The organism is Streptomyces marinisediminis (assembly GCF_026262575.1).
Classification (GTDB): domain Bacteria; phylum Actinomycetota; class Actinomycetes; order Streptomycetales; family Streptomycetaceae; genus Streptomyces; species Streptomyces marinisediminis.
Genome location: NZ_JAPKFL010000017.1, coordinates 1 through 57,671 on the forward strand (window position 1 = coordinate 1; position 57,671 = coordinate 57,671).

At 74.4% G+C, this 57,671-nt stretch carries 50 protein-coding genes and 1 pseudogene (1 of these 51 running past the window's edge); 36 read left to right on the forward strand and 15 right to left on the reverse strand.

Annotated features, from left to right (window positions below; all coding sequences use genetic code 11):
• Positions 1-914: aldo/keto reductase (locus OSB71_RS15365; RefSeq protein ID WP_265948587.1), on the reverse strand; the 914-nt coding region annotated here is incomplete at its 3' end.
• 75 nt (positions 915-989) lie between these two features.
• Here OSB71_RS15365 and OSB71_RS15370 point away from each other — a divergent pair.
• From OSB71_RS15370 to mshC, 5 genes are all read left to right on the forward strand, one after another.
• Positions 990-2,045, forward strand: coding sequence for an LLM class F420-dependent oxidoreductase (locus OSB71_RS15370; protein WP_265948718.1), 1,056 nt, complete (start codon positions 990-992; stop codon positions 2,043-2,045).
• A gap of 242 nt (positions 2,046-2,287) precedes the next feature.
• On the forward strand, positions 2,288-2,998 hold the full coding sequence (locus OSB71_RS15375) for a histidine phosphatase family protein (RefSeq protein WP_265948589.1): 711 nt from the start codon (positions 2,288-2,290) through the stop codon (positions 2,996-2,998).
• 65 nt (positions 2,999-3,063) lie between these two features.
• Complete coding sequence (locus tag OSB71_RS15380; protein WP_265948720.1) at positions 3,064-3,657, forward strand: DUF3090 domain-containing protein; 594 nt, start codon at positions 3,064-3,066, stop codon at positions 3,655-3,657.
• Positions 3,618-4,553 carry an SCO1664 family protein gene (locus OSB71_RS15385; RefSeq protein WP_416237270.1) on the forward strand — a complete coding sequence of 312 codons (936 nt, stop codon included), beginning with the start codon at positions 3,618-3,620 and terminating at the stop codon, positions 4,551-4,553. The genes OSB71_RS15380 and OSB71_RS15385 overlap by 40 nt, the downstream gene beginning before the upstream one ends.
• Before the next feature lie 92 nt (positions 4,554-4,645).
• Positions 4,646-5,875, forward strand: coding sequence for a cysteine--1-D-myo-inosityl 2-amino-2-deoxy-alpha-D-glucopyranoside ligase (gene mshC, locus OSB71_RS15390; RefSeq protein WP_265948591.1), 1,230 nt, complete (start codon positions 4,646-4,648; stop codon positions 5,873-5,875).
• A 14-nt stretch (positions 5,876-5,889) separates the two neighbouring features.
• On the opposite strand, the pseudogene OSB71_RS15395 reads toward mshC, so the two are convergent.
• The 5 genes and pseudogenes from OSB71_RS15395 to OSB71_RS15415 all read right to left on the reverse strand — a co-directional run.
• Positions 5,890-6,860, reverse strand: a pseudogene (locus OSB71_RS15395) (PAC2 family protein); the annotation flags it as partial.
• A 496-nt stretch (positions 6,861-7,356) separates the two neighbouring features.
• A complete protein-coding gene (locus tag OSB71_RS15400; protein WP_265948592.1) occupies positions 7,357-8,970 on the reverse strand; it encodes a glycerol-3-phosphate dehydrogenase/oxidase in 1,614 nt (537 codons plus the stop codon).
• Positions 8,971-8,975: 5 nt separating this feature from the next.
• The gene (gene glpK, locus OSB71_RS15405) at positions 8,976-10,526 is read right to left on the reverse strand and encodes a glycerol kinase GlpK (RefSeq protein WP_265948594.1); all 1,551 of its coding nucleotides are present in this window, start codon (positions 10,524-10,526) and stop codon (positions 8,976-8,978) included.
• Between the two features lie 34 nt (positions 10,527-10,560).
• Positions 10,561-11,340 (reverse strand): MIP/aquaporin family protein, encoded by a 780-nt coding sequence (locus OSB71_RS15410; RefSeq protein WP_265948596.1) that lies wholly within the window; start codon positions 11,338-11,340, stop codon positions 10,561-10,563.
• Positions 11,341-11,795: 455 nt separating this feature from the next.
• Positions 11,796-12,560: an IclR family transcriptional regulator gene (locus OSB71_RS15415; protein ID WP_265948598.1), complete on the reverse strand. Its 765-nt coding sequence runs from the start codon at positions 12,558-12,560 to the stop codon at positions 11,796-11,798.
• A 232-nt stretch (positions 12,561-12,792) separates the two neighbouring features.
• On the opposite strand from OSB71_RS15415, the gene metH reads away from it, so the two are divergent.
• The 3 genes from metH (at position 12,793) to OSB71_RS15430 (ending at position 19,552) form a co-directional block, all read left to right on the forward strand.
• Positions 12,793-16,320 (forward strand): methionine synthase, encoded by a 3,528-nt coding sequence (gene metH / locus OSB71_RS15420; RefSeq protein WP_265948600.1) that lies wholly within the window; start codon positions 12,793-12,795, stop codon positions 16,318-16,320.
• Between the two features lie 95 nt (positions 16,321-16,415).
• The gene (locus tag OSB71_RS15425; RefSeq protein ID WP_265948602.1) at positions 16,416-17,123 is read left to right on the forward strand and encodes an HAD family hydrolase; all 708 of its coding nucleotides are present in this window, start codon (positions 16,416-16,418) and stop codon (positions 17,121-17,123) included.
• Positions 17,124-17,959: 836 nt separating this feature from the next.
• Positions 17,960-19,552 (forward strand): ABC transporter substrate-binding protein, encoded by a 1,593-nt coding sequence (locus OSB71_RS15430; RefSeq protein ID WP_265948722.1) that lies wholly within the window; start codon positions 17,960-17,962, stop codon positions 19,550-19,552.
• Between the two features lie 310 nt (positions 19,553-19,862).
• Here the strand turns inward: OSB71_RS15430 and OSB71_RS15435 are convergent, their stop codons facing one another.
• Both OSB71_RS15435 and OSB71_RS15440 read right to left on the reverse strand, forming a co-directional pair.
• Positions 19,863-20,531 carry a response regulator gene (locus tag OSB71_RS15435; protein ID WP_265948603.1) on the reverse strand — a complete coding sequence of 223 codons (669 nt, stop codon included), beginning with the start codon at positions 20,529-20,531 and terminating at the stop codon, positions 19,863-19,865.
• A 45-nt stretch (positions 20,532-20,576) separates the two neighbouring features.
• Positions 20,577-21,566, reverse strand: a complete 990-nt coding sequence (locus OSB71_RS15440; protein WP_265948605.1) for a RecB family exonuclease — start codon at positions 21,564-21,566, stop codon at positions 20,577-20,579.
• Positions 21,567-21,658: 92 nt separating this feature from the next.
• On the opposite strand from OSB71_RS15440, the gene OSB71_RS15445 reads away from it, so the two are divergent.
• From OSB71_RS15445 to OSB71_RS15455, 3 genes are all read left to right on the forward strand, one after another.
• Positions 21,659-22,924 carry a site-2 protease family protein gene (locus tag OSB71_RS15445; protein WP_265948607.1) on the forward strand — a complete coding sequence of 422 codons (1,266 nt, stop codon included), beginning with the start codon at positions 21,659-21,661 and terminating at the stop codon, positions 22,922-22,924.
• Between the two features lie 78 nt (positions 22,925-23,002).
• The gene (locus tag OSB71_RS15450) at positions 23,003-23,881 is read left to right on the forward strand and encodes a tRNA (adenine-N1)-methyltransferase (RefSeq protein WP_265948608.1); all 879 of its coding nucleotides are present in this window, start codon (positions 23,003-23,005) and stop codon (positions 23,879-23,881) included.
• A 146-nt stretch (positions 23,882-24,027) separates the two neighbouring features.
• A complete protein-coding gene (locus tag OSB71_RS15455) occupies positions 24,028-24,618 on the forward strand; it encodes a hypothetical protein (RefSeq protein ID WP_265948609.1) in 591 nt (196 codons plus the stop codon).
• Positions 24,619-24,760: 142 nt separating this feature from the next.
• Here OSB71_RS15455 and OSB71_RS15460 read toward each other — a convergent pair whose 3' ends face one another.
• A complete protein-coding gene (locus tag OSB71_RS15460) occupies positions 24,761-25,060 on the reverse strand; it encodes a ferredoxin (protein ID WP_265948611.1) in 300 nt (99 codons plus the stop codon).
• Between the two features lie 245 nt (positions 25,061-25,305).
• On the opposite strand from OSB71_RS15460, the gene arc reads away from it, so the two are divergent.
• From arc to prcA, 5 genes are all read left to right on the forward strand, one after another.
• A complete protein-coding gene (gene arc / locus OSB71_RS15465) occupies positions 25,306-27,072 on the forward strand; it encodes a proteasome ATPase (RefSeq protein WP_265948612.1) in 1,767 nt (588 codons plus the stop codon).
• 227 nt (positions 27,073-27,299) lie between these two features.
• Positions 27,300-28,811: a depupylase/deamidase Dop gene (gene dop / locus OSB71_RS15470; protein ID WP_265948613.1), complete on the forward strand. Its 1,512-nt coding sequence runs from the start codon at positions 27,300-27,302 to the stop codon at positions 28,809-28,811.
• A gap of 168 nt (positions 28,812-28,979) precedes the next feature.
• Entirely contained in the window at positions 28,980-29,198 is a 219-nt protein-coding gene (locus OSB71_RS15475) for a ubiquitin-like protein Pup (RefSeq protein WP_265948615.1), read from the forward strand.
• 353 nt (positions 29,199-29,551) lie between these two features.
• A complete protein-coding gene (gene prcB / locus OSB71_RS15485; RefSeq protein WP_265948617.1) occupies positions 29,552-30,397 on the forward strand; it encodes a proteasome subunit beta in 846 nt (281 codons plus the stop codon).
• 38 nt (positions 30,398-30,435) lie between these two features.
• Complete coding sequence (prcA, locus tag OSB71_RS15490; protein WP_265948618.1) at positions 30,436-31,221, forward strand: proteasome subunit alpha; 786 nt, start codon at positions 30,436-30,438, stop codon at positions 31,219-31,221.
• Positions 31,222-31,350: 129 nt separating this feature from the next.
• Here prcA and OSB71_RS15495 read toward each other — a convergent pair whose 3' ends face one another.
• Positions 31,351-32,469 (reverse strand): LacI family DNA-binding transcriptional regulator, encoded by a 1,119-nt coding sequence (locus OSB71_RS15495; RefSeq protein ID WP_265948620.1) that lies wholly within the window; start codon positions 32,467-32,469, stop codon positions 31,351-31,353.
• A gap of 68 nt (positions 32,470-32,537) precedes the next feature.
• Here OSB71_RS15495 and OSB71_RS15500 point away from each other — a divergent pair, with 68 nt between their 5' ends.
• From OSB71_RS15500 to OSB71_RS15545, 10 genes are all read left to right on the forward strand, one after another.
• The gene (locus tag OSB71_RS15500) at positions 32,538-33,812 is read left to right on the forward strand and encodes an MFS transporter (RefSeq protein ID WP_265948621.1); all 1,275 of its coding nucleotides are present in this window, start codon (positions 32,538-32,540) and stop codon (positions 33,810-33,812) included.
• A gap of 9 nt (positions 33,813-33,821) precedes the next feature.
• Positions 33,822-35,183: a Pup--protein ligase gene (pafA, locus tag OSB71_RS15505; RefSeq protein WP_265948622.1), complete on the forward strand. Its 1,362-nt coding sequence runs from the start codon at positions 33,822-33,824 to the stop codon at positions 35,181-35,183.
• Positions 35,184-35,319: 136 nt separating this feature from the next.
• Entirely contained in the window at positions 35,320-36,324 is a 1,005-nt protein-coding gene (locus tag OSB71_RS15510; protein WP_265948624.1) for an FKBP-type peptidyl-prolyl cis-trans isomerase, read from the forward strand.
• 61 nt (positions 36,325-36,385) lie between these two features.
• Entirely contained in the window at positions 36,386-36,760 is a 375-nt protein-coding gene (locus tag OSB71_RS15515; protein WP_265948625.1) for an FKBP-type peptidyl-prolyl cis-trans isomerase, read from the forward strand.
• 138 nt (positions 36,761-36,898) lie between these two features.
• Positions 36,899-37,849, forward strand: coding sequence for a helix-turn-helix transcriptional regulator (locus tag OSB71_RS15520; RefSeq protein ID WP_265948626.1), 951 nt, complete (start codon positions 36,899-36,901; stop codon positions 37,847-37,849).
• A 17-nt stretch (positions 37,850-37,866) separates the two neighbouring features.
• Complete coding sequence (locus OSB71_RS15525) at positions 37,867-38,826, forward strand: helix-turn-helix transcriptional regulator (RefSeq protein ID WP_265948628.1); 960 nt, start codon at positions 37,867-37,869, stop codon at positions 38,824-38,826.
• A 68-nt stretch (positions 38,827-38,894) separates the two neighbouring features.
• A complete protein-coding gene (locus OSB71_RS15530; protein WP_265948629.1) occupies positions 38,895-39,098 on the forward strand; it encodes a hypothetical protein in 204 nt (67 codons plus the stop codon).
• A gap of 158 nt (positions 39,099-39,256) precedes the next feature.
• Entirely contained in the window at positions 39,257-39,544 is a 288-nt protein-coding gene (tatA, locus tag OSB71_RS15535) for a Sec-independent protein translocase subunit TatA (RefSeq protein WP_265948631.1), read from the forward strand.
• 77 nt (positions 39,545-39,621) lie between these two features.
• Positions 39,622-40,542 carry a twin-arginine translocase subunit TatC gene (gene tatC, locus OSB71_RS15540; RefSeq protein ID WP_265948632.1) on the forward strand — a complete coding sequence of 307 codons (921 nt, stop codon included), beginning with the start codon at positions 39,622-39,624 and terminating at the stop codon, positions 40,540-40,542.
• Between the two features lie 165 nt (positions 40,543-40,707).
• On the forward strand, positions 40,708-43,521 hold the full coding sequence (locus OSB71_RS15545; RefSeq protein ID WP_265948634.1) for a DEAD/DEAH box helicase: 2,814 nt from the start codon (positions 40,708-40,710) through the stop codon (positions 43,519-43,521).
• 61 nt (positions 43,522-43,582) lie between these two features.
• On the opposite strand, the gene OSB71_RS15550 is transcribed toward OSB71_RS15545, so the two are convergent.
• Positions 43,583-44,497 (reverse strand): 5'-3' exonuclease, encoded by a 915-nt coding sequence (locus OSB71_RS15550; RefSeq protein WP_265948723.1) that lies wholly within the window; start codon positions 44,495-44,497, stop codon positions 43,583-43,585.
• Positions 44,498-44,663: 166 nt separating this feature from the next.
• On the opposite strand from OSB71_RS15550, the gene OSB71_RS15555 reads away from it, so the two are divergent.
• Together OSB71_RS15555 and OSB71_RS15560 are read left to right on the forward strand one after the other, a co-directional pair.
• The gene (locus OSB71_RS15555; protein ID WP_265948635.1) at positions 44,664-46,439 is read left to right on the forward strand and encodes a BCCT family transporter; all 1,776 of its coding nucleotides are present in this window, start codon (positions 44,664-44,666) and stop codon (positions 46,437-46,439) included.
• Between the two features lie 76 nt (positions 46,440-46,515).
• Positions 46,516-47,256 carry a helical backbone metal receptor gene (locus OSB71_RS15560; RefSeq protein ID WP_265948636.1) on the forward strand — a complete coding sequence of 247 codons (741 nt, stop codon included), beginning with the start codon at positions 46,516-46,518 and terminating at the stop codon, positions 47,254-47,256.
• 361 nt (positions 47,257-47,617) lie between these two features.
• On the opposite strand, the gene OSB71_RS15565 is transcribed toward OSB71_RS15560, so the two are convergent.
• Positions 47,618-48,832 (reverse strand): amino acid deaminase/aldolase, encoded by a 1,215-nt coding sequence (locus tag OSB71_RS15565; RefSeq protein ID WP_265948638.1) that lies wholly within the window; start codon positions 48,830-48,832, stop codon positions 47,618-47,620.
• 625 nt (positions 48,833-49,457) lie between these two features.
• On the opposite strand from OSB71_RS15565, the gene OSB71_RS15570 reads away from it, so the two are divergent.
• From OSB71_RS15570 to OSB71_RS15580, 3 genes are read left to right on the forward strand one after another with little or no spacing between them, the layout of a single operon-like run.
• Complete coding sequence (locus OSB71_RS15570) at positions 49,458-50,165, forward strand: hypothetical protein (protein ID WP_265948639.1); 708 nt, start codon at positions 49,458-49,460, stop codon at positions 50,163-50,165.
• 26 nt (positions 50,166-50,191) lie between these two features.
• Positions 50,192-51,424 (forward strand): type VII secretion-associated serine protease mycosin, encoded by a 1,233-nt coding sequence (gene mycP, locus OSB71_RS15575; RefSeq protein WP_416237268.1) that lies wholly within the window; start codon positions 50,192-50,194, stop codon positions 51,422-51,424.
• A gap of 23 nt (positions 51,425-51,447) precedes the next feature.
• Entirely contained in the window at positions 51,448-52,197 is a 750-nt protein-coding gene (locus tag OSB71_RS15580; protein ID WP_265948641.1) for an SseB family protein, read from the forward strand.
• Here the strand turns inward: OSB71_RS15580 and OSB71_RS15585 are convergent.
• A complete protein-coding gene (locus OSB71_RS15585) occupies positions 52,175-52,588 on the reverse strand; it encodes a DUF1844 domain-containing protein (protein ID WP_265948642.1) in 414 nt (137 codons plus the stop codon). The two genes, OSB71_RS15580 and OSB71_RS15585, sit on opposite strands and share 23 nt — an antisense overlap.
• A 413-nt stretch (positions 52,589-53,001) precedes the next feature.
• Here OSB71_RS15585 and infC point away from each other — a divergent pair, with 413 nt between their 5' ends.
• The 4 genes from infC (at position 53,002) to OSB71_RS15605 (ending at position 55,416) form a co-directional block, all read left to right on the forward strand.
• On the forward strand, positions 53,002-53,619 hold the full coding sequence (gene infC, locus OSB71_RS15590; protein WP_265948725.1) for a translation initiation factor IF-3: 618 nt from the start codon (positions 53,002-53,004) through the stop codon (positions 53,617-53,619).
• A 137-nt stretch (positions 53,620-53,756) separates the two neighbouring features.
• The gene (gene rpmI, locus OSB71_RS15595; RefSeq protein ID WP_265948644.1) at positions 53,757-53,951 is read left to right on the forward strand and encodes a 50S ribosomal protein L35; all 195 of its coding nucleotides are present in this window, start codon (positions 53,757-53,759) and stop codon (positions 53,949-53,951) included.
• Between the two features lie 109 nt (positions 53,952-54,060).
• Positions 54,061-54,444, forward strand: coding sequence for a 50S ribosomal protein L20 (rplT, locus tag OSB71_RS15600; RefSeq protein ID WP_265948645.1), 384 nt, complete (start codon positions 54,061-54,063; stop codon positions 54,442-54,444).
• Between the two features lie 147 nt (positions 54,445-54,591).
• Complete coding sequence (locus OSB71_RS15605) at positions 54,592-55,416, forward strand: TrmH family RNA methyltransferase (RefSeq protein ID WP_265948646.1); 825 nt, start codon at positions 54,592-54,594, stop codon at positions 55,414-55,416.
• A 110-nt stretch (positions 55,417-55,526) separates the two neighbouring features.
• Here OSB71_RS15605 and OSB71_RS15610 read toward each other — a convergent pair whose 3' ends face one another.
• Together OSB71_RS15610 and nagB are read right to left on the reverse strand one after the other, a co-directional pair.
• The gene (locus OSB71_RS15610; RefSeq protein ID WP_265948647.1) at positions 55,527-56,069 is read right to left on the reverse strand and encodes a hypothetical protein; all 543 of its coding nucleotides are present in this window, start codon (positions 56,067-56,069) and stop codon (positions 55,527-55,529) included.
• 411 nt (positions 56,070-56,480) lie between these two features.
• Positions 56,481-57,266: a glucosamine-6-phosphate deaminase gene (gene nagB / locus OSB71_RS15615; protein ID WP_265948648.1), complete on the reverse strand. Its 786-nt coding sequence runs from the start codon at positions 57,264-57,266 to the stop codon at positions 56,481-56,483.
• A gap of 175 nt (positions 57,267-57,441) precedes the next feature.
• On the opposite strand from nagB, the gene OSB71_RS15620 reads away from it, so the two are divergent.
• A protein-coding gene (locus OSB71_RS15620; protein WP_265948649.1) for a sensor histidine kinase crosses the window boundary here: on the forward strand, positions 57,442-57,671 show its beginning. 841 nt of this gene lie beyond the right edge of the window; only the first 230 of its 1,071 coding nucleotides appear in the window; it begins with the start codon at positions 57,442-57,444; its stop codon lies beyond the right edge, outside the window.

The window sequence follows — 57,671 nt, forward strand, 5'->3', positions numbered from 1 at the left end:
AGGGCCTCCGCTGACAGCGCCTCCTGGAGCTGCGCGGCGCTCCGCGCGCCCACCAGCGGCGCGGTGACGCCCGGCCGGTCCCGCACCCAGGCCAGCGCCACCTGGAGCGGTGTCGCGGCCAGCCCGTCCGCCGCCGTCGCCACGGCCTCCACGATCCGCTCGGCCGCACCGTCCAGGTAGGGCTCGACGAACCCGGCCAGCCGCTCCGTCGCGCCGCGCGAGCCCTCCGGACGGGCGCCGCCGCGGTACTTGCCGCTGAGCACGCCCCGGCCCAGCGGCGAGGAGGGCAGCAGCCCCAGGCCCAGATCGCGCGCGGCGGGCAGCACCTCGCGCTCCACCCCGCGCTGGAGCAGCGAGTACTCCATCAGCGTGCTCGCCAGCGGTACGCGGGTCCCGGGCGCCGCGAGCTGCCAGGTGGCGGCCTTCGCGAGCTGCCAGCCGCAGAAGTCGGCCACCCCGGCGTACCGGGCGCGTCCGCTGCTGACCGCGAGGTCCACCGCGTGCAGCGTCTCCTCCAGCGGCGTCCCGGCGTCGAAGGCGTGGACGTGCCACAGGTCGACGTGGTCGGTGCCCAGGCGCGCCAGCGAGGCGTCGAGGGCGGCCAGCAGGTGGCCGCGTGAGCCGTCGCAGGGCCGCTCGGCGTCGGCGACGCGGCCCGCCTTGGTGGCGATCACCAGGTCACGCCGGGGGACCAGCCCGTCCAGCAGCCGCCCGAGCAGCAGCTCGGCGCCGCCGTCGGCGTAGACGTCGGCGGTGTCCACCAGCGTGCCGCCCGCCTCCCAGAAGGCCTTGAGGGTCTCCGCCGCACGCTGCTCGGCCGTGCCCCGCTCCACCGGGTACCCGGCCCATGCCAAAGTGCCCAGACCGATCCGCGACACGCGCAGGCCGGTGCGGCCCAGCCGGCGTAGCTCCATGGCCGTTGAGACTACTTCCGCCCGTCGCGTACAGTCCCAGGCACCACCGTGTTACTGACCAGTAAGGGAGCGGCCATGCGGCTCGGGATCAACCTCGGCTACTGGGGTGCCGGGATGGACCAGGACAACCTCGCGGTCGCCCAGGAGGCCGACCGCCTCGGCTACAGCGTCTGCTGGGCGGCGGAGGCCTACGGCTCGGACGCGCCCACGGTGCTGTCCTGGGTCGCCGCCCAGACCGAGCGCATCGACGTGGGCTCGGGCATCTTCCAGATCCCCGCCCGCACCCCGGCCATGACGGCCATGACCGCCGCCACGCTGGACTCGCTGTCCGGCGGCCGCTTCCGGCTGGGCCTGGGCGTCTCCGGACCGCAGGTCTCCGAGGGCTGGTACGGCGTGAAGTTCGACAAACCGCTGGCCCGCACCCGCGAGTACGTCGAGATCGTGCGCAAGGCCATGTCGCGCGAGCGCCTCAGCCACTCCGGCGAGCACTGGACGCTGCCGCTGCCGGACGGCCCGGGCAAGCCCATCAAGCTCACCGTCCACCCGGTGCGCGAGCGCGTGCCGCTCTACGTCGCCGCCATCGGCCCGAAGAACCTGGAGCAGACCGGCGAGATCGCCGACGGCGCGCTGCTGGTCTTCTTCGCCCCCGAGCACGCCGAGGCCACCACGCTGGGCCCGGTGCGGGCCGGACGCGCCAAGGCGGGCAAGGAGCTGGCGGGCTTCGACCTGTGCCCGACCGTGCCCATGGCCATCGGCGGCGACGACCAGATCGACGCCCTGGCCGACTTCTTCCGCCCCTACACCGCGCTCTACGTCGGCGGCATGGGCAGCCGCAAGCAGAACTTCTACAACAAGCTCGCCCAGCGCATGGGCTACGAGCAGGAGGCCGCCGAGATCCAGGAGAAGTACCTGGCCGGCGACAAGGACGGCGCCGCCGCGGCCGTCCCGCGCGAGCTGATCGACTCCACCACCCTGCTGGGCAGCGTCGAGCGCGTGGCCGACCGGATGCGGGCCTACGCCGAAGCGGGCGTCACCACGCTCACCCTGGCCCCGGCCGGATTCACCCTCGACGAGCGCGTCGCCGCGCTGCGGGCCGGCGTCGAGGCCCTGGAGCGCTCCGGCGCGGCCTGAGCACCACCGCCCGGGGGCGGGCAGGCCTGCGGCCGTGGTGGGGGCTCGGGGTCGACCCCGCCACGGCCGTCACCCACCCAACGCGCCACCCCCGGCGGGGGTTACGCCCCGGCGCCGACCGGCCGGCGCCGGGGCGCGGCACGCCCCTCGCGGAGCGCTCACGCCGCCCGCGTTCCGGCCTCCGGGGCGGTGCCCCGGCTCCGGCCGGGGCGCCCCGGGGAGGAGCGCCTACCCTGGCTGGCATGCCCACGTTGCTGCTCGTCCGCCACGGCCGCTCGACCGCGAACACCTCCGGCCTGCTGGCCGGCCGGACCCCCGGCGTCGCCCTGGACGCCCAGGGGGAGACGCAGGCCGCGGCGCTGCCGGAGCGCCTCGCGGACCTGCCGTTGGCCGTCGCCGTCCACAGCCCGCTGCTGCGCTGCCGTCAGACGCTCCAGCCGCTGGCCGACGCCCGCCCCGGGCTCCCGCTGCACGAGGACGAGCGCATCGCGGAGTGCGCGTACGGGGAGTGGACCAACCGCAAGCTCGCCGAGCTGGCCGACGAGCCGCTGATGGCCGCCGTCCAGCAGCACCCCAGCTCCGTCGGCTTCCCCGGCGGCGAGACGATGCGCGGCATGCAGCAGCGCGCGGTGGACGCCGTGCGGGACTGGAACGAGCGGGTGGCGGCCGAGCACGGGGCGGACGCGCTGTACGTGATGTGCTCGCACGGCGACATCATCAAGTCCGTCGTCGCCGACGCCCTCGGCATGCACCTGGACCTCTTCCAGCGCGTGAGCGTCGAGCCCGGGTCCGTCACCGCGATCCGCTACACCCCGCTGCGGCCCTTCCTGCTGCGCCTGGGCGACACCGGCGGCCTGGCCACGCTCGCCCCCCGGGAGCCCGCGGGGGACGCCGCGGGCGCGGCCAACACCCCCGGCGCGGGCAGCGACGCCGCTGTCGGGGGCGGTGCGTGAGCGGGGCGATCACCGGGAGCAGTAGGGTGCCAGTGACCCCCGTCGCCGACCCGATGGAGCAGGACGTGTCCCGTCAGGTGTTCCTCTACGACCCGCCGGACCGATTCGTCGCCGGTACGGTCGGGCTGCCCGGACGGCGCACCTTCTACCTCCAGGCCACCGGCCAGGGCCGCACCACGAGCGTCGCCCTGGAGAAAGCGCAGGTCGAGGCTTTGGCCGAGCGCATCGACGAGCTGCTGGACGAGGTGGTGCGGCGCAGCGGGGGCAGCACCGCCGTCCCGGCCGTCGCGCCCAGCGAGCTCACCGACACCGGGCCGCTGGAGAGCCCGGTGGAGGAGGAGTTCCGGGTCGGCACGATGGCGCTGGCCTGGGACGGCGACAGCGAGCGGATGGTCGTCGAGGCGCAGGCCCTGGTGGCCCTGGAGGCCGAGTCCGAGGAGTCCCTGGCGGAAGCCGAGGAGCGGCTGCTGCACGACGACGAGAACGGGCCGCCGATGCTGCGGGTGCGCCTGACCGGGTCGATGGCGCGCGCGTTCGCCAAGCGGGCCATGGAGGTCGTCAACGCGGGCCGTCCGCCGTGCCCGCTGTGCAGCCTGCCGCTGGACCCGGAGGGCCACATCTGCCCGCGCCAGAACGGATACCGGCGCGGGGAAGCGTGAACCGGGCCGAGCACGAGGGGCCGGCCCCGGACGCCGCGCCCGTGCCCGCCGCGCCCGCGTCCCCCGCGGGCGAGCCGGCCGCCGACGCGGTGGCCGCGCTCCTGGCCCACGGCGAGCTGAGCGTGACCGGCCGCATCGCCGACGCGTCCAACGGCGTCTTCTACGGCACCGTCACCGCCGACGGCGCCTGTGTGGCCTGCGTGTACAAGCCGGTCGCGGGGGAGCGCCCGCTGTGGGACTTCCCGACGGGCACCCTGGCCGGGCGCGAGGTCGCCGCGTACGAGGTGTGCCGTGCGCTGGGCTGGGACCTGGTGCCGCCCACGGTGCTGCGCGACGGCCCGTTCGGCGAGGGCATGTGCCAGCAGTGGGTCGGCCCGGCCCCGGACGCGGACGAGCCCGCGCCCACCGCCGCCGACGAGCTGCTCGCCCTGGTGGACGCCGACGAACCCGGACCCGGCTGGAAGGCGGTCGGCTTCGCGGAGACGGGGCCGGGCCGCACCGCGCTGCTCGTCCACGCCGACGACGCGCGGTTGCGCCGCCTGGCCGTGCTCGACGCCGTCATCAACAACGCCGACCGCAAGGGCGGCCACCTGCTGCCGCTGCCGGACGGACGCCTGCGGGCGATCGACCACGGGGTCGCCTTCCACACCGACGACAAGCTGCGCACCCTGCTGTGGGGGTGGGCGGGCGAGCCGCTGCCGCAGTCCGTGCGGGAGCCGCTGCGCCGCCTGGCCGGGGAGCTGGCCCCCGGCGGCGCGCTGACGGGACGGCTGGCCGGGCTGCTGAGCGAGGTGGAGCTGGAGGCGCTGCGCAAGCGCGTGGCGGGCCTGCTCGGCGGCGGGCGCCACCCGCTGCCCGGCGGGAACTGGCCGGCCATCCCCTGGCCCCCGGTGTAGCCGGCCGGCGCCGGACGGGTCCGTACCCGGCGTCCGGCCGCCGGCACGGTCCCGTTCGGTGCCCGAACCGTCCTGCGGTTACGCTCATGACCATGCATGCCTGGCCCGCATCCGAGGTCCCCGCCCTGCCCGGCAGTGGCCGCGACCTCGACATCCACGACACCGCGACCGGCGGTCGGGTGACCCTCACCCCCGGTCCCGTCGCCCGCATCTACGTCTGCGGCATCACGCCCTACGACGCCACCCATCTGGGGCACGCGGCGACCTACAACGCGTTCGACCTCGTCCAGCGCGTGTGGCTCGACACCAAGCGCCAGGTCCACTACGTACAGAACGTCACCGACATCGACGACCCGCTCCTGGAGCGGGCCGGGGCCACCGGCCAGGACTGGACGCGGATCGCCGAGCGTGAGACGGCCCTGTTCCGCGCGGACATGACCGCCCTGCGGATGCTGCCGCCGCGTCAGTTCGTCGGCGCGGTGGAGTCCATACCCGAGATCGTGCCGCTGGTCGAGCGGCTGCGCGACGCGGGCGCCGCCTACGAACTGGACGGTGACGTCTACTTCTCCGTCGAGGCCGACCCGCACTTCGGCGAGGTGTCCGGGCTGGACGCCGCCACCATGCGCGCCCTGTCCGCCGAGCGCGGCGGCGACCCGGAGCGCCCCGGCAAGAAGAACCCGCTGGACCCGCTGCTGTGGGTGGCCGCCCGCGACGGCGAGCCGCACTGGGACGGGCGCACCCTGGGCCCCGGGCGGCCCGGCTGGCACATCGAGTGCGTGGCCATCGCCCTGGAGTGGCTCGGCATGGGCTTCGACGTCCAGGGCGGCGGCTCCGACCTGGTCTTCCCGCACCACGAGATGGGCGCCTCGCACGCCCAGGCCCTCACCGGGGAGCACCCCTTCGCGCGCACGTACGTGCACGCGGGCATGGTCGGGCTGGGCGGCGAGAAGATGTCGAAGTCCAAGGGCAACCTGGTCTTCGTCTCCACGCTCCGCCGGGACGGCGTCGACCCGGCGGCGATCCGGCTCGCCCTGCTGGCCCACCACTACCGGTCCGACTGGGAGTACACCGACGCCGTGCTGGACGACGCCGTCGCCCGGCTCGGCCGGTGGCGCGCGGCGGTCTCCCGCCCGGACGGGCCGCCCGCGGAAGCGCTGCTGGAGGAGGTCCGAGCGGCGCTCGCCGACGACCTCGACACGCCGCGGGCGCTGGGCGCCGTCGACGCCTGGGCGCGGCGCCAGCACGCGGACGGCGGCTCGGACGAGGGCGCGCCCGGCCTCGTCTCCCGCACGGTGGACGCGCTGCTGGGCGTCGCCCTGTAACGACGCGGACCGGGGCCGCCGGGGCACCGGCGGCCCCGGTGTGCCCCGCCCGGGGCGTGGCGTGCGCCGTCGTGGCGGGCCCGGGCGCGTCGCGCGCCTACGCCGGGGGCTCCTCCGGGTCGTCGGCGTCGCCCCCGCCCCGCCCCGGCGGCCGGCGCCGCAGGTAGCGCTCGAACTCGCGGGCGATGGCCTCCCCGGACGCCTCCGGCAGCTCGGCCGTGTCCCGGGCCTCCTCCAGCGACTGCACGTACTCCGCCACCTCGCTGTCCTCGGCCGCGAGCTGGTCGACGCCCACCTGCCACGCGCGCGCGTCCTCCGCGAGCTCGCCCAGCGGCACCCGCACGTCCAGCAGGTCCTCCAGCCGGTTGAGCAGCGCCAGGGTGGCCTTCGGGTTGGGCGGCTGCGAGACGTAGTGCGGCACCCCGGCCCACAGGCTGACCGCCGGGACCCCGGCGTGCGTGCAGGCCTCCTGGAGAATGCCGACGATCCCGGTCGGCCCCTCGTACCGCGACTCCTCCAGGTTCAGCGAGCGCGCCAGGTCCGGGTCGGAGGTGACGCCGGTGACCGGCACCGGACGCGTGTGCGGCGTGTCGCCCAGCAGAGCGCCGAGCACCACCACCATCTCCACGCCCAGCTCGTGGGCGAAGCCCAGCAGCTCGTTGCAGAACGACCGCCACCGCATGCTGGGTTCGATGCCGCGGACCAGGACGAGGTCCCGCGGTCTGTCACCGGACACGCGGACCACCGACAGCCGCGTCGTCGGCCAAGTGATCTTGCGCACGCCGTTGTCCAGCCACACCTGCGGCCGGTTCACCTGGAAGTCGTAGTAGTCCTCCGCGTCCAGCGCGGCGAACACCTCGCCCTTCCACTCCTCGTGCAGGTGTCCCACCGCGCTGGAGGCGGCGTCTCCAGCGTCGTTCCAGCCTTCGAACGCGGCCACCATGACCGGGTCGACCAGCTCGGGGACACCCTCCAGCTCGATCACCCAGCGCCTCCTTCGTCGCGGACAGTTTCGCGCACTCAGCCTACGGCGTCGCACCGTCGGGCCCGCAGCCCGCGAGCCGGTTCACCCGCCTCGCGCGGGCGCCACCCGGCCGCGCCGGTACGCGCTCCCGTCCGTGCGCGGGGGCCGCGCCGGCGTTGGCGGGCGCCGCGCCGGAACGCCCCCGGTCCGATGCTCGCCGACCGAACCCGCGCCGCGCGCCGCGCGCCGCCGCCGCCACCGTCGGGGGCCGTGCGACCGAGCCGCTTCCGTCGCCCTGTCGCCCTGTCGCCCTGTCGACCCGTCGGCCCGTGGCGGGAGGGAGCGCCGTCAGCAGCTCGACGTCTCGCGCGCCCCCGTTCGCCCCCCGCCGTCCGTGCGCCTCCCCGGGCCGCGCGCGGGGCGGGGCGCGCCTGCCGTCGGACGCCCCCGCCGGGAACGGGCCCGGCGCGCGGGCCGCGCCGAACGCGGTCCGCGCGCCGGGGAGCGGCGGGGCGGGTCAGTCCGGGCGCTGGGCGAGGAGGTCTTCCACGCGCGCCCGCACCTGGGGCGTGTCCAGCCCGCGCACCGTCAGGGTGGTGCGGCGGCGCAGCACGTCGTCCGCGCTGGTGGCCCACTCGTGGTCGCGGGCGTAGACGGCCTGCGCCCAGATCTCCGGCCCGTCCGGGTGCATCCGCTCGCCCAGCGCCGGGTCCCGGGCGACCAGCCGGGCGATGTCGAAGGCCAGCGCTCCGTAGTGGGTGGCCAGGTGCCGCGCGGTCAGCGGGTCGATCCGGCCGCCCGGGTCGCGGTCCACCAGCAGGCGGTGGGCCACGGCGTCGGGGTTGGCCACCCCCGGCAGCGGGACCCGGCGCGGCAGCCGCGACACCGGCTGCATGTCCTCGGCCAGCACCCCGCCGGGCAGCTTCGCCAACCGGTTCAGCACCGTGCGTCCGATGTGCCGGTAGGTCGTCCACTTGCCGCCCGCCACCGACAGCATGCCGCCGCGGCCCTCGGTGACGACCGTCTCCCGCTTCGCCGACTCCACCCCGCCCGGGCCGCCGGGCAGCACCCGCAGGCCGGCGAAGGCGTACGTCAGGGCGTCGCGGGAGAGGTGCTCCTCGCGCACGGAGACGGCGGCTTCGGACAGGATCTGCTCGATGTCCGCCTCCGTCGCGGCCACCTCGCCCGGGTCGCCCTCGTAGCGCTCGTCGGTGGTGCCCAGCAGAAGCATGTCCTCCCACGGCAGGGCGAAGGTGATGCGGTACTTGTCGATCGGTGTGGCCATCGCCGCCCGCCACGGCGCGGAGCGCTTGAGCACCACGTGCGCGCCCTTGGACAGCCGGATGCTGGGCGCGGCCGCCGCGTCCTCCATGCGCCGCAGGTGGTCCACCCACGGACCGGTCGCGTTGAGCACCAGCCGGGCGTCGACGCCGAACTCCGTGCCGTCCAGCCGGTCGCGCACCTCCGCGCCGGTGACCCGGCCGCGGGCGAAGCGCAGGCCCCTCACCTCGGCGTGGTTGAGCACCACGGCCCCGGCGGCCACGGCCGCCCGCACCGTCATCAGCGCCACCCGCGAGTCGTTCATCTGGTGGTCGCCGTAGACGGCCACGGCCTTGAGCCCCTCGGTGCGCAGCCCCGGGTTGTCGGCGGCGGCACGGGCCGGGGAGATCACCCGTCCCACGCCGTCCCCGAACGCCGACAGCGCCGAGTAGGCGAAGACGCCCGCGCCCAGCTTGGCCGCGCCGTGCGGGCCGCCCTCGTAGACCGGCAGGTAGAACGTCAGCGGGTTCACCAGGTGCGGCGCGACGTCCCTGGCCAGCACCCGCCGCTCGTGGTGGTTCTCGGCCACCAGCTTCACCGAGCCGGTCTGCAGGTAGCGCAGTCCGCCGTGCACCAGCTTGGAGGACGCGGAGGAGGTGGCGCCGGCGAAGTCGCCGGCGTCCACCATCGCCACCCGCAGCCCCGACTGCGCCGCGTGCCAGGCCACCGACGTGCCCAGGATGCCGCCGCCGACCACGAGCAGGTCGTACGTCGCCCGGGCGAGCACGTCCCGGGTCTCGGCGCGTCCGGGGTTGGCACCGGCCGTCGGGCGCGCCCCCAGCGAGGGGACGCTCTGCGGGATGGTGTTCATGTCGATCAGTTCTCCTCTTCGATCCAGCCCATGGTCCGCTCGACGGCCTTGAGCCAGTTCCGGTACTCGCGGTCGCGCACGGCCGCGTCCATACGGGGGGTCCATTCGGCCGCGCGCCGCCAGTTGGCGCTCAGCTCGTCGGTGTCCGACCAGAAGCCGACCGCCAGCCCCGCGGCGTAGGCGGCGCCCAGGCAGGTGGTCTCGGCGACCATCGGGCGCACCACGGGGGCGTCCAGCACGTCCGCGATGTTCTGCATCAGCAGGTTGTTGGACGTCATGCCGCCGTCGACCTTCAGCGCGGTCAGCTCCACGCCGGAGTCCTTGGCCATCGCGTCGACGATCTCGCGTGTCTGCCAGGCGGTGGCCTCCAGCACGGCCCGGGCCAGGTGCGCCTTGGTGACGTAGCGGGTGAGCCCGGCGATGACGCCCCGGGCGTCCGCGCGCCAGTAGGGGGCGAACAGGCCGGAGAACGCGGGGACGAAGTAGGCGCCGCCGTTGTCGTCCACGGAGCTGGCCAGCGTCTCGATCTCGGCCGCGGTGCTGATCAGGCCCATCTGGTCGCGCATCCACTGCACGAGCGCGCCGGTGACCGCGATCGCGCCCTCCAGCGCGTACACCGGCTTGTCGTTCCCGATGCGGTACCCGACGGTGGTCAGCAGGCCGTTGTAGGAGTTGACCGGCTGGTGGCCGGTGTTCATCAGCAGGAAGGTCCCGGTGCCGTAGGTCGACTTGCCCTCGCCCGTCTCGAAGCACGTCTGCCCGAAGAGCGCCGCCTGCTGGTCGCCGAGGGCCGACGCCACCGGCACGCCCTCCAGCACACCGCTCGCGGCGTGGCCGTACACCTCGGCGGAGGAGCGGATCTCCGGCAGCACCGCCGGCGGCACGCCCATCGAGGAGGCGATCCGCTCGTCCCAGTCCATGGTGCGCAGGTTCATGAGCATGGTGCGCGAGGCGTTGGTGACGTCGGTGACGTGCACGCCGCCGTCCGGGCCGCCGGTGAGGTTCCAGATGACCCAGGAGTCCATCGTGCCGAAGAGGATCTCGCCGCGCTCGGCCCGCTCGCGCAGCCCCTCGACGTTGTCCAGCAGCCAGCGGATCTTCGGCCCGGCGAAGTAGGAGGCCAGCGGCAGCCCGGTGTCGCGGCGGAACCGGTCCTGGCCCACGTTGCGGCCCAGCTCGCGGCAGAGCGCGTCCGTGCGGGTGTCCTGCCAGACGATGGCGTTGTGCACCGGCTCGCCGGTGGCCTTGTCCCACAGCAGCGTGGTCTCGCGCTGGTTGGTGATGCCGATGGCCTTGACGTCGTCCCGGGTGATCTCCGCCTTGCGGATGGCCCCGTCGACCACCTCCCGCACGTTCGTCCAGATCTCGGCGGCGTCGTGTTCGACCCAGCCGGGCTTGGGGAAGATCTGCTCGTGCTCCTTCTGGTCCACGGCGACGATGCGGCCGTCCCGGTCGAAGACGATGCAGCGGCTGGACGTGGTGCCCTGGTCGATCGCGGCGATGTACCCCGGGTGGGCCGCGGTGTCGGTGGCGGTGTCGGTGGCGGTGTCGGTCATGTCGGTGCTCCAGTTGCTCTCGTAGGGGCGGCGGTCAGGCGAACGCGAGCTGGTACAGCCCGCCGGCGAGGGCGCCGCCGAGCAGCGGGCCGACCACCGGTATCCAGGCGTAGCTCCAGTCTGACCCGCCCTTGTTCGGCAGCGGGAGCAGCGCGTGCACGATTCGCGGGCCGAGATCGCGGGCGGGGTTGATCGCGTACCCGGTCGGCCCGCCGAGGGAGAGGCCGATGCCGACGACGACGAGGGCGACGATCAGCACGCCGGTGCCGGACAGGGCCAGCCCCTCGTTGGTGCCGGTCTCCAGGATGGCGAGCACGAGCACGAAGGTGCCGATGACCTCGGTGGCCAGGTTCTGCGCGGTGTTGCGGATCTCCGGTCCCGTGGCGAACACGCCGAGCACCGGTCCGGGCGTGTCGCGCGCCGCGGCCCGCGTGGCCTGGGCGCCGGGGCCGCCGACGACCTCCCGGTCGGTGAGGTGCGCCATGAAGTGCCCGTAGTAGGCCACCCACACCAGCGCCGCGCCGATCATCGCGCCGACGAGCTGACCGCTGACGTAGTACGGCACCGTTTCCCAGGCGTCCTCCTTGATCGCCAGCCCGAGCGTCACCGCCGGGTTGAGGTGTCCGCCGGAGAGATTCACGGAGACGTAGGCGCCGGTCAGGACGGCGAAGCCCCAGCCGAAGGTGATCGCGAGCCAGCCCGCGTTGTAGGCCTTGCTGCGCTTGAGGACCACTCCGGCGACGACGCCGCCGCCGAGCAGGATGAGGACGGCGGTTCCGATGACCTCGCCCAGAAATATGTCGGAGTTGGACACCCGCGACTCCTTTGTTCACAGGGAAGGGCGGAACCGGTCCCGTCCGGTGTTCGACATTGTCGACCGCCGCACGGCAGTTTTATCCTCGCATCCATCTCCGTCAAGACATTGGCCACCCCCTCCTCGTCCCGCTTCCCCTCCCGGGTCCGCGCTGGCCCCGCGCCGGCCCCGCCGTCTGCGCGGCACCGGTCGGCGCCATCCGGGGCGGAGGGGGCGGGGCCGGCGTCGTCGCCACGGGCCCGGAGGGGAGCGGGTGGGGCGGGGTCCGGGCGCTGGGGCGGGCCCGGGGCGCCGCCTGCCGCCGCCCGCGGGGTGGCCGCCCCGGCGCCCGTGTGCCGCCACGCCGGACGCTGCCGCCGTGTGCGGGGCGGCCGCGTGCGAGGCGGCCGCGTGCGAGGCGGCCGTGCGGCGGGCTCCGGCCACCCGGCGGGCGGCGGGCTCGCCCCGCGCGGGTCTCAGAAGCGGCTGGCGCCCAGGTCGCGGGAGACCGCCCGTGCGCAGTCACGCACGGAGGCCACCAGCTCGGGGCGGATCGCGCCGTCCGCGCAGACCCGCTCCACCGCGCCGGTGATCCCCACCGCGCCCACCGGCAGCCTGCGCCGGTCGTGGATCGGCGCGGCGATCGACGCCACGCCCTCCCAGGTCTCCTCCACGTCGGCCGCCCAGCCCCGGGCCCGGGTGAGCTCCAGGCTCTCCTCCAGCTCGGCCAGCGAGGTCAGCGTCCGCTCGGTGAAGGACTCCCGTTCGGCATCGACCAGCTCGCTGTGGGCCACCGGGTCGTAGGCGGCCAGCACCTTGCCCGCCGCCGTGCTGTGCAGCGGCTGCATCGCCCCGATCTCCAGCACCTGGCGGCTGTCGTCGGGCCGGAAGACGTGGTGGACCACCAGGACGCCGCCGTGGTGCAGCACCCCCAGGTACACCGCCTCGCCGCTGGAGCGGGCCAGGTCGTCGGACCACACCAGTGCCCGGGCGCGCAGCTCGTGCACGTCCAGGTAGCTGTTGCCCAGCCGCAGCAGCTCCGCCCCGAGCTGGTAGCGCCCGGACGCCTCGTCCTGCTCGACGAAGCCCTCCTGCTGGAGCGTGCGCAGCAGTCCGTGGGCGGTGCCCTTGGCCAGACCCAGCGTGGAGGCGATGTCGGACAGGCCGAGGCGGCGCTCACCGCCGGCGAGCAGCCGCAGTACCGCCGCAGCCCGCTCCAGGGACTGGATGCTCCGGGCCATCGGACAACCTCTCTTCACCTAGCTGGTCCCTGGCTACGGCACCGCGCCGCCGGTCGGCATTGCCGAACGTCAGCGGATCATGTCGACGGCCCCGTAGCCCACCAGATCCTACGGCCGTCCAGCGTGCGGGACGCCGCCTGGCCCACACGCGGCGTCCCGCTACCCTGGCCTGGTGCCCGCGCCCCCGGGGCGTGCGGCAAAGCCGACAGCCGTCGCACCACAGGAGCTCCAGATGTCCCTGACGTCCCAGGCGTCCGCGCAGTTCGCGCCACTGACCCACGAAGCCCGCATCCGGGCCCTCCGCGACGCACTGGCCTCACGCGTCGTCGTCGCGGACGGTGCCATGGGCACCATGCTCCAGGCGCAGGAGCCGACCCTGGAGGACTTCGAGCAGCTCGAGGGCTGCAACGAGATCCTCAGCAGCACCCGCCCGGACATCGTGCGCTCCGTGCACCACGAGTACTTCGCCGTGGGCGTGGACTGCGTGGGGACCAACACCTTCGGCGCGAACCACACGGCGCTGGGGGAGTACGACATCACCGACCGCGTCTTCGAGCTCTCGGAGTCCGGGGCCCGCCTGGCCCGCGAGGTGGCCGACGAGTTCACCGGCGGCGACGGGCGTCCGCGGTGGGTGCTGGGCTCCATGGGCCCCGGCACCAAGCTCCCCACGCTCGGCCACGCCCCCTACGCCGTCCTGCGCGACGCCTACCAGCGCAACGCCGAGGGGCTGATCGCCGGCGGTGCCGACGCGCTGCTGGTGGAGACCACGCAGGACCTGCTGCAGACGAAGGCCGCGATCATCGGCGCCCGCCGCGCCCTGTCCGCCACCGGCCTGGACCTGCCGGTGATCTGCTCGGTGACGGTCGAGACGACCGGCACCATGCTCCTCGGCTCGGAGATCGGCGCCGCCCTCACCGCGCTCGAACCGCTCGGCATCGACATGATCGGCATGAACTGCGCCACCGGTCCGGCGGAGATGAGCGAGCACCTGCGCTACCTCGCGCGCCACTCCCGGGTGCCGCTGGCGTGCATGCCCAACGCCGGGCTGCCGGTGCTGGGCAAGGACGGCGCGCACTACCCGCTGACGGCGCCGGAACTGGCGGACGCCCAGGAGCAGTTCGTCACCGACTTCGGCCTCTCCCTGGTGGGCGGCTGCTGCGGCACCACCCCCGAGCATCTGCGCCAGGTCGTCGAACGCGTCCGCGACCTCGCGCCCGCCGAGCGGCGGCCGCGCCCGGAGCCCGGGGCGGCGTCGCTGTACCAGGCGGTGCCGTTCCGGCAGGACACCGCGTACCTGGCGATCGGCGAGCGGACCAACGCCAACGGGTCGAAGAAGTTCCGCAACGCGATGCTGGAGGGCCGCTGGGACGACTGCGTCGAGCTGGCCCGCGAGCAGATCCGCGAGGGCGCGCACATGCTCGACCTGTGCGTGGACTACGTCGGCCGGGACGGCGTGGCCGACATGGCCGAGCTGGCGGGCCGGTTCGCCACCGCCTCCACGCTGCCGATCGTGCTGGACTCCACCGAGGTCGACGTCCTGCGGGCCGGCCTGGAGAAGCTCGGCGGCCGCGCGGTGATCAACTCCGTCAACTACGAGGACGGCGACGGCCCCGACTCGCGGTTCGCGAAGGTCGCCGCGCTCGCCCGCGAACACGGTGCCGCCCTGATGGCGCTGACGATCGACGAGGAGGGCCAGGCCCGCACCGCGGAGCACAAGGTCGCCATCGCCGAACGCCTGATCACCGACCTGACGACCAACTGGGGCATCCACGAGTCGGACATCATCATCGACTGCCTGACGTTCACCATCTGCACCGGGCAGGAGGAGTCCCGCCGCGACGGCATCGAGACGATCGAGGCGATCCGGGAGCTCAAGCGCCGCCACCCGGAGGTGCAGACCACGCTGGGGCTGTCCAACATCTCCTTCGGGCTGAACCCGGCCGCCCGCATGGTGCTGAACTCCGTCTTCCTGGACGAGTGCGTCAAGGCGGGCCTGGACTCCGCGATCGTGCACGCCAGCAAGATCCTGCCGATCGCCCGGCTGGACGAGGAGCAGGTCACCACCGCGCTCGACCTCGTCTACGACCGCCGCCGCGAGGGCTACGACCCGCTGCAGAAGCTCCTGGCCCTCTTCGAGGGCGTGGACAGCAAGTCCATGCGGGCGGGCAAGGCCGAGGAGCTGGCCGCGCTGCCGCTGGACGAGCGGCTCCAGCGGCGCATCATCGACGGCGAGCGCAACGGCCTGGAGGACGACCTGGAGGCGGCGCTGGCCGAGCGCCCCGCGCTGGACATCGTCAACGACACGCTGCTGGCCGGGATGAAGACCGTCGGCGAGCTGTTCGGCTCCGGGCAGATGCAGCTCCCCTTCGTGCTCCAGTCCGCGGAGGTGATGAAGACCGCGGTGGCCCACCTCGAACCGCACATGGAGAAGACGGACGAGGACGGCAAGGGCACCATCGTGCTGGCCACCGTGCGCGGGGACGTGCACGACATCGGCAAGAACCTGGTGGACATCATCCTGTCCAACAACGGCTACAACGTGGTCAACCTGGGCATCAAGCAGCCCGTCTCCGCGATCCTGGACGCGGCCGCCGAGCACCGGGCGGACGTCATCGGCATGTCGGGCTTGCTGGTGAAGTCCACGGTGATCATGAAGGAGAACCTCGAAGAGCTCAACGCGCGCAAGATGGCCGCGGACTACCCGGTCATCCTCGGCGGCGCCGCCCTCACCCGCGCCTACGTCGAGCAGGACCTGCACGAGGTCTACGAGGGCGAGGTCCGCTACGCCCGCGACGCCTTCGAGGGGCTGCGGCTGATGGACGCCCTGATCGCCGTCAAGCGCGGCGTGCCCGGCGCCACCCTGCCCGAGCTCAAGCAGCGCCGGGTCGCCAAGCGCGACAGCGCACTGCCCGAGGCCGCGCCGCTGGACGACACCACCCGCTCCGACGTCGCCACCGACAACCCCGTGCCCGCGCCGCCGTTCCGGGGCACCCGGATCATCAAGGGCATCCAGCTCGCCGAGTACGCCTCCTGGCTGGACGAGGGCGCGCTGTTCAAGGGCCAGTGGGGACTGAAGGAGGCGCGCACGGGCGGCGGGCCGAGCTACGAGGAGCTGGTGGAGACCGAGGGCCGGCCGCGCCTGCGCGGCTGGCTGGACCGGTTGCAGACCGAGAACATGCTGGAGGCCGCCGTCGTCTACGGGTACTTCCCCTGCCACGCCGAGGGCAACGACCTCGTGGTCCTGCACGACGACGGCTCCGAGCGCACCCGGTTCACCTTCCCGCGCCAGCGGCGCGGGAGGCGGCTGTGCCTGGCCGACTTCTTCCGCCCGAAGGAGTCCGGCGAGACGGACGTCGTCGGCTTCCAGGTGGTCACCGTCGGCTCGCGGATCGGGGAGGCGACCGCCGAGCTGTTCGCCTCCGACGCCTACCGCGACTACCTGGAGCTGCACGGCCTGTCCGTCCAGCTCGCGGAGGCCCTGGCCGAGTACTGGCACGCCCGGGTCCGCGCCGAGCTCGGTTTCGCGGGCGAGGACCCGGCGGACGTGGCGGACATGTTCGCCCTGAAGTACCGCGGCGCCCGCTTCTCGCTGGGCTACGGGGCCTGCCCGGACCTGGAGGACCGGGCCAAGATCGCCGACCTGCTCCAGCCGGAGCGCATCGGGGTGAAGCTCTCCGAGGAGTTCCAGCTCCACCCCGAGCAGTCCACGGACGCGATCGTCCTGCACCACCCCGAGGCGAAGTACTTCAACGCGCGCTAGCCGATCGTCGTACAATGATCGGTCCGGTATGGGCCGGTCGGCCGCCCCCGGCGCGGGGCGGCCGACCGGCCTTCGTGTCCCACGGAGGTCCGTCGATGACCAGCTCGATCCCCGCACTCGCCACCCGTCCGGCCGAAGGCTCGGCGCTCCAGGCCGTCCTGCTGGACATGGACGGCACCCTGGTCGACTCCGAGGGCTTCTGGTGGGACGCGGAGGTCGAGGTCTTCGCCGAGCTGGGCCACGAGCTGACCGACGAGCACCGGCAGGTGGTCGTCGGCGGCCCGATGAGCCGCAGCGCGGCCTACCTCATCGGCGTCACGGGCGCGGACATCACCGTCCCCGCGCTCTCGGCGCTGCTCAACGCCAAGTTCACCGAGCGCCTGGAACACGGCGTGGCGCTCATGCCCGGCGCGCGCAGACTCCTGACCGAGCTGGCCGCCCACCAGGTGCCCACGGCCCTGGTCTCGGCCACCCACCGGCACATCATGGACCGGGTGCTGCGCTCGCTGGGGCCGGAGAACTTCACCGTCACGATCGCCGGCGACGAGGTGACGCGGACCAAGCCCGACCCCGAGCCGTACCTGACGGCGGCTCGCAGACTGGGCGCCGAACCCGCCCGGTGCGTGGTGATCGAGGACACCGAGACGGGGGTGACCTCGGCGCAGACCGCCGGCTGCCCGGTGGTCGCCGTGCCGTCGGTGACCACCGTCGAACCCGCCGAGGGGCGCACGTTCGTCACCTCGCTGGAGGAGGTCGACGTCGCCTTCCTGCGCTCCCTGGTCAGCGTCGGCGACCGGGCCTGACCCCGCCCCCCGGTCCGCCGGTACCGCGCCGGGCGGCGGCCGGGAGCGAGAGGCGGGCATCCCGGCGGACGGCGGGTCAGGCGGGGCGGCGGCGCCGCAGCGCGGCGGACGAGGGGCCCCTGACGGGGCGTCGAACATGGCTGAAACCTTTCGCCCGGCAGGCGGGCGCCCCGGGTGATGTTTCTCACCGCGGCCCCGGTCGACACGGCCGTGCGGACGTGCGAGCGCCCCCGCGCGTCGGCGCCGGGGCGGAGTGGTTCGTCCCACTTTCCGCGCACTCGCCGCCTGTGCCCCCGCGTCCGCATAGCGGATGACGCCGGTGCGGGCCTCCGTGCGCGTCCCGGCCGGGTGGTTCCCTGGTCAGGTGCCCTGAGCGCCAACTACTAATCTCTGGCTGCGGCCCCGCCAACCCCCCAGAACCACCCGGGCCGCACGAGGGAGACCACTGATGAACCGCACCACGCCGCGTGACCGAGCGTGCGCGCCCAGTTCGCCGGCCTCGCATTCCCCGACCGCGCACGCCCCCAGCGCCGCGTTCACGCGCCCCTCCGGGCCGCGGGCCGGCACCCGTCGCCACGCGGTGCGCGCCCGCGCGCGCTCCACCGCCCGGGTCGCGCACTGACCATGGCCGACCGCTTCCGCAGCGCACCGGCCCGCGGACGACCCTGCCGCCGGCGCGCCGACACCGACCCGTCGCTCCCCGCGACAGCACCGGGCCAGACCCCGGGCACCCCCTCCCGGCCCACCGGCCGGCACACCGGGTCGCCGCCGCCCGAACCGGGCGCGTCCGCGAGACCGGGCCGACCCCGCATTCGAGACAAGGTGAGAACGTGCGTGTGAGGAATCGGGCCACCTGGGTGGCGCTACCGACCGGCGTGGCCGTCACGGCCGCGCTGCTCAGCGGCTGCGGGGCCGGCGAGGGCGATTCCGCGGGCCGGGGCGAGCCCATCGTGATGGGCATGACCGACGAGGTGCTGGCCACCGACCCGGCCTCGGGGTACGACCCCGGTTCCTGGCTGGTGTTCAACAACGTCTTCCAGTCCCTGCTGAGCTTCCCCAAGGGCGCCACCCAGCCGCAGCCGGAGGCCGCCGAGAAGTGCGGCTTCCAGGACAACACCAGCCGGACGTTCTCCTGCACCCTCAAGGACGGGCTGCAGTTCTCCAACGGCAACGACCTGACGTCGAAGGACGTGAAGTTCTCCTTCGACCGCACGCTGCGCATCGACGACCCGGACGGCCCCGCCGTCATGCTCCAGACCATCGACCGGATCGAGACACCGGACGAGAAGACCGTCGTCTTCCACCTCAACACCCCCGACGCGACCTTCCCGCAGAAGGTCGCCTCCGGCGCGGGCTCCATCGTCGACCACCGCGAGTACCCGGCCGACGAGCTGCGCACCGACCACGAGGCGGTCGGCTCCGGCGTCTACACCCTGGACAGCTTCAGCGAGCAGGAGGCCGTCTTCTCGGTCAACACCGACTACCGCGGTCCGGCGAAGGCGCAGAACTCCGGCATGACGATGAAGTTCTTCGACGACCCGGCCAAGCTCAAGGAGGCGGTGCAGACGCAGGGCGTCGACATCGCCTACCGCCACCTGGCCACCGAGGACCTCGCCGAGCTGGAGGCCAGCACCAGCAGCTCCCAGCAGGACATCCAGGTCGTGCAGGGCACCAGTGCCGAGGTCCACCACCTGGTCTTCAACATGGACCACCCGGTCACCGGTCAGCGCGGCGTCCGCGAGGCCATCGCCTACCTCATCGACCGCTCGACGCTCATCCGCGACGTCTACGAGCGGACGGCCGAGCCGCTGTACTCGATCGTCCCGGCCGGCATCACCGGCCACAACACCGCCTTCTTCGACCGCTACGGCGAGCGTCCGCAGCCGGACAAGGCCGAGGCGGCCCTGCGCGCCGAGGGCATCACCGAGCCGGTGCAGCTCACCCTGTGGTCCACCCCGGTGCGCTACGGCGCCCAGACCGACGCCGAGCTGGCCGCCATCGCCGAACAACTCAACGCCAGCGGGCTGTTCGAGGCCGAGATGCGCAGCGTGGAACTGGAGCAGTACGAGAAGGCCATCGACGCGGGCGAGTACGGCGTCTACGTCAAGGGCTGGGTCCCGGACTACCCGGACGCCGACAACTTCACCGCACCGTTCTTCGGCGAGGGCAACGTCCTGAACAACGGTTACGACGCCGAGCGCATCACCGAGGAGGTGCTGCCGCGCACCGCCGCCGAGGCCAGCCGCGCCGCCACCGTCGAGGACTTCGGCACCATCCAGGACGTCGTCGCCGAGGACCTGCCGATGCTCCCCGTCTGGCAGGGCAAGCAGTACGCCGTCGCCCAGGACAGCATCTCCGGACTGGAGTGGACCCTGGACGCCTCCACGGTCTTCCGCTTCTGGGAGATCGGCAAGACCCCCGAGGACTGACCGCCCGCCGCGGGGCCGCGACGCCCCGCACCGCACGCGGAGGGGGCCGGGCGCGACGCCCGGCCCCCTCCGCGTGCGCGGTGGTGCACCGGCGTGCGCGGTGGCCCCGGGCGGGGCGGCCCGTGCCCGCCTGCCCGGGCGGCGCTTCGGCGCGTGCCGCGCGGGCGCCGTCGCCGCGCGCGGACGGCCCCGGGCGTGCGGTGGCGTCGGGCGCGGGTGGCCGTGCGGCCCCGGGCGTGCGGTGCTCCGCGCCGACGGAGGGTCCGGCGGAGCCCTCCGCCCCGGCCCGTCCGGCGTCGTCCGCGGCCGGTCAGCCGCCGGGCCGCACGAGCCCGGACTCGTAGGCGTAGACCGCCGCCTGCACCCGGTCCCGCAGCCCCAGCTTGGTGAGCACGTGGCCGACGTGCGTCTTGACCGTCGTCTCGCTGACGAACAGCTCCGCGGCGATCTCCGCGTTCGACAGCCCCTTCGCCACCTGCTTGAGCACCTCCACCTCACGCTCGGTGAGCGTGCTCAGCGCCTGCGGCACCGGCTCCTCGCCGGTGGGGAGCTGGCCCGCGTACTTGTCCAGCAGCCGGCGGGTGATGCTGGGGGCGAGCATCGCCTCCCCGTCCGCGACCACCCGGATGGCCTGCACCAGCTCCTGCGCCGGGGCGTCTTTGAGCAGGAAGCCGCTCGCCCCCGCCCGCAGGGCCTCGACCACGTACTCGTCCAGGTCGAACGTCGTCAGCACGAGCACCTTCGCGGGGCCGTCCTTCGCCGGGCCGGTGATCTGCCGGGTGGCCTCGACGCCGTCCATGCGCGGCATCCGGATGTCCATCAGCACCACGTCCGGCTGCAGTGCCCGCACCTGTTCCAGGGCCTGCTGCCCGTCCCCGGCCTCTCCGACGACCGCGACGTCCGGCTCGGCCTCCAGGATCATCCGGAAGCCGGTGCGCAGCAGCGGCTGGTCGTCGACGAGCAGTACGCGGATGGCCACAGGAAGATCCCCCTCGGCGGACGGACGGTCGCCCCCCATTCTTGCCTAACCGCCCTCCGGCGCTGTGCGCGGCGCCGGAGGGACGTCGTCGCCGGCCGCCGTCTCCTCCTCGGCCCCCGCCCCCGCCTCCTCGGGCCCGCGGGCGAGCGGGAGCACGAGCGGGTACGGCGGGGGAGTGCCGCCGAACTCGGGACAGTGCTCCCGGTGGTCGCACCAGTCGCACAGCCGGCTCGGGCGGGGCCGCCAGTCCCCGGACTCCGTGGCGCGCTCGATCGCCTCCCACAGCGCCAGCAGCTTGCGCTCGACGCCCGCGAGGTCCGCCTCGTCCGGGTCGTAGGTCAGCACGTCCCCGCTGCCCAGGTAGACGAGCTGGAGCCGGCGCGGCACCACGCCCCTCAGCCGCCACAGCACCAGCGCGTAGAACTTCATCTGGAACAGCGCCTCACCGGCGAACTGCGCGCGCGGGGCCTTGCCGGTCTTGTAGTCGACGATGCGGATCTCGCCGGTGGGCGCCACGTCCACCCGGTCGATGATGCCGCGCAGCCACAGCCCCGACTCCAGCCGGACCTCGACGAACAGCTCGCGCTCGGCCGGCTCCAGACGGGTCGGGTCCTCCAGGGTGAACCACCGCTCCACCAGCGCCTCGGCCTCGGCCAGCCAGCGCGCCAGCTCCGCGCCGTCCACCGCGCCGCCCGCGCTACCCGCGCCGTCGGCGTCGTCCGTGCCGTCCGTGCCGTCGGTTCTCTCGGGCGCGAAGAGCTGGGCCAGCTCCGGGCGCCGCTCCAGCAGCCGCTCCCACTCCGCGGGCACCAGCGCCCGGGCCCGCGGCGCGCTCCGGTCCGCCGCGGGTGCGTCGAAGAGCCGTTCGAGCACCGCGTGGACCACCGTGCCGCGCGCCGCCGCGGCGTTCGGCTTCTGCGGCAGTTTGTCGATCACACGGAAGCGGTAGAGCAACGGGCACTGCATGAAATCGGCCGCCCGGGACGGCGAGAGTGAACGCGACGGAACGGCTGATCGGCGTGTGGGGGTTCCCATGCCGCACGACCCTACGGCCCGCCACCGACACGCGGACACATACCATCGGAATCACCGGGCACACGGTGCCCAGCGGCAGCAGAGGGGAGCCAGTGGCAGACACGCGGCACGACGGCGGAGACGGCGGCACGCCGCCCCGCGACCCGGGCGGCGGACGCCCGGGCGGGGGACGGCCGGGCGGAAGGCGTCCCCGCGAGCGCGGCGGCGGCATCCTGATGGGCCGCCCCTTCGGCGTGCCGGTGTACGTCGCACCGAGCTGGTTCCTGGTCGCCGCCCTCATCACCTGGGTCTTCGGCGACCAGATCGACCGCGTGCTCCCCGGGCTCGGCGCCGCCCGCTACCTCATCGCCCTGTTCTTCGCGGTGGCCTTCTACGCCTCCGTGCTCGTCCACGAGCTGGCCCACACCGTCGCCGCGCTGCGGTTCCGCCTGCCCGTGCGCCGCATCCAGCTCCAGTTCTTCGGCGGCGTCTCGGAGATCGAGAAGGAGTCCGAGACGCCGGGCCGGGAGTTCGTCCTCGCCTTCGTCGGGCCGCTCCTCTCCCTCGCCCTGGCCGGCGTCTTCTACCTCGGCATGCAGGGCGTGGAGGCGCGCACCATCCCCGGCGTGCTGCTGGCGGGGCTGATGATCTCCAACCTCATCGTGGCCGCCTTCAACCTGCTGCCCGGGCTCCCGCTGGACGGCGGCCGCATGCTGCGCGCGGTCATCTGGAAGCTCAGCGGCGACCCGATGACCGGCACGGTCGCCGCCGCGTGGACCGGCCGGGGGCTGGCCGTCGCCGTCCTGATCGGCCTGCCGCTGGCCACCTACGCCGGGGGCCTGGGCGGTGAGGACGGCCCCACCGGCTCCCTCACCGACGCGCTGCTCGCGGCCATCCTCGCCGCGATCATCTGGACCGGCGCCGGGAACAGCCTGCGCATGGCGCGGCTGCGCGCCCGCCTGCCGGACCTCAGCGCCCGTGCGCTGACCCGCCGGGCGGTGCCCGTCACCGCCGACGTGCCGCTGTCCGAGGCACTGCGCCGGGCCAACGAGGCCGGGGCCCGCGCCCTCGTGCTCGTCGACGGCCAGGGCACGCCGGTGGGCATCGTGCGGGAGGCGGGCATCGTCTCCGTGCCCGAGCACCGCAGGCCCTGGGTCACGGCGGGCACGCTCTCCCAGGACCTCACCGACGACCTGCGGGTGCCCGCCGAGCTCGCGGGGGAGGAGCTGCTCGACCACCTGCGCGCCGTCCCGGCCACCGAGTACCTCGTGGTCGAGGAGACCGGCGAGATCTACGGCGTCCTGTCCACCGGGGACGTCGAGCGGGCGTTCGTCGCCGCCATGGCGAAGTCCTCACCGTCCTCCCCGGCCGCCGCTTAGCCGGGTTCCGCGCCCGCGGGCCGGGGCGGGCGGGACCTCGATTCGGCCCAGCCCGGCGGCTCGACTAGGCTGACGCCCATGTCCGAACCGACCGGTGCCGCCCGCCGTCGCGGGCCCTTCCAGGTCGGGGACCAGGTCCAGCTCACCGACCCCAAGGGACGCCACTACACCATCACGCTCGAAGCGGGCAAGAGCTTCCACACCCACAAGGGAGCCTTCCCCCACGACGAGCTGATCGGTGCTCCCGAGGGCAGTGTCGTCCGAACCACTGGAAACGTCGCCTACCTGGCGCTGCGCCCCCTGCTCCCCGACTACGTCCTGTCCATGCCGCGCGGCGCGGCCGTCGTCTACCCCAAGGACGCCGGCCAGATCCTGGCGATGGCCGACATCTTCCCCGGCGCGCGCGTCGTCGAGGCGGGGGTCGGCTCGGGCTCGCTGAGCACCTTCCTGCTGCGCGCCATCGGCGACGCCGGCCTGCTGCACTCCTACGAGCGCCGCGCCGACTTCGCCGACATCGCCCGGCAGAACGTCGAACGCTACTTCGGCAGCGCCCACCCGGCCTGGCGGCTCACCGTCGGCGACCTCCAGGACCACCTGGACGAGTCCGACGTCGACCGGGTCATCCTCGACATGCTCGCGCCCTGGGAGTGCCTGGACGCCGTCTCCAAGGCCCTCGTCCCCGGCGGACTGCTGTGCGCCTACGTGGCCACCACCACACAGCTCGCCCGGACGGTCGAGGCCATCCGCGAGCACGGCACGTTCAACGAGCCCGCGGCGTGGGAGACCATGGTCCGCAACTGGCACATCGAGGGCCTGGCCGTCCGCCCCGACCACCGCATGATCGGGCACACCGGCTTCCTCCTGAGCGCCCGCCGCCTGGCCGACGGCGTGGAGCCGCCCCTGCGCCGCCGCCGCCCCGCGAAGGGCGCCTACGGCGAGGACTACAAGCCCGCCTAGCGCCGCCGGGCGGAACCTCGCCGGGCCGGGTCGCGACGTGCCGTCGCGCCCGGCCCGCGCGCTTCACCGGCGCCGACGGGTCCGCCGCGCGGGGTGCCCGGGCGCGACGGCCCCGCGCGTTGGCGGCCGGTGTGACGTGTGGCACGATGCACGCACCCTCCGAGCCCGCGCCGCACCAGGAGACGCCCCGCGTGCAGACCCTCCCGCACAGCCGCCCCACGCTCACCCACTGGCTCGCCACCGCCGCGGCGCTCGCCGCGGTCCTGGGCGGCGCCGCCCTGCTCCAGCCCTCCGGCGCGCGGGCCGACGCGGCGGAACCGGCGGCCCGGCCGGGGCCCGACCCGGACGCCGCCGCCTACCCGGTCGACTGCGGCCCGTGGGAGCCGGCGGTCACCGAGCGGGCGGAGGCCGACTTCGACGCCGACGGCACGGCCGAGACGGTCGCCGCCGTGCGGTGCGCCACCGGCACCGGTACGCCGCCCAGCGGCATGTACGTGCTCGCCCACCCCGCCCGCGGCCAGGCGCCACGGGTCGTCGCCACGCTGGTGGAGCCGGCCGACGAGCAGACCGTCACCGACGTGCGCGTGCGCGGGGGAGTGGTGACGGCCACCCTGCTCGGCTACTCCTCCGACGCCGTGCCCCGCTGCTGCCCGGACGAGCGGCGCGACGCGCGCTGGCGGTGGCAGGGCGACACCTTCGCCCTGGGCCCGACCGCCCTGGCCCCCGCCACGGTCTGACTCCGGGAGGCCCGGCGCGCGGCCGGGGGCACCGGGCCGCAGTCGCCACCGGGCCGGAACCGGGCCGTGCCGGGCGCGCGCCGCGCGGGTCGCGCGGTGGGCGGCGCGGGTCGCGCCCCGTGCGCCCGGACCGCGCCGGACTTCAGCCGGCGTCCGGGCCGTGGACCTCCACGCCGTCGGCCACGCGGCGCACGTGGATGCACTCGCCGGGGCACGCCCTGGCGGAGTCCGCCACGTCGCGCAGCAGCGGCAGCGGCACCGGCGCGGTGGCGCCCGCCGCGGTGCGCAGCTCGTCGTCCTCGCCCTTCACGTACGCCAGGCCGTCGATGTCCAGCTCGAACACCTCGGGCGCGTACTGGGCGCAGATGCCGTCCCCGGTGCACAGGTCCTGGTCGATCCAGACCTCCAGCTCGCCGGTGTGTACGTCACTCTGCACGGTCATACTCGCCTGCCCATTCCTGCGTACGTGAACCTCACGGGCGCCAGCCCTCACGGCCGTTGACCAGTGAGACGATACCGCCGGTGACGGGACGATGTTTGACGGGTGGGTATCCCCTTGGCGTGAGGGAGCGCGCAAGGGTGAAGATCAGACACACCCTGACCGTGTTTGTGATCTAGGGGTTTCAACCCCCACGGGCACAGGTAGGGTCAGGAAGCGTCCAGCTCCCCCCAGAGGAGGTGAGGACCGTGGCAGCCCACGACGACGACATCAACCGCGGCTCCCGGCCGGTTCGGGGATCGGAAGACCCTGCCGACCAGGTGGCCTATCTGGAGCAGGAGATCGCCGTCCTGCGCCGCAAGCTCGCCGACTCTCCGCGGCACACTCGGATTCTCGAGGAGCGGATCGTCGAGCTCCAGACCAACCTGGCCGGCGTCTCGGCGCAGAACGAGCGGCTGGCCGGCACGCTGCGCGAGGCGCGCGACCAGATCGTGGCGCTCAAGGAGGAGGTCGACCGGCTGGCCCAGCCGCCCGCCGGCTTCGGCGTCTTCCTACAGGCCAACGAGGACGGCACGGCCGACATCTTCACCGGCGGCCGCAAGCTGCGGGTGAACGTGAGCCCCAGCGTCGAGCTCGGTGACCTGCGGCGCGGCCAGGAGGTCATGCTCAACGAGGCGCTCAACGTGGTCGACGCCATGGAGTTCGAGCGTGCGGGAGACATCGTCACCCTCAAGGAGGTCCTTGAGGACGGCGAGCGCGCCCTGGTGGTGGGGCACACCGACGAGGAGCGGGTGGTGCGGCTGGCCGAGCCGCTCATGCGAGCCACGCTGCGCGCCGGTGACGCCCTGCTGCTGGAGTCCCGATCCGGCTACGTCTACGAGGTCGTGCCCAAGAGCGAGGTCGAGGAGCTGGTACTCGAAGAGGTGCCGGACATCGACTACGCCAAGATCGGCGGTCTGGGCGGCCAGATCGAGCTGATCCGGGACGCGGTCGAACTGCCCTACCTCTATCCCGACCTGTTCAAAGAGCACGAGCTGCGCCCGCCCAAGGGCGTCCTGCTCTACGGCCCGCCCGGCTGCGGCAAGACGCTCATCGCCAAGGCGGTCGCCAACTCGCTGGCCAAGAAGGTCGCCGAGGTCACCGGCAAGCCCGCCGGCAAGAGCTTCTTCCTCAACATCAAGGGCCCCGAGCTGCTCAACAAGTACGTCGGCGAGACCGAGCGGCACATCCGCCTGGTCTTCCAGCGGGCCCGGGAGAAGGCGGGCGAGGGCACGCCCGTCATCGTCTTCTTCGACGAGATGGACTCGCTCTTCCGCACCCGTGGCTCCGGGGTCAGCTCGGACGTGGAGAACACCATCGTCCCGCAGCTCCTGTCCGAGATCGACGGCGTGGAGGGCCTGGAGAACGTCATCGTCATCGGCGCCTCCAACCGCGAGGACATGATCGACCCGGCGATTCTGCGCCCGGGCCGCCTGGACGTGAAGATCAAGATCGAGCGTCCGGACGCCGAGGCGGCCAAGGACATCTTCTCCAAGTACCTCACCTCCTCCCTGCCGATCCACACCGAGGACCTGGCCGAGCACGGCCAAGACGCCAAGGCGGCCGTCGCCGGCATGATCCAGTCGGTCGTGGAGCAGATGTACGCGGAGTCCGAGGAGAACCGCTTCCTGGAGGTCACCTACGCCAACGGTGACAAGGAGGTCCTCTACTTCAAGGACTTCAACTCCGGGGCCATGATCCAGAACATCGTGGACCGGGCGAAGAAGATGGCGATCAAGGCCTTCCTCGACCACGACCAGAAGGGTCTGCGCGTCTCCCACCTGCTCGCCGCGTGCGTGGACGAGTTCAAGGAGAACGAGGACCTGCCCAACACCACAAACCCGGACGACTGGGCCCGCATCTCCGGCAAGAAGGGGGAGCGGATCGTGTTCATCCGCACCCTCGTCACCGGAAAGCAGGGCGCGGACACCGGGCGCTCCATCGACACGGTGGCGAACACCGGTCAGTACCTGTAGTGAGGACACCGTCCGGCTGCGGCAGCCCCGCGGGGGTGCCGCAGCCGGATCGTTTCCGACGGACGCGACCGCGGTCCGCCTGTCGTCTCGGACTCCCGCCCGCACCGGCGTCCCCCTAGGCTCGGGGCTACTGGCGCCCCGCGCGGTGCGGCGGGTACCGCAGACGGGCGGATGCGCGGGACGTGAGCGCCGGCCGGGCGACGGCCGGCGTCGGCAAGGAGGGCCGCATGACCGTACGGCGCGTGATGGGCATCGAGACGGAGTACGGGATCTCCGTCCCCGGGCACCCCAACGCCAATGCCATGCTCACCTCGTCCCAGGTCGTCAACGCCTACGCGGCGGCGATGCACCGGGCGCGCCGCGCCCGCTGGGACTTCGAGGAGGAGAACCCGCTGCGGGACGCGCGCGGCTTCGACCTCGCCCGGGAGGCCGCCGACGCCAGCCAGCTCACGGACGAGGACATCGGCCTGGCGAACGTCATCCTCACCAACGGCGCCCGCCTGTACGTCGACCACGCCCACCCCGAGTACAGCGCGCCGGAGGTCACCAACCCGCGGGACGCGGTGCTCTGGGACAAGGCGGGTGAGCGGATCATGGCCGAGGCGGCCGAGCGCGCCGCCGAGGTGCCCGGCGCCCAGCCCATCCACCTGTACAAGAACAACACCGACAACAAGGGCGCCTCCTACGGCACGCACGAGAACTACCTGATGACGCGGGAGACCCCGTTCGCGGACATCGTGCGGCACCTGACGCCGTTCTTCGTCTCCCGCCAGGTGATCACCGGCGCCGGCCGCGTCGGGCTGGGTCAGGACGGCGGTGAGCACGGCTTCCAGCTCAGCCAGCGCGCCGACTACTTCGAGGTCGAGGTCGGGCTGGAGACGACGCTCAAGCGCCCCATCATCAACACCCGGGACGAGCCGCACTCCGACGCCGAGAAGTACCGCAGGCTCCACGTGATCATCGGCGACGCGAACCTCTCGGAGATCTCCACCTACCTCAAGCTCGGCACCACCTCGCTGGTGCTGTCCATGATCGAGGACGGCTTCATCGCCGTCGACCTCGCCGTCGACCAGCCCGTGCGCACGCTGCACCAGGTCAGCCACGACCCGGGCCTGCGCCGGCTCGTCACGCTGCGCAACGGTCGGACGCTCACCGCGGTACAGCTCCAGATGGAGTACTACGAGCTGGCCCGCAAGTACGTCGAGGAGCGCTACGGTGCGGACGCCGACGAGCAGACCACCGACGTCCTCACCCGGTGGGAGGACGTGCTCACCCGGCTGGAGCGGGACCCGATGAGCCTGGCCGGGGAGCTGGACTGGGTGGCCAAGCGGGAGCTCCTGGAGGGCTACCGGCGGCGGGACGACCTGGACTGGGACGCCGCGCGCCTGCACCTGGTCGACCTCCAGTACGCCGACGTGCGGCCCGACAAGGGCCTCTACAACCGGCTGGCGGCCCGCGGCAAGATGACGCGCCTGCTGGACGAGGCGGACGTGCGGCGGGCCAGGCACCAGCCTCCGGAGGACACCCGCGCCTACTTCCGCGGCCGCTGCCTGGAGCAGTACGCCGACCACGTGGCCGCGGCCTCCTGGGACTCGGTGATCTTCGACCTGCCCGGCCGGGACTCCCTCCAGCGCGTCCCCACGCTGGAGCCCCTGCGGGGCACCCGGCAGCACGTGCAGGACCTGCTGGACCGCTGCCGCACGGCCGAGGAGCTGGTCCGGGCGCTGTCGGCGAAGTGAGCGGGGGCGCGCGGGCCGGGCGAAGCCGCCGAACGAGCACTGGTAAACACGCCGGATTCGGGGGAATCATCGGGGTGGCTCCCGGGCGTTAGAGCAACTGAAGGGCCGATGTCAGTCCCTGCGAGTAGGGTCTGATCTTGAGCGTCGAATCGGAGCGGGGTGAGGTGCATGGCTACCAAGGACACCGGCGGCGGACAGCAGAAGGCCACGCGGGCGACGGAGGAGACCGAGGAGCAGGCGTCGGAGGCGCAGGCTTCGGAGGACCTCAAGGAGCGCCAGGAGGCGCTCTCGGACGACGTCGACGCGGTTTTGGACGAGATCGACGACGTGCTGGAGGAGAACGCCGAGGACTTCGTGAAGTCCTTCGTGCAGAAGGGCGGGGAGTGAGGGCGCGACCCCGCGTGCCGCGCCGGGCGTCACCGGCGCGGCACGCCCCGGCCGCCCGGCGTCCCTGACCCGGCGCCGAGCGGCGGAGGACCGGCCGGCTGCCGGTGGTGCCCACGTGGCGCACCACCGGCAGCGGTGCTCCGCGCGCCCGCCCGGTCGGCTCCCCGGGCGCCCCCCCCGTGGCCCGGGCGCGCGCCGGGCGCGAGGCCGGCGGGCCCGAGCAGGTGGATCACGATCATCTGGCGGGTAAGGTCCGGTGCGTAGTGTGCTTCAGCTGCACCGCAGGGTTGGGGCTGTTTCAAGGACCGGCCGGACGCCGAGGGGCGGGCGGCCGCATACCTGGAAGGAAACGCGTGGAAGCCAACACTCGTGACACCGGGCGTCTGCCGGCCGCCTTCCTGACGCCGGGCTCGTCCTCGTTCATGGACTTCCTGTCCACGCACGCGCCGGACCAGCTACCGGGCAACCGCCCGCTGCCGCCGGTCAAGGGCGCCCTGGAGGCGCCGCACGGCACGACGATCGTCGCGGCGACGTACCCCGGCGGCGTGGTGCTCGCGGGCGACCGCCGGGCGACGATGGGCAACATGATCGCGCAGCGCGACATCGAGAAGGTCTTCCCCGCCGACGAGTTCTCGGCGGTCGGGATCGCCGGTACCGCGGGGCTGGCGGTGGAGATGGTCAAGCTCTTCCAACTGGAGCTGGAGCACTTCGAGAAGGTCGAGGGCGCCCAGCTCTCCCTGGAGGGCAAGGCCAACCGGCTCTCCACGATGATCCGCAGCAACCTGGGCATGGCCATGCAGGGCCTCGCCGTCGTGCCGCTGTTCGCCGGGTACGACCCGGACCGCGACAAGGGCCGGATCTTCTCCTACGACATCACCGGCGGCCGCTCCGAGGAGCCGGGCTTCGCGGCCGTCGGCTCCGGTTCGGTCTTCGCCCGCGGTTCGCTGAAGAAGCTGTACCGCGCGGATCTCAGCGAGGAGCAGGCCGCCACCGTCGCGGTGCAGGCCCTGTACGACGCCGCCGACGACGACTCCGCGACCGGCGGCCCCGACCTGGTCCGGCGGATCTACCCGGTGGTCGCCGTGATCAACGACGAGGGGTACCGGCGGCTGCCGGAGGCGGAGGTCTCCGGCGTCGCCCAGACGATCCACGAGGGCCGTCTGCAGCACCCCGACGGGCCGCAGGCCCCGGTCGTCTGAAGCCAGGGCCCACGCCCCAGGAAGGAAGAGGAACGCCGGTGTCCACGCCGTTCTATGTCTCGCCCCAGCAGGCCATGGCCGACCGCGCCGAGTACGCCCGCAAGGGCATCGCGCGCGGCCGCAGCGTGGTGGTGCTGCAGTACGCCGACGGCATCGTGTTCGTCGCGGAGAACCCCTCGCGCGCGCTGCACAAAGTCAGCGAGATCTACGACCGCATCGCCTTCGCCGCGGTCGGCAAGTACAACGAGTTCGAGAACCTGCGCATCGGCGGCGTCCGCTACGCCGACCTGCGCGGCTACACCTACCACCGGGAGGACGTCACCGCCCGGGGCCTGGCCAACGTCTACGCCCAGACGCTGGGCACGATCTTCTCCAGCGCGGGCGACAAGCCCTACGAGGTGGAGCTGATCGTCGCCGAGGTGGGCGCGGCCGGTGCCGACGACCAGATCTACCGCCTGCCGCACGACGGGTCGATCGTCGACGAGCACGGCTCGGTGGCCGTCGGCGGCAACTCCGACCAGATCGGCAGCTACCTCGACGAGCGTCAGCGCGACGACATGACGCTCGGCGAAGCGCTGCGGCTGGCGGTGGAGGCGCTCGGCCGCGACACCGGAGGCGGGGAGCGCACGCTCACCGCCGACCAGCTTGAGGTCGCCGTGCTGGACCGCACGCGGCCGCAGCAGCGCAAGTTCAAGCGGGTCCTCGGCACGCAGTTGACGCGGTTGCTGGAGGAGTCCCCGGCGGCCCGGCCCGCCGCCGAGCCCGGCCCTGAGCCGGACGCCTCGGGCGACTCGCCCGACTCCGGCTCCGACCCGCGGCCCTGACCCGGCCGCGCTCCGGCCCCGGCGCACGGTGCCCCGGCAGGCGTCAGCGGACGCCGCCGGGGCGCCGCCGTGTCCGGCCGCGGTGCGGGGCCGCGCGCTCGGTGGCGCCCGGGCGGCGCCCGCCGGGCGTCAGGAGCGCCCGGCGGCCCCGCCGCTGCGGGGCGCGGCCCCCGGCGCCGCCGTTCCGCCGGTGCGCGGCGCGGGGCCGCTGGACGCGCGCGGCAGCAGGCGCACCGGGAGCGGGCGCGTGTCGGCGGGGTGCGCGTCGAGGACGGCCAGCAGGGCGCGCATGCCGGCCGCGCCGAAGTCCTCGGCGGGCAGGCGGACGGTGGTCAGCTCCGGCTCCACCGCCGTGGCCAGGGAGAGGTCGTCGCACCCGGTGACGGAGACGTCCTCGGGGACGCGCAGGCCCAGCCGCCGGGCCGCCTTGCAGGCCCCGGCCGCCAGCAGGTCGTCGTCGCAGACCACCGCCGTGGGCCGGGGTTCGCCCCCCAGGAGGCGCTCGGCGGTACGCAGGCCGCCGGTCACGCTGAGCTCCGCCGCGGGGACCCGGGTCAGCCGCACCCCCGGCGCGGAGGCGAGCGTCGCGTCCAGCGCCCGGGCGCGCAGGGCGAACGTCCAGCTCTCCACGCCCGCCGTGAGGTGCGCCAGGTGCCGGTGGCCCAGGCCGAGCAGGTGGGCGGCGACCTGCCGCATCCCGTCGGCGAGGTCCAGGTTGACCGTCGCGGCGGCCGGAGTGTCCTCGGGGCTGCTGTCGAGCATGACCAGCGGCAGGCCGCCGTCGTGCAGGGCCGCCAGGGCGTGCGGGGCCATCGAGGAGGCGATGACGCCGTCCAGCGTGGCGCGTGCCGACTCGAACGGGTCGCGCGCCGGGCCGAGCCCCTCGGGCGAGGGGTAGAGCACCACGCCCACGTCGCGCTCGGCGGCGGCACGCGCCGCCCCGGTGTAGACGCGGGCGAAGAACTCGTTGGTGAGCGCGGGCACCACCAGCAGCACGGTCCTGCGGCGGCCCAGCCGCAGGTCCCGGGCGGCCACGTTGGGCCGGTAGCCCAGCTCGCGGGCGGCCGCGCGCACCGTCTCGGCGGTGCCCGGGGCGACCCGCCCGTGCCACTTCCCGCGCAGGACCAGGGAGACCGTCGCCTGGGAGACCCCGGCGGCGCGTGCGACGTCGCGGCTGGTGGGCCGGGGCTGGGCGTGGGGCACGGCGGTGTGCTCTCCCGTCGGGATGGACGCGCGGACAGCGGACATGGTACGTATGCTGCCGAAGGTTATACGTAAAACTGATGCCTGACTGATGAACCTGAAGGAGCCGCCGCATGGCGACGGGTTACACCGAGCTGCTGCGCGCCAAGCACGCCGTGCGGCTCCTGACCGGCACGCTGGTGGGGCGCCTGCCCAACGCCACCGCGCACATCGCCATCGTGCTCTTCGCCCGCTCCGAGGGGGCGAGCTACACGCTGGCGGGCGTGCTGGCGACCGTCTACGGGCTCGCAACGGCCGTCGGCCAGCCCTTGCTCGGCCGCGCCGTCGACCTCTTCGGGCAGCCGCGCGTCATGCTGCCCGCCGCCCTGGCCTCCGCGCTGGGCATGGCGGCCTTCGCCGTGGTCGGCATCGATCCGCTGCCCCTGGCCGCCGCGGCCGTCCTGGTGGCCGGGCTGGCCACGCCCCCGCTGGAGGGCGGCCTGCGCGCCCTGTGGCCGAGCGTGCTGGGGCGGCAGGAGCGGGTGCACACCGCCTACGCGCTGGACTCGGTGGCCCAGGAGGTCATGTTCACCGTCGGCCCGCTGCTGGTGACGGCCTCCGTGGCGGTGTGGTCGGAGGCGGGCGCGCTGCTGGCGATCAACGCCGTCGGGGTGCTGGGCGCGCTGTCGGTGGTGGTCTCCGCGCCGTCGCGGTCCTGGCGCAGCGCGCCGCGCGAGGCGCACTGGCTGGGGGCCCTGCGCTCGCCGGGCCTGCTCTCGCTCCTCGGCAGCTTCCTGTGCGTCGGCGTCGCGCTCGGATCGATCACCGTGGCCGCGGTGGCCTACTCCGACGACGGCAACGGCGGCGACCTGGTGTACGCGCTGATCATGTCGGGGATCGGGTTCGGTGCCCTGGTCGGCGGCCTGGCCTACGGGGCCCGCCCCTGGCCGGGGGCGCCCGAACCCCGGCTGCGCCGCATCGTGGCGCTGCTGGCCGTGGGCTACCTGCCGCTGGCGCTCGTGCCGGGCCCGGTCACCATGACCGTGCTGGCCTGCTTCGCCGGACTCTTCCTGGCGCCCGCGCTGACCTGCGCCTTCGTCGTCGTGGACCGGCACGCCCCGCGCGGCACGGTCACCGAGGCGTTCTCCTGGCTGGTGACGGTCTTCGGCGTCGGCGCGGCCCTGGGCACCGCCGTGGTCGGCCCGGCGATCGAGTGGCGCGGCCCGGCCGGCGGTTTCCTCGTCCCCGGTGCCGCCGGATGCGCCGCGCTGCTGGTCCTGCTGGCCACACGGCGCGCGATGGGCGAGCCCCGGGCCCGGGCCGCCGAGCCGGTCGCCGCGGCGCCGGACGGGGAAAATGATCGAAACGGTGCGGGTGAAGCCGGTTTCAGAACCGGGCATCAGGCGTAATGTTCATGCATGGATCGCCGAATCTTCGGGCTGGAGAACGAGTACGGCGTCACATGCACGTTCCGGGGGCAGCGGCGCCTGTCCCCTGACGAAGTGGCGCGGTACCTCTTCCGCCGTGTCGTGTCCTGGGGCCGCAGCAGCAACGTCTTCCTCCGCAACGGGGCCCGGCTCTACCTCGACGTGGGCTCGCACCCGGAGTACGCCACTCCCGAATGCGACAACGTGGTGGAGTTGATCACCCACGACAAGTCCGGCGAGCGCATCCTCGAGGGGCTGCTCGTGGACGCCGAGCGCCGGCTGCACGAGGAGGGCATCGCCGGCGACGTCTACCTGTTCAAGAACAACACCGACTCGGCGGGGAACTCCTACGGCTGCCACGAGAACTACCTGGTGGCCCGGCACGGCGAGTTCTCCCGCCTCGCGGACGTCCTGATCCCCTTCCTCGTCACCCGCCAGCTCATCTGCGGCGCGGGCAAGGTCCTGCAGACCCCGCGCGGCGCGGTCTACTGCGTCAGCCAGCGCGCCGAGCACATCTGGGAGGGCGTCAGCTCCGCGACGACGCGCTCGCGGCCCATCATCAACACCCGCGACGAGCCGCACGCCGACGCCGAGCGCTACCGGCGCCTGCACGTCATCGTCGGCGACTCCAACATGTCCGAGACGACGATGCTGCTCAAGGTCGGCGCCACCGACCTGGTGCTGCGCATGATCGAGGCCGGCACGGTGATGCGCGACCTCACCCTGGAGAACCCGATCCGGGCCATCCGCGAGGTGAGCCACGACGTCACCGGGCAGCGCAAGGTGCGCCTGGCCAGCGGGCGCGAGGCCTCCGCGCTGGAGGTGCAGCAGGAGTACTTCGACAAGGCGTCCGACTTCTGCGACCGGCGCGGCATCCGCACCGGGGTGGTGGCACAGGTCCTGGAGCTGTGGGGCCGCACCCTGGAGGCCGTGCGCGAGCAGGAGCTGGACCGCGTCAACACCGAGATCGACTGGGTGATGAAGTACCAGCTCCTGGACCGCTACCGGGCCAAGCACGACATCACCATGTCCCACCCGCGGATCGCCCAGATAGACCTCGCCTACCACGACATCCACCGCAGGCGCGGCCTGTACTACCTGCTGGAGCGCAACGGGCGCGCCCAGCGGGTCTGCGACGACCTGCGCATCTTCGAGGGCAAGACGGTGCCCCCGCAGACCACCCGGGCGCGGCTGCGCGGCGACTTCATCCGGCGGGCCCAGGAGCAGCGCCGCGACTTCACGGTGGACTGGGTGCACCTCAAGCTCAACGACCAGGCGCAGCGCACGGTGCTGTGCAAGGACCCGTTCCGCTCGGTGGACGAGCGGGTGGAGAAGCTCATCGCGGGGATGTGAGGCGGCCGGGGGAAGGGCGCCACCGCCCGCGGAAACAGGGCTCGCACGGCCTTCCGTGCGGGCCCTGTTCTGCACGTAGAGTGGCGCGCACCGCCTTCCGGTGACCCAAGCACCCCCCAACCGAACGAGGACCGCCGTGCGCCGACGCTCCGTACTCCTAGCCCTCCCTGCCGGTCTGCTCACCCTCGCCGCCTGTGGCAACGGCGACGGGGGCGGTGACGACGGCGGCGCCACCGTGAGCTCCTCCCCGTCCGGGAGCCCGCAGCCCACGTCCGGCATCCCGATCACGGACGGGCCGCTGCCGGAGATCACCGACGGCCGGGAGTTCGGCCGGAAGCCCACCGTCGCCAAGGGCGAGGGCGACCCCTCCACCGAGGTCGCCGTCCAGGTGGTGGTGGCCGGCGCCGGGGCGAAGGTCGCCCAGGGCGACATGCTCCAGGTCGGCTACCTGGGCCAGTTCTGGGACACCGCGGAGGTCTTCGACAACTCCTTCGACCGCGGCCGGCCGGCCGTCTTCCCCATCGGCACCGGCCAGCTCATCCCGGCCTGGGACGAGGTCATGGTGGGCCAGCAGGTCGGCAGCCGGGTGCTGATGTCCGTCCCGCCCGAGTACGGCTACGGCGAGGAGGGCGACGGGCGCGGCGTCATCGAGGGCGACGACACGCTGGTCTTCGTCATGGACGTGCACGGCACCTTCAACAGCGGCAGCTCCGCGCAGGGCGAGAAGGTGCCCCAGGAGGACGCCGGCCTGCCCACCGTCGGCACGAACACCGACGGCAAGGCGCCCGCCATCGAGGTGCCCGACGCCGAGCCGCCCAAGGAGCTGGCGTCCGCCTACGTCATCGAGGGCGACGGGCCCGAGGTGCAGGAGTCCGACGCCGTCCTCGTGCAGTACAAGGGCGTGCTGTGGGACAACGGCGAGGAGTTCGACTCCACCTACGCCCGCGACCAGATCACCCAGTTCCGGCTGGACCAGGTCGTCCAGGGCTGGTCGCAGGGGCTGACCGGGAAGAAGGCGGGCAGCCGGGTGATGATCGTGATCCCACCCGAGCTGGGATACGGTGAGGAGGGCTCGCCCGGCATTCCGGGGGGCGCCACGCTCGTGTTCAGCGTGGACATCCTCGCCCTCCCCGCCGTCTGACGGCGGCCGCGGCCGCCGCGGTCCCCGAGCAGCCCGCTAGTGGCAGAAGGAGCAGTTTTTCGTGAACATCGACAAGCCCGAGGTCGACTTCCCCGAGGGCCCGGCCCCGACCGACCTCGACATCGTCGACATCTGGGAGGGGGACGGGCCGGTCGCCAAGGCCGGGGACACCGTCTCCGTGCACTACGTCGGCGTGGCCTTCAGCACCGGTGAGGAGTTCGACGCCTCCTGGAACCGCGGCAAGCCGCTGCAGTTCCAGCTCGGCGCCGGGCAGGTCATCCCCGGCTGGGACCAGGGCGTCCAGGGCATGAAGGTCGGCGGCCGCCGCCGGCTGACCATCCCCGCCCACCTCGCCTACGGCGACCACGGCGCCGGGGGCGGCCGCATCGCCCCGGGCGAGACGCTGATCTTCGTCTGCGACCTCGTCTCCGTCTGACGGGTCCCCTCGCGCTCCGCGCCGCGCGGCACCGGGCCCCGCGTCCCCCAAGGGCGCGGGGCCCGGGCGCGTTTGGACCACCGTGCGGCCGAGCGGTACCGTCGTGCCCCGGGAGTGGGGAAAGAGAAGAGGGCGTCGATGGCCATTGCGAAGGCCGAGCGGCTGATGAACCTGGCGCTGTGCCTGCTGGGCACCCGGCGGCCGCTGACCAAGCGCGAGCTGCGTTCCTCCATCGAGGCCTACCTGGAAGCCGCGAGCGACGACGCCTTCAACCGCATGTTCGAGCGGGACAAGGACGACCTGCGGGAACTGGGCCTGATCATCGACATCGGCGAGAACGTCGACGGCGAGGCCGCCTACCAGGCCCGCCGCGACCACAACCAGCTCCCGCCCATCACCTTCGACCCGGCCGAGGCCGCCGCCCTGGGCCTGGCCGCCCGGGTGTGGCAGCAGGCCAGGCTCGCGGGCGCCGCCAGCGGGGCCCTGCAGAAGCTGCGCGCCGCCGGGATGCCGGAGGCCGAGGCGGACCGCGGGGCCTCCGGCGCGCTGGAGCCCCGCATCCCCACCCAGGAGGCGGCCTTCGAACCGCTCATGCTGGCCTGCCGGGACCGCCGCCCGGTCGTCTTCCCCTACCGCAAGTCCGACTCGCCGCAGCCCGTCAGGCGGCACGTCGAGCCGTGGGCGCTGGAGTGCTGGCGCGGCCACTGGTACCTGGCCGGGTGGGACCGCGACCGGCAGGGCGAACGCGTCTTCCGGCTCTCGCGCATCGCCGGGGCCGTGCGCTCCCGCGCCGGCGCCTACACCGTGCCCGTGCCCGACCAGGTGCGGGTGCGCGAGGCCGTCGAGCGCCGGGCCGGGGAGCACGCGACGGCCACGGCCCGCATCCGGCTGCGCAAGGGCTGCGGCTACCCGCTGCGGGCCCGCGCCGCCGAGGTGGTGGACGCCGGGGAGTGGGAGGAGCTGCTGATCCCCTACGGGCACGGGCTGGACGCCTGGCTCGCGGAGTTCGGCCCCGACGTCGTCGTACTGGAACCCGCCGAGCTGCGGGCCGAGACGGTCGAGCGGCTGCGCGCCGTCGCCAAGGGCTGAAGGGGAGGAGGCCGGACGTGGCGACCAACGCCATCGACCAGACCCGGCGCATGCTGTCGCTGGTGACCTACCTGCGCGAGCGCCCCGGCGCACGCGTGGACGAGGTGGCCCGCGCCTTCGGGATCAGCCAGGACGAGCTGATCTCCGACCTGCAGGTGCTGCCGATGTGCGGCACCAGCTTCCGCGGCGGCGACCTGCTGGACATCGACACCGACGGCGAGCACATCTGGTGGCACAACGCGGACGCCGTGGACTCCGGCGGCCAGCCGCTGCGCCTGGCCGCCGACGAGGCCACCGCGCTGCTCGTGGCCGCGCGGGCCGTCGCCACGCTGCCCGGGCTGCGCGTCAGCGACCGGGAGGCGCTGCTGCGCGCCGGGGCCAAGCTGGAGGAGGCGGCCGGGGAGAACGCCCGCGCCAGCTCCCGGCTGTCGGTGACCTTCGAGTCCGAGGGCGGCGTCTTCGCCGACGTCGACCGGGCCATGGCCGAGCGGCGCAGGCTGTGGCTGCGCTACTACTCGCCCGGCCGGGACGAGCTGACCGAGCGCGAGGTCGACCCCATCCGCCTGTTCGTGCTGGGCCACACCTATCTGGAGGCCTGGTGCCGGCTCTCGGAGGCCCGCCGCACCTTCCGGCTGGACCGGGTGGCGGAGATCCGGCTGCTCGACGAGGCGGCCGACCCGCCCCCGGTGACGCCGCGCGACCTGTCGGCCGGGCTGGTGCAGCCGGCGGCCGAGGACCCCGAGGTGGTGGTGGAGGTCGGTCCGGGCGGCCGGTGGGTGGCCGAGTACTGGCCGCACGACAGCGCCGAGGAGCTGCCCGACGGCGGCCTGCGCATCACCCTGCGCACGCCGGACCCGGCCTCGCTGCGCCGCCTGGCGCTGCGGCTGGGGGCCGACGGCCGGATCACGGCCCCGCCCGAGCTGGCCGAGAGCGCCCGCGAGGCGGCCCGCGCCGCGCTGGCGGCGTACGGAGAGTGAGCCACGGGCGCGCGCTGGCGTGCGCGCCCGTCCGCGGCGGGGCGGAGCGGGTGGACTACGCTCGCCCCATGCTCTGGCCGATGTTCTTCCTCGCCCTCGCCTTCTGCGGCACCGCCGTCCTCGGGGTGCTCGGCGTCCGCGTCGCGCTCCAGGTGCGCCGGTTCTCCCGGGCCGTGGGGGACAGCGCGGAGCGGATCGCGCGGGCCACCGAGGACCTGGAGCGGGCCGCCCTGCCGCTGGCGGGCCGTAGCCGCGCGCTCACCCGCCGCTGACCCGGCCGCCCGTCGCGCAGAACGCCGCCACCGCCCTGCCGCCCGGGGATTGCCGCCGGTTCACCCCCGAGCGTTACCATGACGTACCGTGCGGAAGTCGGCGACGGTTCGGCGGTCGCATCAGGACCACAATCGCCTCGGTGAGAAGGTAGGCACTTATGCCTGGTCAGATCGGCGTCTGGCAGCTCGTCATCATCATCGCGCTCGTGCTGCTGATCTTCGGCGCCAAGCGGCTCCCCGACACCGCCCGCGCGCTGGGCAAGTCGATGCGCATCCTCAAGAGCGAGGCCTCGCAGATGAAGAAGGAGGGCGGCTCCTCCGACTCCGGGCGGGCCGAGTCCGCCGACACCTCCGAGACCCACACCCCGCGCACCATCCAGGCGGCACCGGGGGACGTCGCCAGCTCCCGCCCCGTCGACGAGCCCCGGCACACCGCGCAGGGCTGACGGCACCGGCTCACCCAGTCACCTGTACGGCGGCCGCGCTCCGGGCGGGCCGCCGCCCCATGAGATGAGGACGTGGGTTGCTCAAGTCCGCCCGCACAGCCAACAAGGCCCCGAAGGACCCCGAGGGCCGGATGCCCCTGGTGGAGCATCTGCGCGAACTGCGCAACCGCTTGGTCAAGGCGCTTTTGGCCATCGTGCCGCTGATGGTCGTCGCCCTGTTCTTCGCCAAGGACATCGGCGAGTTCATCACCGCGCCGCTGCCGCTGTGTGAGACCGAGGAGGAGGCCGCGGCGCTCGGGCACAAGTGCCCCGAGCTCACCCAGGTCGGCCTCACGTCCCCGTTCACCACCTACGTCAAGGTGGCCCTCCTCACCGCGCTGGTGGGCGCCGCGCCGGTGTGGCTGTACCAGGTGTGGGCCTTCCTCGCGCCCGGGCTGCACCGGCACGAGAAGAAGTACGCGGTCTGGACGGTGGTGTTCGGCACCCCGCTCTTCCTCGCCGGCGCCTTCCTCGCGCGCTGGCTGCTGCCCCAGGCGATCCCGATCCTGCTGAGCTTCAGCATGGACAGCGCCCAGCCCCTCGTCAGCGTCGACGACATGATCGACATCTCGGTGAAGCTGGTGCTGGCCTTCGGACTGGCCTTCCAGCTCCCGCTGGTGCTCGTGCTGCTCAACGTGAGCGGGGTCCTCAGCGGCGCCCGGATGATCGGTTGGTGGCGCGGCATGGTACTGGGCATCACCGTGTTCTCCGCCCTGGTCACACCGACGGACCCGCTGTCGATGCTCGTGCTCGCGGTCCCGATCGTCACGCTGTACTTCGGCGCGGTGGGCTTCGCCTTGCTCAACGACCGCCGCAGGGCCGCCCGCGACCCGGACGCCCACCTGGCCGACGACGAGGCGTCCGAGCTGGACCTGACCCCGGAGCCGGTCAACGCCGCGCCGCGGGTCCCCGAGCAGCCCGACGGCGCCCGCCGCGACGGCATGGACGACGCCACGTAGGACGACGCCCCGCAGAACGACGCCTCGCGGGGCGGTGACGGGCCGCGCGCCGCTCGCCCGGCTGCCCCCGGTGGGCCGTCCGCCCGCGGCGGCACGGTGCCGTGCCGCCGCGGGGGAGGAAATGATCAGCCGGTGTCCGAGGCGGCCGGTAGGCTCGTACGCACGATGACCGAGGACATGTCCCCCGCTGAGCGGTACGCCGCCGCGCGCCGACGGGCCGCGGAGGAAGCCACCGCGCTGGCGCCCTTCCGTCAGATGTACGACTTCGAGCTGGACGCGTTCCAGCTCGACGCCTGCCGGGCGCTGGAGGCCGGCAAGGGAGTGCTGGTGGCCGCGCCCACCGGCTCAGGCAAGACGATCGTCGGCGAGTTCGCCGTCCACCTGGCCCTCACCCAGGGCCGCAAGTGTTTCTACACCACGCCGATCAAGGCGCTGTCCAACCAGAAGTACGCCGACCTCGCCCGCCGCTACGGCGCCGAGCGCGTCGGCCTGCTGACCGGGGACAACAGCATCAACGCCGAGGCGCCGGTGGTCGTGATGACCACCGAGGTGCTGCGCAACATGCTCTACGCCGGGTCCCAGACGCTGCGCGGCCTGGGCTACGTCGTGATGGACGAGGTGCACTACCTCTCCGACCGGTTCCGCGGCGCGGTGTGGGAAGAGGTGATCATCCACCTCCCGCAGTCGGTGACGCTCGTGTCGCTGTCGGCCACCGTCTCCAACGCCGAGGAGTTCGGCGACTGGCTGGACACGGTGCGCGGCGACACCAGCGTCATCGTCTCCGAGCACCGGCCCGTGCCGCTGTGGCAGCACGTGCTGGCCGGACGCCGGCTCTACGACCTGTTCGAAGAGAAGGGCGGGCGCCGCGAGGTCAACCCCGACCTGGCGCGCATGGCCCGCATGGAGAACAGCGTCACCGGCCCGCGCGACCGGCGCCGGGGCGGCCCCCGCCGCGAGGCTGACCGGGAGCGCGAGCGCCGCCAGCAGCGCCGGATCTGGACGCCGAGCCGCCCGGAGGTCATCGACCGGCTAGACGCCGAGGGGCTCCTGCCGGCCATCACCTTCATCTTCAGCCGGGCGGGCTGCGAGGCCGCGGTGCGGCAGTGCCTGGTGGCCGGGCTGCGCCTGAACGACGCCGCGGCCCGCGCCGAGGTGCGCCGGCTCGTGGAGGAGCGCACCGCCGCGATCCCGGACGAGGACCTGCACGTCCTGGGCTACTTCGAGTGGCTGGAGGGCCTGGAGCGCGGCATCGCCGCCCACCACGCGGGCATGCTCCCCACGTTCAAGGAGGTCGTCGAGGAGCTGTTCGTCCGCGGTCTGGTCAAGGCCGTGTTCGCCACCGAGACCCTCGCGCTGGGCATCAACATGCCCGCCCGCTCGGTGGTCCTGGAGAAGCTCGTCAAGTGGAACGGCGAGCAGCACGCCGACATCACCCCCGGGGAGTACACCCAGCTCACCGGGCGGGCCGGGCGGCGCGGCATCGACATCGAGGGACACGCCGTGGTGCTGTGGCAGCGCGGCATGGACCCGGCCGCGCTCGCCGGCCTGGCCGGCACGCGCACCTACCCGCTGCGCTCGTCGTTCAAGCCGTCCTACAACATGGCCGTCAACCTCGTGGAGCAGTTCGGGCGGCACCGCTCGCGCGAGCTCCTGGAGACCTCCTTCGCCCAGTTCCAGGCGGACCGCTCCGTCGTCGGCATCTCCCGGCAGGTGCAGCGCAACGAGGAGGGGCTGGAGGGCTACCGCGAGGCGATGACCTGCCACCTGGGCGACTTCACCGAGTACGCCCGGCTGCGGCGGGAGCTGAAGGACCGGGAGACGGAGCTGGCCAAGCAGGGCGCCGTCCAGCGCCGGGCGCAGGCCGCGGCCGCGCTGGAGAAGCTCCGCTCGGGTGACATCATCCACGTGCCCACCGGGAAGTTCGCCGGGCTCGCCCTCGTCCTGGACCCGGGGCTGCCGGCCGGACGCAGCACCGGGCACCGGCAGTTCGACCACCACGACGGGCAGCGCCCGCTGGTGCTGACGGCCGGACGCCAGGTCAAGCGGCTGGCCGGGATGGACTTCCCCGTGCCGGTCGAGGCGCTGGGCCGCATGCGCATCCCCAAGTCGTTCAACCCGCGCAACCCGCAGTCCCGCCGCGACCTGGCCTCGGCCCTGCGCACCAAGGCGGGGGCCGCCGAGCACACCCCCGCCCCGCACCGGCGCCGCCGCGAGCGCGCGCCGGCCGCCGACGACGCCGAGATCGGCAGGCTGCGGGCGGAGATCCGCGCCCACCCCTGCCACGGCTGCGACGACCGCGAGCACCACGCCCGCTGGGCGGAGCGCTACCACCGCCTCAAGCGGGACACCCGGCAACTGGAGCGCCGCATCGAGGGCCGCACCAACACCATCGCCCGCACCTTCGACCGCGTCTACGCCCTGCTGTCGGACCTGGAGTACCTGGACGGGGACCGGGTCACCGAGGACGGCAGGCGGCTGGCCCGGCTCTACGGCGAGCTGGACCTGCTGGCCGCCGAGTGCCTGCGCGAAGGCGTCTGGGAGGGACTGGGCGCCGCCGAGCTGGCCGGCTGCGCCTCGGCGCTGGTCTACGAGGCCCGCACCCCGGACGACGCGCTGGCGCCGACGCTGCCCGGCGGGCGGGCGAAGGCCGCGCTGGGCGAGATGGTGCGCATCTGGGGCCGGCTGGACGCGCTGGAGGAGGAGCACCGGGTCAGCCAGAGCGCGGGCGTCGGCCAGCGGGAGCCGGACCTCGGCTTCGCCTGGGCCGCCTACCGCTGGGCCGAGGGCGACGGCCTGGACGCGGTGCTGCGGGAGGCCGAGATGCACGCGGGCGACTTCGTGCGCTGGTGCAAGCAGGTCGTCGACGTCCTCGGCCAGCTCGCCGCGGCGGCGCCGGAGGGCGGCACCGTGCGGCGCAACGCCCGCAAGGCGGTGGACGCCATGCTGCGGGGCGTCGTCGCCTACTCCTCGGTGAGCTGAGCGCGCCGCGCGGCTCCCGGGCGCTTTGGGAGCCGCGCGGGCCGGTGGGACGGGCGCGTGTTCAGTGCGCCGCGCGGGCCAGCGCGTCGAGCACGCGCTCCAGGGAGCCGCCCAGGCCCCACCGCTCGGCCAGCTCGGCCGTCCGCCGCGCGTCCCGGGGCGCGCCGGGCAGCGTGGCGTCCAGCTCCGGCAGCGGGACGTCGCGGGCCACGCGCACCACCGTCGGCGCCACCGCGAGGTAGGGCATGGCCTCCCGCAGCCGGCGCCGCTGGGCGGGGGTGATCCCCGAGCGCGGGTCCTCCACGGCCGCGAGGATGCCCGGCAGGTCCCCGTGCGCCGCCAGCAGCCGGGCCGCCGTCTTCTCGCCGACGCCGGGCACCCCGGGCAGCCCGTCGCTGGGGTCGCCGCGCAGCACCGCCAGGGTGGCGTAGCCGGGGCCGTCGACGCCGTACCGCTCGCGCAGCGCCGCCGCGTCGAACGCGGCGAGGGTGCCCACGCCCTTGACCGGGTACAGCACGCGCACGCCGCGGGCGTCGTCGACGAGCTGGAACAGGTCCCGGTCGCCGGTGACGATGTCGACCGGGTCGGTGGCCGCGGTGGCCAGGGTGCCGATCACGTCGTCCGCCTCGTACCCGGGGGCCTCGGCGCGGGCGATGCCGAGCGCGTCCAGCACCTGCTCGATCACCGGCACCTGCGGCGCGAGCGTGTCCGGGACGACCTCCTCGTCCGGGCCCGCCGCCGTCTCCCGGGCGACCCGGTGCGCCTTGTAGGACGGGATGAGCTCCACCCGCCAGGCCGGGCGCCAGTCGGCGTCCATGCAGGCCACGAGCGCGGACGGCCGGTGGTCCTGGACCAGCCGGGCGATGAAGTCCAGCAGGCCGCGCACGGCGTTGACCGGGGTGCCGTCCGGGGCCCTGACGGACTCCGGCACGCCGAAGTAGGCGCGGAAGTACAGGGAGGCGGTGTCGAGCAGCATCAGGCGTCGCGTGGTCACCCCCCGATGATGCCGCAGCCCGCTGACAGCCGGGCCGTCGACGGTGCGGCGTGGCGAGGTGCGCCGTCCCACAGGTTGAGACCATTTCGTGACGTGTGCGGTGGTGTGCGTTGGGCAGGCGTGCACAGTCCGGGCGAGTCTGCCCGGCATGTCAAGCACCTATCAGGACAAGGGGGAACGCCCGGTGGCCGCAGAGCACACGGCGCGACAGCCCGAACCACCCGCACAGAAACATCCCACCGACAAGCGCGGTGCCGGGTCGTCGATAGCTCGCGGCGTCTTCTGGCCTGCGGCGATCGTCATCGCCGCCTTCGTGCTGTACGCCACCGTGTTCCGGGAGCACGCCGCCAAGGTCATCTCCCAGGCCAACGAGAGCATCGTCGGCGGCCTCGGCTGGTATTACATGGCCATCGTCTCCCTCTTCGTGATCTTCGCGCTGTGGGTGGGCATCGGCCGCTACGGCGACATCCGGCTCGGCAAGGAGAACGAGAAGCCGGAGTTCGGCATGCGCTCCTGGCTGGCGATGCTGTTCGCCGCCGGCATGGGCATCGGCCTGGTGTTCTGGGGCGTCGCCGAGCCGACGAACTTCTTCGCCCAGCCGCGCCCGGGCACCGGCGAGGGCCAGGCCGAGAAGGCCGAGGCGGCGATGGTGCAGACGTTCCTGCACTGGGGCATCCACCCGTGGGCCATCTACGCGGTGGTCGGCCTGGCCGTCGCCTACGCCGTGCACCGCAAGGGGCGCCCGGTGTCCATCCGCTGGGCGCTCGAGCCGCTCCTCGGCGACCGGATCAAGGGCCGCTGGGGCGACGCGATCGACGCGATCGCCGTCATCGGCACCCTCTTCGGCGTCGCCACCTCGCTGGGGCTGGGCGTGATGCAGATCGCCGCGGGCCTGGACTTCCAGGGCTGGGTCGACGACGGGGGCAGCAAGACGCTGCTGGTCGTGCTCATCGCGGGCATCACGCTCGTCGCGACGCTGTCGGTGGTCTCCGGCATCGGCAAGGGCATCAAGTGGCTGTCGAACGCGAACATGGGCGTGGCCGCGATCCTGCTGCTGTTCGTGCTGATCACCGGCCCGACGCTCTACATCTTCAACACCTTCGTGCAGGACACCGGCGGCTACCTGCAGAACATCCTGGCGCTCAGCTTCGACACCGGCGCCTCGCAGGGCGACGCCGGCACCGACTGGGTCAAGGGCTGGACCGTCTTCTACTGGGGCTGGTGGATCTCCTGGGCGCCGTTCGTCGGCATCTTCATCGCCCGCATCTCGCGCGGTCGCACCGTGCGCGAGTTCGTGTGCGGCGTCCTGCTCGTGCCCACGCTGCTGACCTTCTTCTGGTTCTCCGTCTTCGGCGGGGCCGCGATCCACCAGGAGACCGTCGGTGACGGCGGCATCGTCGGCGCGGGCGACACGGTCAACAACGACTACGCGCTCTTCCAGCTCCTGGACACGCTGCCCGGCGGCGCCTTCTTCGCCGGCCTCACGGTCCTGCTGATCGTGATGTTCTTCGTCACCTCGTCGGACTCCGGCTCCTACGTGGTGGACATGCTCGCCTCCGGCGGCGACCCCAACCCGCCGGTGTGGAGCCGGGTGTTCTGGGCGTGTGCCGAGGGCGCGGTGGCCATCGCGCTGCTGGTCGCCAGCGGCGCCGGCACCGAGGCGCTGACGACGCTGCAGACGGCCGCCATCATCATCGCCCTGCCGTTCAGCGTGGTGATGCTCGGCATGTGCGCCGCGACGCTGAAGTCCTTCCACCGGGAACGCCAGGCCCACCTGGAGGCCAAGCGGCGCCGCGACGAGGCCCGGCTGATCGACGAGGCCGTCGCCGCCTTCGAGGAGGGCATGGAGAACGGCTCGCTCTCCGACGGGGGCCAGGGCCAGCGGCCCGGCGAGCAGGACCAGCGGCCCGCGGGCAAGCGGTAGCGCCACGGGGCGGGTGAGCGCCCGCCCGTAGCGCCCGGAGGCGGCAGCCATGGACCCAGGCCGTAGCCTGACGTCCATGGCTGCCGCTTCCCGTGTCGTCTCCCTCGTGCCCTCGCTGACCGAGGCCGTGGCGGCCACCGCGCCGGGGGCGCTGGTGGGCGCCACCCACTGGTGCACCCACCCGGCCGGGCTCGACGTGGCGCGGGTCGGCGGCACCAAGAACCCCGACACCGCGGCGGTCGCCGAGCTGGCCCCCGACCTCGTCCTCGCCAACGAGGAGGAGAACCGCCCGGCCGACCTCGCCGCGCTGAAGGCGGCGGGCCTGGAGGTGCTGGTCACCGAGATCCGCACGCTGCCGCAGGCCTTCGACGAGCTGCGCCGCGTGCTGGGGCGGGCCTGCGGGGTGCCGCGTCCGCCCTGGCTCGCCGCGGCCGAGGCGGCCTGGCGGGACGTGGGCCCCTGGGCGCTGACGCCCGCCGCCCGCGCCGTCGTGCCCATCTGGCGCCGGCCGTGGATGGTGCTCGGCCGGGACACCTTCGCCGGAGACGTGCTCGCCCGGCTGGGCGTGGCGCACCGCTACGCCGCACACGCCGAGCGCTACCCGCGCGTGCCGCTGGCGGAGCTCACCGGCCCGGGGACCGACCTCGTGGTGCTGCCCGACGAGCCGTACGCCTTCGCGCCCGACGACGGCCCCGAGAGCTTCCCCGGCCTGCCCGCCGCGCTGGTGAGCGGGCGCCACCTCACCTGGTACGGCCCCTCGCTCGCGGAGGCGCCCGCCGTGCTGGGCGGCGCGCTGCGAGCCGCGCTCGGCCGCTGAGAACCGGCGCTCGGCGGGCGCCCGCGCGGGGCACGCGGGACCCCCGCGCCGGCGCCCGCAGGCGCGTCGCGCGGGCGGGCTGCGGGGCCGGGCCGCTTCGACGCGCGCGCGGACCGTGGGCGCGCCCCGGCCGCCGGGGGCGCCAGGGCGTCGGGGACCGCGTTCTCCGGTGCGCGGCGGGACGCCGCCGGCGGTGCGCCGGAGCGCCCGCGGGGCGGGGGACGGCGGCGGCGCTGCCGGTGCGCGGGGGCTCGGGCGCCGGGCCCGTCGGCCGGGGCCCGGTGAGCGCGCGCGGCCTCCTGGCTCCGGCGCGCCGCCGGGAGCACCCGCCCGCGCGCCGCCGGGCGGGGGAGGGGCGCGGTCACAGGAAGGTGTGGCCCTCTCCGCGGTACGTCGGGGCGGTGGACACCACCCGGTCACCCTCGATCAGGTGGAGCGCGTCGAAGCGTTCGGCCAGCTCGCCGGACTTGGCGTGCCGGAACCACACCCGGTCGCCGATCAGCAGGTCGTCGGCGGGCGGTCCGAGCAGCGGGGTCTGCACCTCGCCCGCCCCCTCCGCCGGGTCGTACCGCAGGCCCTCGGGCAGCCAGGGCACCGGCAGCCGGTCGGCGCCGGGCGCGCCGGAGGCCGGGTAGCCGCCGCCGAGCACGGTCACGGCGCCGAACCCCGGCCGGCGCACCACCGGCAGGGCGAACAGCGCGGCCGGACGCCCGCCGAAGGAGGTGTAGTGGTCGAACAGGCGCGGCATCAGCAGCCCGGACCCGGCCGCCACCTCGGTGACCGCGTCCTCGGCGGCGGTGTGCTGGACGCTGCCGGTGCCGCCGCCGTTGACGAACTCCAGATCCGGGACGACCGCCCGCACCGCCCGCACGGCCGCCGCCCGCCGCTCCGCCAGCTCCCGGCGCGCCGCGTGCTGCATCACCCGCACCCCCGCCGAGCGCAGCGGCCGCCCGGGGACCCGGTCTCCCACCCCGGCCACGTGGCCCTCGTAGGCCATCACGCCGACCAGCCGGAACCCCGGGCGGCGCAGCACCGCGCGCGCCACGTCGGCCAGTTGCCCGGGGGAGTGCAGCGGGGAGCGCCGCGCGCCGAACCGCAGCCGCCCGCCCAGCAGGCGCAGCGAGGTGTCCAGCTCCAGGCAGACCCGGATCTCCTGCTTCCCACCGCCCCGGGCGGCGTCGATCCAGGCGAGCTGGGCCGGATCGTCCACCATGACGGTCACCGCCGCCGCCAGCTTCGGGTCGGCCGCCAGCTCCGCGTAGCCCGCCCGGTCCGCCGACGGGTAGCCCACCAGCACGTCCGCGAGGCCGCCACGGGCCAGCCACACGGCCTCGGCCAGCGTGAACGCCATCACTCCGTGAAAGCCCTCCCGCGCCAGGGCCCGCTCCAGCAGCGCCCGGCAGCGCACCGACTTGCTGGCGACGCGCAGCGGCTTGCCGCCGGCCCGCCGCACCAGGTCGGCGGCGTTCGCGTCGAAGGCCTCCAGGTCGCACACCGCGAACGGGGCGTCCAGGTGCGCGGTGGCCCGGTCGTACCGGGCCCGGTCTGCTGCGGGGTGCGGGAACGCGGAGGGCACCAGGGCAGCTTGCCAGAGCGACCGCGCGGCGGTCACCCCCCGGAGCGGGTTGCCGCACCCACGGGCACGCACCGTAGAGTGGCGCACACACCAGGACTGACGGTTCCGTGGGGCGTCCCACGGACGACCGGCCGGCCCCCTTCGCGGTGGCGGCTTCGAGCGCGAGGGGGTGCCGGTGAGCACTGAGGCGGACCCGGCTGGCCCCCCGCCGCCGACCCGGCCCCGGCACCCGTCCGCCCCGCCCCGGCCCACCGCCCCGCCCCGCCCGGCCGCGCAGCCCCGCGCACCCGAACACCCCCGTGCGGGTGAGCCGGGTGGCGCGGCGGAGCCGCGGCGCGCGGGGGAACCGCGCACCGGGGACCCGCGCGGCGCGGGACCCCGTGCGGGCGTCCCGCCGCGTACCGTGCCCCGCGCCCGTCCCGCGCCCGGTGCGCCGGCGGCGCCCCGCCCCGAGCCGCGTCCGCCCGCGTCCTGCACGCCGCCCGCCACGCCGCCCACCGCGCCCCCGGCCGCGCCCGGGCCCCTCGCCGCGCCGCCCGCCCCGCCGTCGGCGCCGCAGCCGGCGGCCCCGCACCGGCGGGGCCGCGCGCGCACCGTCGCCGCCGCCCTGTGCCTCGTCCTCGGCGTGGGCCTGCTCGGCGGCGCGGCCACCGGCGCCTGGCTCAACAGCACCCCGGGCGGGCGGCCCACCGCGGCGGAGACCTTCACCGGCGCGCGGGAGCTGTGGCACTCCGCCCCCGTCGACACGCTCTTCCCGCCCACCCTCGAGGGCGAGGGCGCGGGCCCCGGCGGCGCCGACCGGGTGTGGATACGCGCGGCCGTCGCCCCGGACAGCGGCTGCGCCGAGGCGTTCGACGAACTGCTGGCCAAGGCGCTGGCCCCGGTCGGCTGCGACCGCCTGCTGCGCGCCACCTACGTCGACGAGACCTCCTCGTCCGTCACCACCGTCGGCGTGGTGTTCACCGAGGCGGAGCGCGCGGGCATGCGCGAGCTGGAGGAACGGTTCGCCCGCGAGGGCCTCGGCACCCGCGAGGACCTCATGCCGCGCGCCTACGCCGCCCGCGGCACCCCGTCCGCCGGCTTCGGCGACGCCCAGCGCGCCACCTGGACGGTGCGCGTGCGCACGGATTTGCCGGTGGTGGTCTACGCCGTCACCGGTTTCGCCGACCAGCGCACCGCCCCGGCACCCCAGCCGGCGGCCGAGGCCACCCGGGAGGGCGAGACCTCCGCCGTCGCCCAGGCCGGGCTCGGGCACGCCGCCGAGGGCGTCGCCGACCTGATCGAGACGGGCCTGCGCGACGCCGCGACCCGCGACGTGCCGGGGGACCGATGAGCGTACGCGGATCCGGACCCGGCCCGGTGGCACCGCGGCTTTCGCCCCGCCCCGCGGGCCCGGGCGGCCGCCGTCCCCCGCGCACCGCCCCGGTCGCCCGCGCGGTGGCCGCGCTCGGCGCCGCCCTGCTGCTCCTGCTCTCCCCGGTGGCCGGGCAGGCCGCCCACGCCGACGGCATCCGCGAGCGCCAGTGGTCGCTGGACGCGGTCGGCGCCCGCGAGGCGTGGCAGACCACCCGCGGCGCCGGCGTCACCGTGGCCGTGCTGGACACCGGGGTGGACGCCGGCCACCCCGACCTCCAGGGCGCCGTCCTGGAGGGCAAGGACGTCATCGGCTTCGGCGCGGGTCCGGGCGACACCGCCTGGGCCCAGCACGGCACCGCGATGGCCGGGATCATCGCCGGGCGCGGCCACGGGACGGACCGCGCGGACGGCGTCGTCGGCATCGCCCCCGAAGCGGACATCCTGCCCGTGCGGGTGCTGCTGGAGGAGGCCGACCCGGCCCGCGAGCGCGCGCGCGACGCCCCCGGGCCCAGTGCGCTGGCCGAGGGCATCCGCTGGGCCGTCGACCAGGGCGCCGACGTCATCAACCTCTCACTGGGCGACGACAGCGCCTCCGCGCACCCCGACCCCCGGGAGGACGCCGCCGTGCGCTACGCCCTGCGCAACGGCGCCGTGGTGGTGGCCTCCGCGGGCAACGGCGGCGAGGAGGGCGACCCGGTCTCCTACCCGGCCGCCTACCCCGGCGTCATCGCCGTCACCGCCGTGGACCGCTACGGGGCCCGCGCCCCCTTCTCCACCAGCCGCTGGTACGCCACCGTGGCCGCACCGGGCAAGGACGTGGTGATAGCGGACCCCGACCGGCGCTACTACAAGGGGTGGGGAACCAGCGCCGCCGCGGCCGCCGTCTCCGGCGTCGTCGCTCTGGTGCGCGCCGCGCACCCCGAGCTGAGCCCCGCGCAGATCAAGCGCCTGCTCGCGGACACCGCCGACGCGACCCCGGCGGGCGGGCGCAGCGACGCCCTGGGCACCGGCGTGGTCGACGCCGCGGCCGCGCTCGAACTGGGCGCGACGCTGGAGCCCCGCCCCCAGCGCCCGCAGGGCCGGCCCCACCCGGCCGAGTACTTCGGCTCCGGACCCACGCCCGACGCGGCCGGGGCGGGCGCCTGGCCCGCCGTGGCGGCCGGAGCGCTGGGCGCGCTCTTCCTGGCCGCCGCCGCGGCCCTGGCCCGGCGCGCAAGCCCGCCCCGCGGCCGCTGACGGCCGCGGGCTACCCTCGTCGGGTGGTGCTCAAGAACATCCCCGACCCCGGTTACGCCGACGACGACGGCGCGGCGGACCCCGCGCTCGCCCGGGCCCTGGCCGCCTACGCGGCCGACCGCGGTGCCCAGGGGCGGGTACTGGACGCGCTGCCCGGCGCCCGCCTGCTGGTGCCCGTCGTGGCGGTGCTCGGCGAGGCCGAGACCGGGCCGGACGGCCTGCGCCGGGACAAGAGCAGCGACATGGCCGTGCCCACGCTCACCGCGCCGGGCGGCCGGCGCGCGCTGCCCGTCTTCAGCTCCACCGCGAGCCTGGCCCGCTGGCAGGCCGACGCCCGACCCGTCGCCGTCCCGTTCCACCGCGCGCTCCAGGCGGCGGCGCACGAACAGGCCGACACGCTGGTGCTCGACCTGGCCGGGCCGGTGACCTTCCAGCTCACCGGCTCCGCGCTGCGCGCCCTGGCCGCCGGGCACCCGCGTCCGGGCGGGCCGCTCGGCGAGGGCGCCGTCACCGAGGCGGTGCGCGTGGTCGTCGCGGCGGAGCCGGACGTGCTCAGCGCCCACCTGGCGCCCGGCGGCACCGCGGACGGCACCCTCGCGCTGCGGCTGGCCGACGGCGCGGAGCCCCGGGCGGTGGCCGCCCGCGTCGCCCGCGCCCTGGCGGCGGACGCCGCGCTGCGCGAGCACCTGGTGCGCGGCCTGGAGCTGGCCCTGCTGCCGCCCGGCGCCGCGCTGCCGGGAGCGCCGCTGTTCAGCCGTACACCGGCCCCGTGAACTTCTCGCCCGGCCCCTGCCCCGGCTCGTCGGGGACGACCGAGGCCTCCCGGAACGCGAGCTGCAGGGACTTCAGTCCGTCCCGCAGCGGCGCGGCGTGGTAGGAGCCGATCTCGGTGGCGCTCGCCGTCACCAGCCCGGCCAGCGCCTGGATCAGCTTGCGTGCCTCGTCCAGATCCTTGTGCCGCTCGCCCTCCTCGGCCAGCCCGAGGTTGACCGCCGCCGCGCTCATCAGGTGGACGGCGACGGTGGTGACGACCTCCACGGCCGGGACGTCGGCGATGTCCCGGGTGACGGTGTCGAAGTCGGGCCCCGGCCGGGCGGCCTGGTCGCCGGCGGACGGCGCGTGCGCGGGCTGGTCCGGCTGCGGGGAGGGGGCGGCGTCGGTCATCGTGGTTCGCTTTCTGCTCAAGCGGCGGGGGCGGTGCCCCAGCCTAGGCGGGCGGGCCGGCTCCCCCGACCGGGGGCTTGCGCGCGGGCGCGGTGTGTGCGCCCGTCGTGTACCGGTCGTGTACGATGGGGGGTGACCGGTCGGACGTCTCCCGCCCCGCAAGGCGGTGGTGATGCCCGGCCCGCAAGTGGAGGCTCCACGCTCCCACCCGTTCCGGCCTGACGGTCGGCGGGTCAACGGTCAGGTCGCGCCCCGCGGTGAACGCGGCGGTGCTCCCGGTCTGTGCGGAGCCCCGTCTTGTGTCCCGTCCGGGGCGTTTCTCACGTCGCGCCCATGACGGGGCGGTCTCTCACCCACAGACACGTGACGCGGCTGTCCGCCAGGCGGCCGCGTGGTGCTACCTAGGAGGCCCCATCAGCGCCGAGCCCCGCATCAACGACCGGATTCGCGTCCCCGAGGTGCGACTCGTCGGTCCCAGCGGCGAGCAGGTCGGCATCGTGCCGCTCGCCAAGGCCCTGGAGCTCGCACAGGAGTACGACCTCGACCTCGTCGAGGTGGCCGCGAACGCGCGGCCTCCGGTGTGCAAGCTCATGGACTACGGGAAGTTCAAGTACGAGTCGGCCATGAAGGCCCGTGAGGCGCGCAAGAACCAGGCGCACACGGTCATCAAGGAGATGAAGCTCCGGCCGAAGATCGATCCGCACGACTACGACACCAAGAAGGGTCACGTCGTCCGGTTCCTCAAGCAGGGTGACAAGGTCAAGATCACGATCATGTTCCGCGGGCGCGAGCAGTCCCGGCCCGAGCTGGGGTTCCGACTGCTGCAGCGGCTCGCCGACGACGTCCAGGACCTGGGCTTCGTGGAGTCCAACCCCAAGCAGGACGGCCGCAACATGATCATGGTGCTCGGCCCGCACAAGAAGAAGACCGAGGCCATGGCGGAGGCGCGCCAGGCGCAGGAGGCACGCAAGTCGGCCCTGCGCGGCGACCAGCCGGCCGAGGCGCCTGCCGAGGAGACCGCCGAGGCGTGAGCCTCACCCGGAGCGGCCACCGCCCCGGGACAGCCCGAACCGAACCAGAGTTGACGTTCCCGCCCGCCCGCGCCACGGGGCAGCCCGGCGCGGACGACGGGAACGCCAGAACTCCATGATGAGGAGAGAACGGCGACATGCCGAAGAACAAGACGCACAGCGGTGCGAGCAAGCGCTTCAAGCTCACCGGCTCCGGCAAGGTGATGCGGCAGCGCGCGGGACGTCGCCACTATCTCGAGCACAAGCCGTCGACGCTCACGCGCCGTCTTGCGGGCACGAACGAGATGGCCCCGGCCGACGCCAAGAAGATCAAGAAGCTTCTCGGCAAGTGAGCCGTCGGCCCGCACCGCGCCGTGCGCGAGCGGGCCGGGACCCAGACCGGTACCCATCGATGTTTGGGCCGCGCGCATCCACCGCGGCCCCGCTACAAGGAGTCAACACGTGGCACGCGTCAAGCGGGCAGTCAACGCCCACAAGAAGCGCCGGGCGATCCTGGAGCAGGCCAGCGGCTACCGTGGCCAGCGCTCCCGCCTGTACCGCAAGGCGAAGGAACAGGTCACCCACTCGTTCGTCTACAACTACAACGACCGCAAGAAGCGCAAGGGCGACTTCCGCCAGCTCTGGATCCAGCGGATCAACGCCGCGGCCCGCGCCAACGGCATGACCTACAACCGCTTCATCCAGGGCCTGAAGGCCGCCCAGGTCGAGGTGGACCGCAAGATCCTCGCCGACCTCGCGGTCAACGACCCGAACGCGTTCGCCGCGCTCGTCGAGGTCGCCCAGAAGGCGCTGCCCAGCGACGTCAACGCCCCGAAGGCCGCCTGAACGACCGGCTGAGCCTTCCCGCGGCACCGGACCCGCAGGCCCACCGGCCTGCGGGTCCGCCGCGTTCGGCGGCGGGCCGTCCGGGTGGCCCGCCGCCACCCGCCCGCCCCACCCCTCCCGCACTGACGGAAGCGAGACCGCCGCACCATGGGCACCGCCGAGCCGATCTCCCCGCGCAACCCCCGCGTCGCCTTCGCCCGCCGGCTGGCCCGGCGCGCCACGCGCGGCAAGGAGCGCCGCTTCCTCGCGGAGGGTCCGCAGGCCGTGCGCGAGGCCGTCGCCCACCGCGGGGCCGACGGCCGTCCCACGCTCGTCGAGCTGTTCGCCACCGAGGAGGCGGTCGAGCGGCACGCGGACATCGTGGCCGCCGCCCGGGCGGCCGGGGCACGCGTCCTGCCCGCGTCCGACGCGACGATGGCCGACATCGCGCAGACCGTGACCCCGCAGGGCCTCATCGGCGTCTGCCACTTCCTGCACACCCCGTTCGCGGACGTGCTCGCCGCGCGCCCCGCGCTGGTCGCCGTCCTCGCCCACGTGCGCGACCCGGGCAACGCGGGCACGGTGCTGCGCTGCGCGGACGCCGCCGGGGCGGACGCCGTCGTCCTCACCGACGCCTCCGTGGACCTGTACAACCCCAAGTCCGTGCGCGCCTCGGCGGGTTCGCTGTTCCACCTGCCGGTCGCCGTGGGCGTCCCCGTCGCGGAGGCCGTCACGGGGCTGCGCGCCCACGGGCTGCGGGTGCTGGCGGCCGACGGCGCGGGCGAGCGGGACCTGGACGGGGAGCTGGACCGCGGGGCGATGAACGGGCCGACGGCCTGGGTCTTCGGCAACGAGGCCTGGGGCCTGCCCGAGACCACCCGCGCGCTCTGCGACGAGGTGGTGCGCGTCCCGATCCACGGCCGCGCCGAGTCCCTGAACCTCGCCACGGCCGCCGCGGTCTGCCTCTACGCCTCCGCCCGCGCCCAGCGGTAGGTCGCCGGGCCACCGCCCGGCGCCACCGCCCGGCGCCGGGCCGTGGTGGGCGCCGCCGCCCCTCCGCCCCCGTGCGGACGGGGCGGCGGCGCCCTCGAACCGGCCGGGCGTCAGCAGCGCTGGTCGGTGGCCGCCTGGTTCGGCAGCGGGTCCCCGGCCCGGCGCACGCCACCGACCGCGGCGGTGCACTCCTGCAGGGTGGCGGCCGAGTCGGACCAGAACTCCTGGCCGTTGGTGTTGGTCCAGGTGACGTGGCCGACGTACTCGTCGCGGGAGTAGCTGTAGACGCCGGCGCTGACGTCGTAGTCGCCGTAGTCGCCGCTGTTCTCGCGGAAGCTGTCCCAGACCCACACGTAGCCGTAGTTCTCCTCGCACTCCGGCGAGTAGAACTGCTTGACGGAGGCGATGCGGACCCCCGCGCGGGTGATGTAGGACGTGGTGCCGATCTGGTACGCGTCCAGGCACACCCCGGCGTCCTGGGCCCGGGCGCTGGCGGGGTTGCCCGCGGCCGAGGGCGCGGTGGCCGCCTCACCGCCCGCGGCCCGCTGCGGGGAGGGCGCGGGCGCGGGGCCGGTGCCGGCCATGGCGGACGTCGCGGGGACGAGGGCGAAGGCGCAGGCCGCCGCGGCGACGAGGGTCTTTCGAGCACGCATGTGGCTGTTCCCCTTTGCTCGGTGTGTCGCGCACCCGGAGGTGCGCGGATGCCCGGCGTCCGGTGGTGCTCGCGTTGGTCGTGGACGCCGCGCACACGAGGTGGTCACCCCGTCAGACACCCCGCCCGGCGGCCCGGTTGTACGCCACCGCACACGCATCGGGCCGCCCGCCGCGGTGGTGGCGGAGCGCGGAGCGCCCCGTGCCGTCCGTGGGCCCGCCGAGCAGCGGGGGCGGTGGGTTCCGGGCGCGGCGGCGGCCCGGGCCCGCGGGGCGGCGGCGGTGCGGTGCCCAGGCGCCCCCGGGGGCCGAGTGCCGGGCCCGAGCGGTCCGCGCCGGCCGGAGCGGCCCCGGGCGCCCCGCCGCAGCGGCGTGAGGCGCCCGGGACCGGGCGGAGCGGGGGGCCGTGCGGCCTACAGCCCCTGCCAGGACGGCTTCGCGGCGTAGGTGGCGCGGAAGTAGTCGGCGTGCTCCAGGCCGGAGGCCGCGGCCTGGTCGACGACCACCGTCGCGTGCGGGTGCAGTTGCAGCGCCGACGCCGGCACCACCGCCGCCAGCGGCCCCTCAACCGCGAGGGCCACCGCGTCGGCCTTGGCCTTCCCCGTGGCGAGCAGCACGAGGTGGCGCGCCTCCAGGATCGTGCCGATGCCCTGGGTGATGACGTGCCGCGGCACCTGGTCGACGTCGCCGTCGAAGAAGCGCGCGTTGTCCGCCCGCGTCTGGTCGGTGAGCGTCTTGATCCGCGTCCGGGAGGCCAGTGACGAGCAGGGCTCGTTGAAGCCGATGTGGCCGTCGGTGCCGATGCCGAGGAGCTGGAGGTCCACGCCGCCCGCCTCGGCGAGCGCGCGGTCGTAGGCGTGGCAGGCGGCGGCCAGGTCCTCGGCCGTGCCGTCGGGGCCGAGGAACGCGCTGGGGGAGAGCCCGAGCGGCTCCACGACCTCGCGCAGCACCACCGAGCGGTAGGACTCCGGGTGCCCGGCCGGAAGGCCCACGTACTCGTCGAGCTGGCAGACCCGGGCCCCGGACGCGTCCAGCTCGCCGCTCGCGATCCTGCGCGCGAGGGCCGCGTACACCGGGAGCGGCGTCGAGCCCGTGGCGACGCCCAGGAGCGCGTCGGGCTTGCGGCGCAGCAGGCCGGCCATGGCGTCGGCGACGAGGTCGGCCGCCGCTGCGGCGTCCGGAACGATGACAACTTCCACAAGGATCCCTGTCTGTGCGCTGGCTGCATTGGAGTAGACCACTGGACCGGACCAACGTACCCAACCGGGCGGCGCCCGGGCCAGAGCACCCGCGCTTGCCGACACCGCCTGCCGCGCGCGCCGTGCGCGGCGTAAGGTTTCGCCCAGGGCGCTCGCAGGGTGAGGGGGAAGACAGGTGCCGGAAGTGGCCGCGTTCGGGCTGGAGCCCGACGACCTGCCCGACGGACTCGTCGTCGCCGACGAGCGCGGCCGGGTGATCTGCTTCAACGCCGCCGCCGCCCGCATCACCGCCCACAGCGCCGACCAGGCGCTGGGCCACCGGATCGAACGGGTGCTGCCGCTCCAGGACCTCGACGGCCGCATGTGGTGGCAGCTCACCGACCCCTACGGCGGGCTCGCCATCCG

Coding starts and splice junctions, on each gene's coding strand:
- OSB71_RS15450 (WP_265948608.1), top strand. CDS start 23,003: ATGTCCGAACCGACCGGTGCCGCCCGCCGTCGCGGGCCCTTCCAGGTC.
- OSB71_RS15530 (WP_265948629.1), top strand. CDS start 38,895: ATGCTCTGGCCGATGTTCTTCCTCGCCCTCGCCTTCTGCGGCACCGCC.
- dop (WP_265948613.1), top strand. CDS start 27,300: ATGACCGTACGGCGCGTGATGGGCATCGAGACGGAGTACGGGATCTCC.
- pafA (WP_265948622.1), top strand. CDS start 33,822: ATGGATCGCCGAATCTTCGGGCTGGAGAACGAGTACGGCGTCACATGC.
- OSB71_RS15585 (WP_265948642.1), bottom strand. CDS start 52,588: ATGACCGACGCCGCCCCCTCCCCGCAGCCGGACCAGCCCGCGCACGCG.
- OSB71_RS15555 (WP_265948635.1), top strand. CDS start 44,664: ATGTCAAGCACCTATCAGGACAAGGGGGAACGCCCGGTGGCCGCAGAG.
- OSB71_RS15550 (WP_265948723.1), bottom strand. CDS start 44,497: ATGCTGCTCGACACCGCCTCCCTGTACTTCCGCGCCTACTTCGGCGTG.
- OSB71_RS15560 (WP_265948636.1), top strand. CDS start 46,516: ATGGCTGCCGCTTCCCGTGTCGTCTCCCTCGTGCCCTCGCTGACCGAG.
- OSB71_RS15425 (WP_265948602.1), top strand. CDS start 16,416: ATGACCAGCTCGATCCCCGCACTCGCCACCCGTCCGGCCGAAGGCTCG.
- mshC (WP_265948591.1), top strand. CDS start 4,646: ATGCATGCCTGGCCCGCATCCGAGGTCCCCGCCCTGCCCGGCAGTGGC.
- OSB71_RS15370 (WP_265948718.1), top strand. CDS start 990: ATGCGGCTCGGGATCAACCTCGGCTACTGGGGTGCCGGGATGGACCAG.
- OSB71_RS15455 (WP_265948609.1), top strand. CDS start 24,028: ATGCACGCACCCTCCGAGCCCGCGCCGCACCAGGAGACGCCCCGCGTG.
- OSB71_RS15460 (WP_265948611.1), bottom strand. CDS start 25,060: ATGACCGTGCAGAGTGACGTACACACCGGCGAGCTGGAGGTCTGGATC.
- OSB71_RS15415 (WP_265948598.1), bottom strand. CDS start 12,560: ATGGCCCGGAGCATCCAGTCCCTGGAGCGGGCTGCGGCGGTACTGCGG.
- OSB71_RS15610 (WP_265948647.1), bottom strand. CDS start 56,069: ATGCGTGCTCGAAAGACCCTCGTCGCCGCGGCGGCCTGCGCCTTCGCC.
- glpK (WP_265948594.1), bottom strand. CDS start 10,526: ATGACCGACACCGCCACCGACACCGCCACCGACACCGCGGCCCACCCG.
- OSB71_RS15500 (WP_265948621.1), top strand. CDS start 32,538: ATGGCGACGGGTTACACCGAGCTGCTGCGCGCCAAGCACGCCGTGCGG.
- OSB71_RS15375 (WP_265948589.1), top strand. CDS start 2,288: ATGCCCACGTTGCTGCTCGTCCGCCACGGCCGCTCGACCGCGAACACC.
- tatA (WP_265948631.1), top strand. CDS start 39,257: ATGCCTGGTCAGATCGGCGTCTGGCAGCTCGTCATCATCATCGCGCTC.
- OSB71_RS15495 (WP_265948620.1), bottom strand. CDS start 32,469: ATGTCCGCTGTCCGCGCGTCCATCCCGACGGGAGAGCACACCGCCGTG.
- OSB71_RS15475 (WP_265948615.1), top strand. CDS start 28,980: ATGGCTACCAAGGACACCGGCGGCGGACAGCAGAAGGCCACGCGGGCG.
- metH (WP_265948600.1), top strand. CDS start 12,793: ATGTCCCTGACGTCCCAGGCGTCCGCGCAGTTCGCGCCACTGACCCAC.
- rpmI (WP_265948644.1), top strand. CDS start 53,757: ATGCCGAAGAACAAGACGCACAGCGGTGCGAGCAAGCGCTTCAAGCTC.
- OSB71_RS15440 (WP_265948605.1), bottom strand. CDS start 21,566: ATGGGAACCCCCACACGCCGATCAGCCGTTCCGTCGCGTTCACTCTCG.
- OSB71_RS15545 (WP_265948634.1), top strand. CDS start 40,708: ATGACCGAGGACATGTCCCCCGCTGAGCGGTACGCCGCCGCGCGCCGA.
- OSB71_RS15400 (WP_265948592.1), bottom strand. CDS start 8,970: ATGAACACCATCCCGCAGAGCGTCCCCTCGCTGGGGGCGCGCCCGACG.
- OSB71_RS15520 (WP_265948626.1), top strand. CDS start 36,899: ATGGCCATTGCGAAGGCCGAGCGGCTGATGAACCTGGCGCTGTGCCTG.
- OSB71_RS15605 (WP_265948646.1), top strand. CDS start 54,592: ATGGGCACCGCCGAGCCGATCTCCCCGCGCAACCCCCGCGTCGCCTTC.